The sequence below is a fragment of the Parendozoicomonas sp. Alg238-R29 genome, assembly GCF_947331445.1.
Lineage (GTDB): Bacteria > Pseudomonadota > Gammaproteobacteria > Pseudomonadales > Endozoicomonadaceae > Sansalvadorimonas.
This window is the reverse complement of the sequence record NZ_CAMZOG010000033.1, coordinates 1-44,044: the sequence shown is the minus strand read 5'-3', so window position 1 is coordinate 44,044 and position 44,044 is coordinate 1. Positions and strand designations below refer to the sequence as shown.

Annotated in this window: 34 protein-coding genes; 19 read left to right on the top strand and 15 right to left on the bottom strand. The window is 48.4% G+C overall.

From position 1 onward, the window contains the following. Positions 1-175 precede the first annotated feature (175 nt). The 7 genes from QMA35_RS10255 to QMA35_RS10225 form a co-directional block, all read right to left on the bottom strand. A complete protein-coding gene (locus tag QMA35_RS10255) occupies positions 176-946 on the bottom strand; it encodes a hypothetical protein (protein ID WP_281647058.1) in 771 nt (256 codons plus the stop codon). Positions 947-1,021: 75 nt separating this feature from the next. Further along, on the bottom strand, positions 1,022-1,633 hold the full coding sequence (locus tag QMA35_RS10250; RefSeq protein WP_281647057.1) for a DUF938 domain-containing protein: 612 nt from the start codon (positions 1,631-1,633) through the stop codon (positions 1,022-1,024). A 100-nt stretch (positions 1,634-1,733) separates the two neighbouring features. Continuing rightward, positions 1,734-4,232 (bottom strand): acyl-CoA dehydrogenase, encoded by a 2,499-nt coding sequence (locus QMA35_RS10245; protein ID WP_281647056.1) that lies wholly within the window; start codon positions 4,230-4,232, stop codon positions 1,734-1,736. A 589-nt stretch (positions 4,233-4,821) separates the two neighbouring features. Further along, complete coding sequence (locus tag QMA35_RS10240) at positions 4,822-5,559, bottom strand: amino acid ABC transporter ATP-binding protein (protein WP_281647055.1); 738 nt, start codon at positions 5,557-5,559, stop codon at positions 4,822-4,824. Beyond that, complete coding sequence (locus QMA35_RS10235) at positions 5,559-6,227, bottom strand: amino acid ABC transporter permease (RefSeq protein ID WP_281647054.1); 669 nt, start codon at positions 6,225-6,227, stop codon at positions 5,559-5,561. The genes QMA35_RS10240 and QMA35_RS10235 overlap by 1 nt, the downstream gene beginning before the upstream one ends. 12 nt (positions 6,228-6,239) lie before the next feature. Next, positions 6,240-7,034 (bottom strand): amino acid ABC transporter substrate-binding protein, encoded by a 795-nt coding sequence (locus QMA35_RS10230; RefSeq protein WP_281647053.1) that lies wholly within the window; start codon positions 7,032-7,034, stop codon positions 6,240-6,242. A 226-nt stretch (positions 7,035-7,260) separates the two neighbouring features. Continuing rightward, positions 7,261-7,707 (bottom strand): DUF3010 family protein, encoded by a 447-nt coding sequence (locus QMA35_RS10225; RefSeq protein WP_281647052.1) that lies wholly within the window; start codon positions 7,705-7,707, stop codon positions 7,261-7,263. 272 nt (positions 7,708-7,979) lie between these two features. Between QMA35_RS10225 and QMA35_RS10220 the strand changes: the two genes are divergently transcribed. Together QMA35_RS10220 and QMA35_RS10215 are read left to right on the top strand one after the other, a co-directional pair. Further along, complete coding sequence (locus QMA35_RS10220) at positions 7,980-8,954, top strand: hypothetical protein (RefSeq protein ID WP_281647051.1); 975 nt, start codon at positions 7,980-7,982, stop codon at positions 8,952-8,954. A gap of 107 nt (positions 8,955-9,061) precedes the next feature. Next, positions 9,062-9,991, top strand: coding sequence for a rhodanese-like domain-containing protein (locus QMA35_RS10215; protein ID WP_281647050.1), 930 nt, complete (start codon positions 9,062-9,064; stop codon positions 9,989-9,991). A gap of 48 nt (positions 9,992-10,039) precedes the next feature. Here QMA35_RS10215 and syd read toward each other — a convergent pair whose 3' ends face one another. Next, positions 10,040-10,591 carry a SecY-interacting protein gene (gene syd / locus QMA35_RS10210; RefSeq protein ID WP_281647049.1) on the bottom strand — a complete coding sequence of 184 codons (552 nt, stop codon included), beginning with the start codon at positions 10,589-10,591 and terminating at the stop codon, positions 10,040-10,042. A gap of 21 nt (positions 10,592-10,612) precedes the next feature. On the opposite strand from syd, the gene QMA35_RS10205 reads away from it, so the two are divergent. Next, positions 10,613-10,891 carry a hypothetical protein gene (locus QMA35_RS10205; RefSeq protein WP_281647048.1) on the top strand — a complete coding sequence of 93 codons (279 nt, stop codon included), beginning with the start codon at positions 10,613-10,615 and terminating at the stop codon, positions 10,889-10,891. 500 nt (positions 10,892-11,391) lie between these two features. Here the strand turns inward: QMA35_RS10205 and QMA35_RS10200 are convergent, their stop codons facing one another. From QMA35_RS10200 to QMA35_RS10180, 5 genes are all read right to left on the bottom strand, one after another. After that, the gene (locus QMA35_RS10200) at positions 11,392-12,006 is read right to left on the bottom strand and encodes a CDP-alcohol phosphatidyltransferase family protein (protein ID WP_281647047.1); all 615 of its coding nucleotides are present in this window, start codon (positions 12,004-12,006) and stop codon (positions 11,392-11,394) included. After that, positions 11,999-12,652: an ATP-binding cassette domain-containing protein gene (locus QMA35_RS10195; protein WP_281647046.1), complete on the bottom strand. Its 654-nt coding sequence runs from the start codon at positions 12,650-12,652 to the stop codon at positions 11,999-12,001. The genes QMA35_RS10200 and QMA35_RS10195 overlap by 8 nt, the downstream gene beginning before the upstream one ends. Next, positions 12,642-14,369 (bottom strand): ABC transporter permease, encoded by a 1,728-nt coding sequence (locus QMA35_RS10190; RefSeq protein WP_281647045.1) that lies wholly within the window; start codon positions 14,367-14,369, stop codon positions 12,642-12,644. Before QMA35_RS10190 ends, QMA35_RS10195 begins: the two co-directional genes overlap by 11 nt. A gap of 23 nt (positions 14,370-14,392) precedes the next feature. After that, the gene (locus QMA35_RS10185; RefSeq protein ID WP_281647044.1) at positions 14,393-15,610 is read right to left on the bottom strand and encodes an ABC transporter substrate-binding protein; all 1,218 of its coding nucleotides are present in this window, start codon (positions 15,608-15,610) and stop codon (positions 14,393-14,395) included. Between the two features lie 96 nt (positions 15,611-15,706). Beyond that, positions 15,707-16,453, bottom strand: a complete 747-nt coding sequence (locus QMA35_RS10180) for an amino acid ABC transporter permease (RefSeq protein ID WP_281647043.1) — start codon at positions 16,451-16,453, stop codon at positions 15,707-15,709. A gap of 118 nt (positions 16,454-16,571) precedes the next feature. Here QMA35_RS10180 and QMA35_RS10175 point away from each other — a divergent pair, with 118 nt between their 5' ends. Next, complete coding sequence (locus tag QMA35_RS10175; protein WP_281647042.1) at positions 16,572-17,345, top strand: transporter substrate-binding domain-containing protein; 774 nt, start codon at positions 16,572-16,574, stop codon at positions 17,343-17,345. A 101-nt stretch (positions 17,346-17,446) separates the two neighbouring features. Continuing rightward, positions 17,447-18,907 carry a Na+/H+ antiporter NhaC gene (gene nhaC, locus QMA35_RS10170; protein WP_281647041.1) on the top strand — a complete coding sequence of 487 codons (1,461 nt, stop codon included), beginning with the start codon at positions 17,447-17,449 and terminating at the stop codon, positions 18,905-18,907. Between the two features lies 1 nt (position 18,908). Here nhaC and QMA35_RS10165 read toward each other — a convergent pair whose 3' ends face one another. Then, positions 18,909-21,698: a hypothetical protein gene (locus tag QMA35_RS10165; RefSeq protein WP_281647040.1), complete on the bottom strand. Its 2,790-nt coding sequence runs from the start codon at positions 21,696-21,698 to the stop codon at positions 18,909-18,911. A 327-nt stretch (positions 21,699-22,025) separates the two neighbouring features. Here QMA35_RS10165 and QMA35_RS10160 point away from each other — a divergent pair, with 327 nt between their 5' ends. After that, positions 22,026-23,585 carry a SulP family inorganic anion transporter gene (locus QMA35_RS10160; RefSeq protein WP_281647039.1) on the top strand — a complete coding sequence of 520 codons (1,560 nt, stop codon included), beginning with the start codon at positions 22,026-22,028 and terminating at the stop codon, positions 23,583-23,585. Positions 23,586-23,810: 225 nt separating this feature from the next. Next, positions 23,811-26,084 (top strand): PAS domain S-box protein, encoded by a 2,274-nt coding sequence (locus QMA35_RS10155; protein WP_281647038.1) that lies wholly within the window; start codon positions 23,811-23,813, stop codon positions 26,082-26,084. Here QMA35_RS10155 and QMA35_RS10150 read toward each other — a convergent pair. Continuing rightward, positions 26,065-26,973 (bottom strand): LysR family transcriptional regulator, encoded by a 909-nt coding sequence (locus QMA35_RS10150; protein ID WP_281647037.1) that lies wholly within the window; start codon positions 26,971-26,973, stop codon positions 26,065-26,067. The genes QMA35_RS10155 and QMA35_RS10150 overlap by 20 nt on opposite strands. Positions 26,974-27,163: 190 nt before the next feature. Between QMA35_RS10150 and QMA35_RS10145 the strand changes: the two genes are divergently transcribed. The 12 genes from QMA35_RS10145 to tssI all read left to right on the top strand — a co-directional run. Then, entirely contained in the window at positions 27,164-28,717 is a 1,554-nt protein-coding gene (locus QMA35_RS10145) for a tetratricopeptide repeat protein (RefSeq protein WP_281647036.1), read from the top strand. Further along, positions 28,714-30,216, top strand: coding sequence for a type VI secretion system ImpA family N-terminal domain-containing protein (locus QMA35_RS10140; protein ID WP_281647035.1), 1,503 nt, complete (start codon positions 28,714-28,716; stop codon positions 30,214-30,216). Before QMA35_RS10145 ends, QMA35_RS10140 begins: the two co-directional genes overlap by 4 nt. 223 nt (positions 30,217-30,439) lie before the next feature. Beyond that, complete coding sequence (locus QMA35_RS10135) at positions 30,440-30,979, top strand: type VI secretion system tube protein Hcp (protein ID WP_281647034.1); 540 nt, start codon at positions 30,440-30,442, stop codon at positions 30,977-30,979. 92 nt (positions 30,980-31,071) lie between these two features. After that, positions 31,072-31,581 (top strand): type VI secretion system contractile sheath small subunit, encoded by a 510-nt coding sequence (gene tssB, locus QMA35_RS10130; protein ID WP_281647033.1) that lies wholly within the window; start codon positions 31,072-31,074, stop codon positions 31,579-31,581. After that, entirely contained in the window at positions 31,581-33,056 is a 1,476-nt protein-coding gene (gene tssC, locus QMA35_RS10125) for a type VI secretion system contractile sheath large subunit (RefSeq protein ID WP_281647032.1), read from the top strand. The genes tssB and tssC overlap by 1 nt, the downstream gene beginning before the upstream one ends. A gap of 14 nt (positions 33,057-33,070) precedes the next feature. Next, positions 33,071-34,558: a type VI secretion system contractile sheath large subunit gene (locus QMA35_RS10120; RefSeq protein WP_281647031.1), complete on the top strand. Its 1,488-nt coding sequence runs from the start codon at positions 33,071-33,073 to the stop codon at positions 34,556-34,558. Then, positions 34,555-34,995, top strand: a complete 441-nt coding sequence (gene tssE / locus QMA35_RS10115; protein ID WP_281647030.1) for a type VI secretion system baseplate subunit TssE — start codon at positions 34,555-34,557, stop codon at positions 34,993-34,995. The genes QMA35_RS10120 and tssE overlap by 4 nt, the downstream gene beginning before the upstream one ends. 45 nt (positions 34,996-35,040) lie before the next feature. Continuing rightward, on the top strand, positions 35,041-36,843 hold the full coding sequence (gene tssF / locus QMA35_RS10110) for a type VI secretion system baseplate subunit TssF (RefSeq protein ID WP_281647029.1): 1,803 nt from the start codon (positions 35,041-35,043) through the stop codon (positions 36,841-36,843). Then, a complete protein-coding gene (locus QMA35_RS10105; protein WP_281647028.1) occupies positions 36,822-37,895 on the top strand; it encodes a type VI secretion system baseplate subunit TssG in 1,074 nt (357 codons plus the stop codon). Before tssF ends, QMA35_RS10105 begins: the two co-directional genes overlap by 22 nt. Before the next feature lies 1 nt (position 37,896). Further along, a complete protein-coding gene (gene tssH, locus QMA35_RS10100) occupies positions 37,897-40,473 on the top strand; it encodes a type VI secretion system ATPase TssH (RefSeq protein WP_281647027.1) in 2,577 nt (858 codons plus the stop codon). Then, entirely contained in the window at positions 40,460-42,859 is a 2,400-nt protein-coding gene (locus QMA35_RS10095; protein WP_281647026.1) for an MFS transporter, read from the top strand. Before tssH ends, QMA35_RS10095 begins: the two co-directional genes overlap by 14 nt. Then, a partial coding sequence (gene tssI, locus QMA35_RS10090; protein WP_281647025.1) for a type VI secretion system tip protein TssI/VgrG occupies positions 42,856-44,044 on the top strand: 1,189 nt, incomplete at its 3' end. The genes QMA35_RS10095 and tssI, both read left to right, overlap by 4 nt.

The window sequence follows — 44,044 nt, the reverse complement described above, 5'->3', positions numbered from 1 at the left end:
CCCCGCAAATCATTGCGCAGACGGCGATGACAAGAATATCGAGAAGATTATGGTCGCACATGCCTTCGCAGCGAGGGTCAGAAACTTTGGCGAGAAAGGCTGTCAGGGGCTGATACTGCTGGGCTTCCATGCTGAAATACGAGTCTGATAAATGGGAATCAGAGACTACTACAAATTATGTGGCTCGATGGTACCTATTTGATGCAATTGCCCTGTGGAAAGCGGTGACTTGGAGGTGCGGTTTTTTGCCCTCCAGTGGGATTATATTCAGTTGTTTAATGTTTAACTTCTGAGATTGGCACACAAGCTTTGCCAACGGTTCTTCTGGAAACAGCGAGGGATCATCCGCTTCTCCACAGATGGTAACCTTAGCTTTGGGGAAGTGGATTTGTAATGTTCCGTTTTCTTCGGGGTGCAAAGAAATGTGCAAGTGCTGTTTGTCAAAACCAGACCCAGGGATAATGTGGTTAATATCCTGATAGATCTGTTTTCTCTGTTTAAGTAACTCTATGACTCCTAAAGACAGGTTCGGCGCTTCCAAAAGAAGGTTTTCAATAGCCATGAAATGATAGGAGAGTATGTCGCTGGGAAAATAATTACGCCAATAATGCAGAGGGAGGCGGCCACCAAGGCGAAAGGTAAGGTCTGTCCAGTTCTGAGAGGTTGTTAAATCAGTCAGTACACCAGCGCCGAGCGCGTAGTATTCAAAACTCTTAATGTTGGTAGGAAGGAGTCGGTAAATGATTGCCGTACCTAAACCCATGAATAACAGGTTTGTGGTCTCACCTTTGGCATGCCAGTAAACGAGAGATTGGTTGTTGGCACGCAAGCGCGTTTCAAAACCTTCGGGCAGCTGTGGTTGGCTTCGCTCGCTAAAGAATGATTGCAGAGTAAGAATATAGCTAGCAATCCAGAAGTTAGAGAACTCGTTAATTTCATTTGTCACCTGACCCGAATAAATTGCGAGTACAGGGTAGACCGAATCAGGAAAAGGGAAAGCTTTGCCTCTTTAATTTGGCTTTCAAATGTGTTGTTGAGTGTGATGTTTTTTCCAAACCAGCAAACGATTATTGGCTGGCATGGGGTTGTCTTCAATCAGTTTCATGGAATTTTTTCTGGCCAGTTGATTGATGGCCTCAAAGTTTCTGATGGACATATGTTTAGCGCGTTGTTGCAGTGAGTCATTAAATCGGGCGTTGCTTTCTGATGTGAAGTTTCCTTGATAATTAAAGGGGCCATAAAGACAAAAAACACCTTCAGATTTAAGATATTGGCCAATACCCTGAAACATTGATGCAACGCTCTGCCAAGACATGATATGTGCCGTATTAGCAGAGAATACCCCATCAAACTCGGTTAATGGCCAGGGGGTGTTGTCAACATTCAGTTCAAGGGGAGGGCGTAGATTGCTCTGCTCACAGTCTGCTATTTGGCGGTATATACCTTGGTGGTTTTCTAAAAGATCAGACGTCTGCCATGTTAAGTGGTGGAGGTTTTGAGAGAAGCATACTGCGTGCTGGCCAGTTCCGGAGCCAATCTCAAGCACGAGGCTGGCATTATCAAAATGGTGTTTTAAAACATTCAGGATTGGCTCTTTATTGTTTTCACAAGCCTGAGAAAAAGGTTTGTCCACTTGAATGTACCCACTGAATATTTCAGAAAGATAATAGAGTATTTAGGGGTAAATAAAAAAGCCCCGGGAGTGCCGGGGCTTGTTACAGGAGGTTCAGCTATTAGGCAGCTTTATTGTCCTGTTGCTTTGCTTTTTTTCTACGGTTTGTTTTTGGTGATTTGGCCATCTTGTCATGGTTTTCCGCTACCGGGCCAAAGTGCTCCAGTGGGAAGTCATCAACATTGACCATATCCAGCACGTCTTTCTCGAAGGTCTGCATAAAGTCGCCTTCTTCCTGAGTCAGCACGCCCATGGCAACGCCTTCTGTGATGCGACCTTCAATAGTGAGCTCAGCTTCGTTGTACTGACCAGCTTTCAGTGCTTGAGCAATCTTCTTGTAAATGGGGTCAGCACGGTCCACACGCTCCAGCAGAGAGTCGTAAACTGCCAGAGGGTTGCGTTCACCATTCGTGCGGGTGTCACTGCGATAGATGCCACTGATCAGACGTTCACGGGTTTCGCTCTTGGACGAAGTCAGTTCAACCACACGGTTGATCAGTTTGTCACCAGGCTTCTGGGCACGGCGGCCAAGAGGCAGGGTCAGGCCACGGAGCAGCCAGGCCATTGGGCGGGCAGGAAGATTGCTCAGTACGCCATCTAGTGCTTCTTCAAACTCAAAGAACAGCTTTTGACAGGCATAGTCTACCAGTGGCAGGTCGGCGCTGTGCTTACCCTGGTCTTCCCAGTGCTTGAGCACGCATGAGGCCAGGTAAATTTTGGACACCATATCCGCCAGACGGGCAGAAATCAGCTCACGGAACTTCAGTTCACCCCCCAGGGAGAACATGCACATATCAACTGTCAGGGCGAAAGAGGACGCATAACGATTGATCTGTTGGTAGTGCTTTTTTGTTGGACCGCTGTATGGCACAGAGGTAAAGGCTGCACCCGTCAGACCCAGTACAGCAGAACGTGCCGCGTTGGAGAAGATAAAACCGAAGTGACCAAACAGAGCTTTATCAAACGCTTTCAAATTGTTTTCTTTGGCTGCATTCATTTCTGGGAGCACATAAGGGTGGCAACGAATCGCGCCCTGGCCAAAGGTGATCATGGATCGGGTCAGAATGTTTGCGCCTTCAACAGTAATAGCAACGGGTACAGAAGCATAACCTGTCGCCACGTAGTTGTTAGGGCCAGTAATAATGGCCTTACCACCGTGGATATCCATGCTGTCCAGCGCAGTCTGACGGGCCATCTCGGTCAGGTTGTACTTGAGAATGGCAGAAGGTACGGAAGGCTTTTCACCTTGGTCAACAGCAATAGCAGTAACGCGTGCGCCTGCGGCTGCGGTGTAAGCGTTACCAGCGATGCGAGCGATAGCATCCTGCACACCTTCCAGCTTTGAGATGGGTACACCAAACTGGCGACGAATCCGGCTGTAAGCACCTGCTGCAGCAATACCGTACTTGCCACCACCTGCACCGGAGGAAGGCAGAGTGATGCAGCGGCCAACGGAGAGACACTCAACCAGCATCTTCCAGCCCTGACCACGCATGTCCGGGCCACCGATAATGAAGTCCAGCGGGATAAATACATTTTCGCCGTGAACCGGACCGTTCATGAATGGAGAGCCGAGAGGCTTGTGGCGATTGCCAATGTCCATACCTTTCAGACCGCGAGGCAGCAGAGCAACAGTAATACCGATATCGCTCTCGTCACCCAGCAGGCCTTCAGGGTCAAACATCCGGAACGCCATACCTACCACGGTGGCTACCGGAGCCAGGGTGATATAACGCTTGGAGAAATTCATCCGAATGCCCAGTACTTCCTTGCCTTCAAATTCACCTTTGCACACTGTGCCGGTATCCGGCAGGGAGGTGGCATCAGAACCCGCGCGGGGGCCCGTCAGAGCAAAGCATGGGATTTCACGGCCATCGGCCAGGCGAGGCAGGTAGTGATTCTTCTGGTCTTCAGTACCATACTTGAGCAGCAGCTCACCGGGGCCGAGAGAGTTAGGAACACCTACAGTAGAAAAGGCAGCACCGGAAAGGCCAGACAGCTTCTGTAGAACCGCAGACTGAGCCTGGGCAGAGAAACCAAGGCCGCCGTATTGCTTGGGAATGATCATGGCGAAGAAGCGTTCGTTCTTCATGTAATCCCAGACTTCTGGGGCCATGTCGCCATCGTTGTTGATCTTCCACTCGTCGATCATGGAAGCAAGAGTTTCTGTCTGATTGGCAAGGAAGTTCTGCTCTTCCTGGCTCATTTCAGGATTCGGGTGCTTCTTCAGTTTGTTCCAGTTTGGCTTGCCGGAAAACATTTCACCATCCCACCATACAGTACCGGCTTCGAGGGCGGTTTTCTCTGTGTCGGACATTTCTGGCAGCAGCTTTTTATAGAGGCTGAAGATTGGTTTAGTGATGGTGCTGGCACGGAAACCTGCTTGAGAAAGTACTCCGAAAACAGCGGTCAGAACGGCACCAAGGGCAGTCAAAGTACCAGACGTGCCGAATAACCAGATAGCCAGAGTGTAAGCGGCAAAGGTGATTGTTGCCGTGGTCAGGCTGGCACGCTTATAAGCCAGGCCAATCAAGGCTGCGATTAACAGCAGGGTCCACATAAAGTTGTTGCCTCATTGACTAGAAAAACTGCTGGCCATAGAACCACATTCGCGGGCTGCTGATACTGGCAGGAGCGAGTAGGCGTGCTGGCATAATAGCCAAAGAAAAGAAATCTATTGTTCCAACTGAATCTTTACAGTTATTCGGTATGGTTCCCTAATATCTGCGATTTCGCGTAGAGATATCGACTCAATGGATTCAGTATCGGAATCCGCTGATACATCTCTGACCGAAGGGGTCAGAATGTCAGAGAGGTCTGAGTAGTCTCAGACAAGTCCGTCATGAGTCTGATTTTCGCCACCCAATTGTTTCTGCATCAGGGAGCAGGTGCGACCAAAGGCGCAGCCACTGGCTGCGCACGTTGGTGGATGTGGAGCCCGATAGACTGCTGTGTGCCGTCAGTGACATTGATAAGAGTTCCATACCTGGCCTCGTACATATATTGGTTATTGAAGGGGAATATACGAGACACGGCCAAATTCGGATATCAGGCTCTGGATGATCAGACGTTGGTAGGCCACATACAGGGATAGGATACACTCTCGTTCTTGTTGACTCCTTAAGCTCGGCAACAAGAACGAGTGTGATTCATAGAACTTGCCTGAGAAATGCCTGGGTACGCTCATCCTGCGGATTATCCAGCAACTGAGTGGGAGTCCCTTGTTCAATGATTTTGCCGCCATCCATAAAAATAATTCGGTCTGCCACTTCCCGGGCAAAAGGAATCTCGTGGGTCACGACAATCATGGTTCGCTTCTGCAAAGCCAGTTGTTTCATCAAGTCCAATACTTCATGAACTTTTTCCGGATCAAGAGCTGATGTTGGTTCATCAAACAACATCAGCTCAGCATCAAGAGCCATAGCCCGGCCAATACCAATGCGCTGCTGCTGACCGCCTGACAATTCTGACGGCCAGGCATCTCGGCGATCTTCCAGCCCCACACTTTTCAGAATATCCATAGCGATAGCTTCTGCCTGAGTCGCAGGCAAACCTTTCACTGTGGTCAGTGCTTCGGTGATATTTCCCAAAGCGGATTTGTTTTTAAACAATGCGTAATTCTGGAAGACAAAAGACGTTTGTCTTCGCAGTGCAATAATGTTTTTCTTATTTGCTGCCCGGGCATCAACAGAATGACCGGCAATCGTGACGGTGCCTTGTTCAGGCGTTTCCAGATAATTCAGACAACGCAGCAGGGTGGATTTACCACTGCCGGATGGGCCAAGAATAACCACGATCTCGCCCTGATCAATCTGCAGGTCAATACCATCCAACACAACATTGTTGCCAAAAGTTTTATGCAGATTGGTGACTTCAGCCAATGCCATCAGTAAGCCTCTCCAAGGCGTTGTTCCGTGAGTTTCTGTGCCCAGGTCATGACAATAACAAGCAGCCAGTAAACCAGTGCAAGCACCAGATAACTTTCCAGGAAGTTAAAACTTGAAGCCGCTTCCAGCTGAGCTCTGGACATGATTTCCGCCACACCAAGGGTAAATGCCAGAGATGTACTTTTGAGCAGATCGATAAAACTGTTCATCAGCCCTGGTAGGGCAATGCGGGAAGCCTGCGGTAAAACTATACGGCGCATGGCGGTTAAGCGATCCATGCCGACACTGAGCGATGCTTCCATTTGACTTTTATCAATGCCAACAATTGCGCCGCGAATACTCTCTGCCATGTAGGAGGCAAAGTGCAAACCCAATCCCAAAGTCACAGCTTGAAAGGCGGTGACAGAGGTCATTGATGGAAAGATCTGCGGCAAGCCATAGTAAAGCAGGAATAGTTGCACCAGCAGCGGTGTGCCACGGAAAAAGGAAATATAAATGTCGGTTAACCGGTTCAGGCCTTTGACCTGAAAAACCTGAACCAGTGCCATAACCAGACCAAGCCCCAGTGCCAATACGGTAGCCAGAACTGTCATGCCTAAGGTGGCAGGTAATGCGCTGATCAACTGAGGCAGAAGGTCGGCAGCATAGGGGAAATCAAACTCGGTCATGGTTTCTCTCAATCAACCTTCCTGGGTCACATCTGTACCAAACCATTTTTCCGAAATGGTTTTCAGGGTGCCATCCGCACGCATCTCAGTGAGAGCACGGTTTACCTGAATACGCAGTTGCTCGGAGGTGTCGTTTTTCAGAAACGGCATGGAGTTTTCGATTACTTCAAAAGGTTTACCGGCAGGTTTGAGCGGAAGACCGGATTTTTTCACCAATTCCGCTGCGGAAAGGCGATCCATAATAAAGGCATCTGCACGGCCAAGGGCAACTTCCTGCTCTATACCTGTGTCGTAGGTACGTACTTCGATATCGCCGTCGGGGTCAAAATCTCTCAGCAACTGTTCGAAATTGGTACCAAGGTTGACCGCGACTTTCTTGCCTTTCAGGTCTTCAAGGGAGCTGACATCAGTGTTGTCTGCATTAACGGTGATTTGAGCGCCGTCGTATACATAAGTGTCTGCAAAGTTGTATTTCTCAAGACGGGCATCGGTCACGGTAATCTGATTGGAGATTGTATCAATCCGCTGGCTTTCCAGCATGCCAAACAGACCAGAGAAGGGGGCTGTAGTAAACTCCACCGGGCGGTTCAGACGCTTACCCAGTTCATTCCATACATCAACCTCAAACCCTTGCAGTTCACCACCTTCAACAAAGGTGAAAGGGTAATAACTGCCAGACATACCAACTTTGACAGCCTCAGTTTCAGCAGACTCATTGTTTGCAGATGAATTGTCCTGATTGCCACAGGCAACAAGGAAGACGGACATGACAACAGTCAGAACCATCGCAGATAAACGACGAAACATAGACTCTACGCCTCACTTTAGTTTTTAAGTACAAAGTTGTTGCTGAATTGGTTCAGCTTATTAGATGTATCGGAGGAGGGTGTTCTGAGAAACAAACATTCCGATAGTTTGTAGGCGAAGTTACGTGATTTCTGCAGCCACCAGAAATGATAAATAACTATTTAAATATAACAAAAAGGAATATGCGCCCTCTGTCGCCTGATGCGGCAGAAGGCATAGTCAGAGGTTATCTGGCCCGCACTTTATTCAGCCAGGCAAAACCCGTCTGGAACGCAGATTCCTGGAACTTTTTGAGGCCGGCCCCACGGGAGTCAACCAGAAGGGGAGTGTGTTTGAGTTGTTCCTTAATGGCATGGTTAGACATCAGCTCCACTCGCACACCAGAGATCAACTGGATAGCAGTTTCAATTTTAAAGCCTTCGGCACCACCGGCAAACTTTCCTTTTTTGGGCCGCTCACGGATAACCACATTTTCGATTTGGTAATCTTCGCAGAGTTTGGCAAAAATTTGCTGGAAGCGGCGTACCTGCTCAGTATCGCTGGTTTGCTCGTCAGCCTTTTTCAGGGGAATACGAGTCTGGCGGCAGTCGTGGGTGCTCATCAGGCCGTTATCGAGGGACAATATGCAGAACAGGGCTTCGCTGCCCTGAATATCAACACTACAGACTTTCATTGTATGGAATGACCAAATAGATATGTAAACGCATGATTATAACCTGAGCCTGAATGAAAATAGTGCAATACAGGTAGTAATACTTACGGCTGGCTTGTTAGGGGGCGCTAATGCTGAAAGGTCAACAGGGAAACTCCTGACCGGAAGGTGGCCACAGTGTTGCTCAGTGCTATTGAAGTTAGGAGCGGTGCTGGTTAGAGTCAGTTGATAAGCGACAAGCCGTTTAAATATCTTTGTCATAAACAGCATAATAACCATAACAGGGCTGTTGAATGCTCGTCCGAAATCTTATTGCAGTCATTTCTTTCCTTCTACTTGCACAATTGGCTTCTGGTTCGGTTTCGCGGGAAAAAGAAGCCCTTGGTGCTTTTATTCAGGCTCAGGAAAACCGTCAGGCAGAACTCCTTGGCTTGAGTCAGGACGAAGAAGCCTATCTTTACAAGCATGATATTGCTCAGGAAAAGCTTAATGTCGACATGCAGCGTCTTACCGACGCCCAAATTCACCTTGAACAAAACAAACTGAAACTGGAGCAGCAGAATACCAAGGCGAATCAGCGTGCCGTTAAGCTGGCAGAATACTCTTTGGAAATGGCTAAGCGCAGTTTTCGCATCCGTGAGAAATCTGTCAACAGAATTCAGAAAAGTCTTGCGGAGCTTGAGGCTGAAAAGGTGGAATTGGTCAGCCGGATTGATCAGGGTAATCAGCGTATTGAGCAGCAAAAACAGCGCATAAACATTGCGGAAAAGAAAGCCAAAGAGAAAAAGGTTTCTAAAAAGAAAGCCCCTGTTAAGAAGGTCGTTAGTAAGAAGAGCATCAAACCGATAAAGCAGGTGAAACCTCAGCCAGTGGTGACATCCGCACCGTCTGTAACAAAGGCTGGTGCTGCTCCCGAGGAAGGGCAAGATCCATTAACTCAGGAACTGCTCGCTTATGTTAAGAGAGAGGTGACTCGCCTTGAGAAAGTTCTTAAGGCTGGGCGGCCGGGGAAACCCTCCTATAAAAGGCTGAAACTAGCCGGTTCCCAGATTAATACCCAGGTATTTGAGTTTCTCGGCAAAGATCAGTATCGGGTTAAAGCGAAGGTTTCTGCCGGAGAGCAGGTGTTTAAAATTGCCGGCAGAAAATACCAGAGAACTATCCCAGCGGCAGATGATGGTGAAGATTATGTTTTTCTGTTTGATGCCCGCCGTTCAACCCGCCCACGGCTAGTGATGTTTCGTAAAGCCTATCTGGATCAAATTTAAAGTGATGCTTGCATAGTGCTGATTAACATCACGTTACCGGAGCCCTTTATCCATAGACTTTGCGGTACACAATCGCAGCGTTTATGGCGTAGAGTTTGTGGGGTTTCATGGGATTACGCGGGTTTCTTGTTATGGCAGTTGTTGTTACCGGGCTGGCCGGATGTGAAAAAGCACAAGCGGCAACGCTCGTCGGTCAGAAGGTTTCTCTACCAGATACTTATACACACCCAGAATATCTGATTTCGGCTCAGTGGCTGAATCATCATCTTGATGATGCCAATTTGATTATCGTTGATGCCCGCAGCGAAGATGATTATGACGATGAGCACATTCCTGGTGCTGTGCATGCTGCCTGGTCTCAGTTCAGCTTTATGGGTGATCCTTCAGATAAAAATCATGGCCTGTTATTACCGGATGATCAGCTTGCCCGGGAAATTAGCAAACTAGGTATCTCCAAAAACAGCAGGGTTGTTGTCTATATCGATCCGCTGGATGGCTTTGGCGAAGATGGGCGACTAGTATGGATGCTTAACTATGCGGGTATTGACGATGCAGCCATTCTTAATGGTGGTATCAGAGCCTATAAAAATGCTGGCTTTATGATGAGTTCAAAGTCTGAGCGAAATGATTATGGTTCTGTCATTATTGATAAAGACAAAACCATTTATGCCACCACCGAATATGTTGCTGCCAACCTTGATAAATTGAAACTGTTGGATACCCGGGAACGGGAAGAGTATGACGGCAAAAAGAATTATGGTGAGGTGCGTGACGGTCGAATTCCAGGGGCCGTTCATATCTTTTACAAGGACTTTCTCGACAGCAATGGTTTTCTGAAAACCCAGTCTGACATTGAATCCATGATGATTGGAGTTGGAATCAGTAAGGGCGATGAAATTATTGTTTATTGTACTGGAGGTATTCGTGCTGGCCTGGTTACTGTTGCCCTCAAAACGACCGGCTATGAAAAGGTGAGAAATTATGACGGTTCAATGTGGAATTGGGCTGCTGATGACGCTTTGGCTATGGTGAAGTGATTTAAAGGGATATTGCACGGAAAACGCAGTGGTTCCCGTGCAGACAGGCTATACAGTTAAGTTTTCCAGAAACTCAGCTAGATTGTTTGCCATTTTCCTGTGTGGGTTTTTCCCTACTCTTTCTGCCCAAACTTCCCCGGTTTCATTTAATACGGACAAAATAATCTCATCGTCATCGGTAACCGCGAAGAAAACGGTGGGGTTTTGTTTGCGTTTTTTCTTCATCATCAGGTGACCGATCAGGTTTTGCTGCAGCCGATCAAAATCATCTCGATTCCATACCTGCAGCAGTTCCAGATTACCGTCGTCACAACAGACAGGGATATTGTTGCTGTAAAAGCTGGTGTAGTAACTGGCAATATCCGGGTGAAGCTTTAGCCCCAGAGCGGTTTCAAGGCCTGAGAAATCCAAAGTGTCCGGACAGCTCACAGCTTCCCAGTAACTCAGCTTCAAATCGGGATGAGCTTGCTCACAGGGGGACGGCCACTCAGGGTCTTTATCACACACTGGTAGTGTTCCTGAATGATTCAGGTTTTTTTCCCTGAAACTATTATGGAGCTGAGTTAGGGCTTGCTGTGTTGCGGGTGAAACATCTTTCATGGGGTATCTGCTTGAGAATGAATGAATAGCAGCGTGGCAGATTATGACGGCTCATCAGTAGTAGAGCAATTGTTACCCTGTTCCTTAAATAGCTATAAAGCTTACAAAATACAACTGCTTGCAGGGAGACCAGCTACACTCATCTCACACAGTTTTTTATGGCTTGTTCAATCCTCAAATGTGCTGGCTCAGGGGAATAATCTCCGAGGAGTTAGCAACCATCGAGACACTGTCGCCCATTTTTCTCAATTTAATGATAAAGGCTGCACCTACTTTGCAGAAGCGGTTTCTGAAGGATGAGTCAAGCTGTTTAAGAGCTGTTGTCGAAAAATCAGGCGTTGGGTTGAAATTGGAACATTTTCTCTCGGAGGGCCGTTTGCAGAGGATGGCGCAGAGGATGGCGCAGAGGGAAGGGTTTTACTGCTTTACGATGATATTCAGTCACTCTGGCAGCTGAAACACTGGAAAACAGTCTGTGGGGATGAAGACTTGGACTATATGCCTATACCACTCAATCATGCTGAAAATAGTAATACTACGCAGTTGACACATTTGCTCTATGAGTTTGGTGGTTTTGAACTGGTGCATAAAGCAGCCCCCTGAAATCGGTGTTATTTATACCGGTGGATGAAAGCTCACATCGCGGTTGATTTGGTTCTTATAAGCCTTATAAACAGAAAGCCCTGTCAATCAAATATCTATTTAACAATGTCAGAAATAACACTTCAGGTGTTCTACGGCCTTTTTGTCGCGCAACCACTCTATGAACGCTCAGGATCAACCGCGGCTCTTTAGTGAGATTATGATTGAATGCGAGACAGTGTCTGGTAACCACCATAGATACGGGTGAAAACAGTAATCAGGCACAGGCCTCCAAAAATAACAGCCAATATTGAGAATTGCTGGGGCCACAGGCAGATAGCAATGTAAAACAATAAGGTTTCAGTACCTTCAGTTAAACCTCCCAGGTAGTGCAGGGATTTATTGTCAAACTGAATGCGAGCCAGCTGATGTTTTTCCGCCATAATCGCAAAAGCAAGGAAGCTGCTGCCGGTGCCAATAAAGCAAAATATCAGAAAGGCAGCTGCCAGAGCATTTTGTTCCGGGTTTGCCAGTGCAAAGCCAAAGATAACAGCGGAATAGAAGAGAAAGTCTAAGCAGATATCGAGAAAGCCTCCGGCATCGGACGTTTGGGTATAGCGGGCTAAAGTGCCATCCAGGCCATCCATAATCCGGTTGATAACAATAGCAACCAGAGCTGGGGTATACCACTCCATAGCCAGCAGTGGAACAGCCAGCATGCCGATAATAAATCCACCAAAAGTTAATTGGTCGGGAGTGACTCGACCGATCATGGATTTGGCAAAAACATTCAGGGGTTTTTGTACCCAGGCGTGAGTCCAGCGATCAATCATGAACGTCTCCAGAGATAGTCTTGGAAGCATTCAGCTCAATAATACGTTCACAACAATCTTGGCGGTCGTGGGTCACCAGCAGAGCCGGGATCTGTTTATCTTTCACTGTATCAAACACAAAGTTACGCATTTGCTGTCGTAAATGAGCGTCCAATCGGGAAAAGGGTTCGTCCAGAAGCAGAGCTTCTGGTTCCGCCAGCAGGGTGCGCATAAGGCTGATACGTGCGCGTTGTCCACCAGACAAATTATCAGGATGCATATTGCCGTAACCAGGCAAGTCGGCGGCGGCCAGGGCTTCATCGATTCGATAGCTGCGCTCTCTCGCTGATAATCCTGCGGGAAGCGCAAAAGCTAGATTACCGTTCACAGTCATATGGGGGAACAGAAGGTCATCCTGAAATAACAGTCCGATTCGGCGTTTTTCCATAGCCATATCAGTGACATTGTGACCGTTCACAATAATATTGCCAGAGGTTGTAATAGCTGGACTTTGGGCGCCGCAAATCACCGAAAGCAGAGTGGATTTACCACAGCCACTCGGCCCCATAATGGAGACGATTTCACCAGCCTTAATGGTCAGGAAAAACTCTTCCAACAATGTACGTCCAGCAACAGCCAGAGAGATATTATCCAGTTCAAGACTCATTGCGAGATGTCCTTTGGCCGGCCGAGAGAGAAAATCCTTTGCGACGAATATGCAGCCATCGAGGTGTTAATAATGCTGCCGCAAAAAACAGCATGGGAACCAGCATTTGCATAAGTGCATAGAGAGCAAGTAAGCGGCGATTGCCGCCTGACGCAAGGGCAACAGCTTCTGTGGTCAAAGTTTCATAGCGACCGGCGCCGGTCATTAGCGTTGGCAGATAGAGGGCTGTGCTAACGGCAATACCAAGAGCCAGGGTGGTTAATAGAGGAGTCAGCAGCATGGGGATTTTTACTTGCCAGAAGGTTTTCCATGGTGACCCACAAAGCAATCTTCCCGCCTGTGTGTAGCGCTGATCATATTGCTGCCAGGAACCTGAAAGGCTGAGATAACAGTAAGGAAAAACAAACAATAGATGACAGCCAATCACGGTGACTAGATAACCATCCAGATGCAGCGATACCAACAAGGTTTGTATGCCCAGCAAAAATGTCATTTGCGGCAGCAGTAAAGGTAAATAGAAAAAGGCAGTGACAGCCCGGTTTTGCCAGGGTTTTTCCGGGGAACGAAATTCCAGGCAGAGAATACTCAAAGCAATACCGATAACTGAACTGGAAACTGCAATAATCAGGGTTGTTACCAGTGGATCAAGCAATCTGGGGAAATAGCGAATCCAGGATTTCAGCGACCATACAGATGGCAAAATATCAGGAAAACGCCATCGCCAGGCGAAAGTCCAGATAGCGACAACAATCAAGGCAGTCAGAGCCATTAACAATGTTCCTGACCAGGTCATTTTGCCGCATTTCATTAACAAAGGTTTTTGTCCACCGCGGTGACCTGCTGTCAGCCAGTTCCGCAAATTGAACTGAAGAGTTTTTTCTCCCAACAACCAAAGCCCCATAGTGGCGATTACCAGTAACAGTAACAGTAAGGCGCCTGCTGCTGCGGGAAGGTGTTGAGTAATATCCGGGTTCTGTTGCCAGAAGAGAATCTGAACCGGAAGAAGTGGCGGCAGGTTGGGCCCAATTATCATGGAGACATCTACAACCGACAGTGAAAATGCCATCACAATCAGCACTGATAAACGCATTTTCGGATAAACCTGTGGCCAGGCCAGTTTCAGCCAGCATTGCAGGGGGCTGTAACCCAGTGCGCGACCAGCAGTCAGTAAACGCTTCACCGGTGTCTGGCTGACAGCAGTAATCAGCATCAAACACAAAAAAGGGGCTTCTTTGAGAACCAGGGTAAATATCAGGCTTAGCCCAAGGGGATCATTGACCGACAAAATATCAGGTGGCCGTGTCCACCCCATAGGTGTTGCTGCTATACGACTGAAAAAGCCGCTGGGAGCCAGAAGAAACAGGGCGCCGATGGCCAGTGCTGAGTGTGGAATTGCCAGCAGGGGTGATAGTGATCGAGCTGTGATTCTCCATAATCGGGTTTGCCAGCAGGTTACCGCAAAAATAAGTGTCAGCAGTAAAGCTATGGCGGTGGTGCTGAGTCCAACAAACATCGTTACCAGTACCATTTCCATCAGTGCCGGTGTGTTGAACAGGATTTGCCAGGGAGTCAGGGTAAATGAGTGGAACCCTAAAGCAGGAAACCAACCAAACGCAGGTAAAATAACTCCGGCAAGCCCGGCCACAATAATGGCCGGGAACAACAGAGGGATTAGGTAGGCAAGTGCCTTTGCACGTCCTGTGTGATGAGCGTTCATACTACTGCCAGACTTCGGTTGTTTTAACGGTAACGCTCCTGCCAGGCTTGTTCCAGAGCATTCACCCAGGATGGGTGAGGTTCGGGAAGCGGGCTTCCTAATTGTTCAGGGCGAAGGGTGGCAATACCCAGCTTTTGAGCCTTGAATGCGCTTTTATCTTCTGAATTGAGGCTGTCGATGCTCAATACTGTTGGGTCTCCCCACTTCTGCGGATCCGACTTTCTCAACTGTGCCTCTGGTGACATCAGAAAGTTAATCACCACTTTGGCTCCAGCATTGGCTGAGCTGTTAAACGGTATCGCCAGAAAATGGGTGTTGCCAATGGTGCCATTGTTATGGACATAGGTGCGAACAGAGTCGGGCAGGCGACCATTATTTATTGCAGTAGATGCTTCGCTGGGGTTAAAGGTTAACGACATAGCCAGCTCACCATCATCTAACAGAGGAATCATCGCTGTTGCGCTGGTGGGGAATGTTCGGCCGCTGCGCCAGAGTTGGGGGTGGAGTTGATCAAGGAAGCTCCACAAAGGTTGGGTAATCCGCTTGAAATCCTTGTCGTTAACTGGTTTTTGCAGTCGAGCAGGATCAGCAGCAAGTTCGAGAAGTGCCTGCTTCAGGAAAGTAGTACCGATAAAATCTGGTGGCGCTGGATAAGTAAACAGCCCCGGATTCTTTTGGCTGAAACTGAGCAGTTCCTGCATGCTTTTGGGGGGCTGAGGTACAACTTCGGTATCATTCATAAATACCAGTTGTGCCATACCCCAAGGGGCTTCCAGCCCATCAGTTGGTTCACCGAAATCAACTACGGTTGTTGGTTTATCTTTGGTGTCGATATGGCGCCAGTTGGGCAGCGCGTTAACAAAGGGGCCATGCAGAAGGCCGTTATCTTTCATTGCCCGAAAGTTTTCGCCATTGATCCAGACAATGTCAACGGAACCTTTATTTGTTCGGCCAGCGCTTTTTTCGGCCAGAATCCGGCTGATAACACTGGAAATATCATCAACCTTTACGTGATGAAGGGTTAGGCCGTACTTTTCCTTAACTTCTTGTGAAGCCCAGTCCAGATAATCATTTACCGATTCACTACCACCCCAGGCATTCATGTAAACAGATTGCCCCTTTGCCTCTTCCAGCGTGTCTTGCCAGGTGGAGGCAAAATTTGTGGAGGCAAAACCTAAAGTGGATAAAGTTGTTAGAGAGGCGCAGGTTATTAATTGTTTTAGGGTTTTCTGCAGGCGCATGGTTGATCCTGTGACCAGCATTCAATAGAGAGGAAGGCTGGATGATGCCATTGTTACCATGGAAAAACAAAGGCACTACAAGATTTGTTGACGCCCCTAGTGATTGTTTTGTTTCTTCTCCAACTTACGGGCAAACCAGGAGAACAGCAGCACCAGTACCAGATATTCCAAAACAAGAACGGAATAAATCTCCATGGCTCGATATTCACTGATCTGCAATTCGTTAGCCCGGCGGGTCAGCTCCTGAACGCCAATCACGGAAGCCAGAGACGACATCTTCAACATATAAACAAACTGGTTCGCCAGGGGGGGCAGCATCTTACGAATAGCCTGAGGCAATATAATCAATCGCATTTTTTGTATATAAGTCAGGCCAAGTGCGTCGGACGCTTCAAACTGGCCTTTATCAATGCCATTGATTCCTCCACGGAAAATCTCGGCATGGAATGCGCTTTCACACAGAGCCAGTGCAATCACGGCTGCAGTAAAAGCAGAAAACTCCAACCCAGACACCAGTGGCAGGCCGTAATAAATCCACAGAATCATCACCAGCACCGGAATTGAGCGGAATGTCTCTACATAAATTCGGTTGCCATAGAGCAAAGGTTTGCGAGAAGACAGCCCAGGCAGGGCAACCAATAGGCCAACAACCATGGCTATGGAGAACGCCAGTATGCTGATGCCTATGGTATAGGCCATCCCCTGAATCAGAAAACTGAGATTTATGCGCCCGGCTTCTGTCGCGGGGGAGAGAATATACCAACCCCATTGGTAATTATCAGAACAGCCTGTCAGCACGAACGACAATGTGAATACAAGAAAAAGGCGGGATAATAACTGCATGACAAGGTCTTTGTTTTGTTATCCACTCATCATACCCCGTTGTGATGGCAGACAAAAATCCGTTATGGTTTCCCATGCGTAGTAACCAGAATCTATATAAAACCAAAAGACAAAAATAATGATGATATTCCAACGACTGACCCTGCTGGCTTTACTGGTGATGGCAACATTAACTCAAGTGTGGGCTGACGATTCACGGTTGCAACGTATTCTTGAAGACGGTGTATTGCGGGTGGGTACAACCGGGGATTGGGATCCTATGTCACTCCGTAATCCCGCCACTAATGATTATCAGGGTTTTGATATTGATCTGGCCAAATCACTGGCCGAGGATCTGGGAGTGAAACTGGAACTGATACCTGCAGATTGGAAAACACTGGTTAACGGTGTGGTGGCGGATAAATATGATATGTCCACCAGTGCATCCATTAATATGAAACGTGCGAAAGTTGCTGGTTACTCCCAGCCTTATTTTTCTGTAGGTACTGTTCCTCTGGTGAAACGTTCTGATCTGGAAAAGTTCACTGGGTGGGATTCTATTAACAACTCTTCTGTGAAAGTTGCAGTGACACTGGGCACTGTTTTTGAACAGGAAGCCAAAGATTATTTTCCTGATGCGACCTTAAAATCTGTGGAAGCACCGGCCCGTGGATTTCAGGAGTTACTCTCTGGTCGTGCGCAGGTTGCCCTGACCTCCAATCTGGAAGCTTCCAAACTGGTGGCGAAATACCAGAATCTTGTCGTTCTTCCGGTTGCCCCCAGAAAAGCCAAACCGTTAGCTATTTTACTGCCTCAGGATGATCAGGTGTGGATCAATTATGTCAATCACTGGATCACCTTCCGCAAAGCTCAAGGGTTTTTTTCTGAGCTTGAGCAGCGCTGGATGCCCTGATTTTTTGAGCACGAAATGGTAGTCTTGTCGTGAGCTGCCACGAGCTTTTTCTCTGGTTCAGGTAGTGCTTCTGATCGCTGCCTGCCCGGAGGGCATTTCTGATGAGCCAAACTACAGAGTCGGTTAAACAGCCCGGCTTTCGTCAGTCTCTTGTTACTTTTCTACTGATTTTATCTGTTATTGCTGTCGGACTGTTTTATCTCTCGACCAGTCTCCACAGTCTAATGCTGGGTTGCATTATTATTGCGGCTGTTAGCGCTATGTTTCTTGGGCATAACTATGAGGCGGTTCGCAATGCTATGAATGAAGGTATAAAGGGCGCACTGACCGCCATTTATATCTTCATCATGATCGGGGTTTTGATTGCAGCTCTGATAGAAGGAGGCACTCTGGCATCACTGATTTATTTTGGTGTGCGATTTATTGAACCGGCTGTCTTCCTCCCTGCCGGATTAGTGTTCTGCAGTCTTATGTCTGTTGCCACCGGTACCAGTTGGGGAACCGTTGGTACGGCTGGAGTGGTGTTGATGGGAATAGGTGCAGCTATGGGATTTCCACTACCAGTGGTTGCGGGTATGGTCGTTTCTGGTGCCTGCTTTGGCGACAAAATGTCACCTGTTTCTGATACCACCAACCTAGCGGCGATGTCGGCAAAAACAACTCTTTACAGCCACATTCGAAGCATGTGTTGCACAACCGTTCCTGTGTATTGTCTGGTACTGGTGATTTTCGGTTGGATTGGCATGGAATACGCCAATCACCAGCTTCCTGTCAGTGAACTGAATACTCTGACGAGTGGGCTGGAAAGAACCTTTGAAATCAGTTGGGTTGCGGTTTTACCTCTGTTAGTCATGTTGCTGCTAAGTGGCTTTCGGATGCCAGCAGAAGTGGCAATGATGGCCTCGGCTTTGTCTGCAGTTATTCTGGCGGTAACGGTTCAACAGCGGGAGCTGGGTGTTGTTTTGAATAGCCTGTTCAGTGGCAGTGATATTCGCTCCGGTGTAGAGACGCTGGATAAATTGCTGGAGCGAGGCGGTATTGCGTCAATGATGTGGACATTATCTTTGGCGCTTATGGCTCTGGCTCTTGGTGGAATCCTCAGTCGCTTTGGTTTTTTGCGGGTGCTGGTGGCCGGTATTCTCAGCAAGATTAAGAAGGGCGCTTCTCTGGTTGGAACCACCATTCTGACCTGCTTTATGGGCAACCTCAGCATGGGGGAGGCTTATATGTCAATTATTCTTGGTGGCCAGTTATTCGGGGAAGCTTATGATCGCCAGGGTTTGGATCGTTCGGTTATGAGTCGTTCTCTGGAAGAAGGAGCCACTCTGACCATGGCGCTGATTCCCTGGACAACAGGCGGTGCCTTTTTTGCTTCAACCCTGGGTGTTCCTGTACTGGAATACGCACCATGGGCACTGTTGAACTGGATAAATCCTTGTGCTTCCATTGTTTTTGCTTACTTGGGTATCGCTTTGTTTAAAGTCCAAACTCGTGAGGGAGCCGCAGTTTTTGTGCAAACTTCACAGAGTCCGGTGGCGCCGAAAGAAACCCGAGCTGCCTGATTTATTGTTTGGTAGTAGATAGCTTTCTGGCTCCTGGCCATTCAAGCTCTGTAGCTGCACAGTCCGTACAAAGGTTGACTTGAGGGCAAGACTGGCACTGAAAACGCCACTGCTGAACCGGATTTTCTGTTCCACAGTTACTACAGAGTCTGCCACTGCTCCGTGTTGTCACCAGTTTCATCTTGTGCTTGTGGGACTTTGGACCCGTTGGCTGCGCTGACATCAGTCCTTGTGAGACTGCACAGTTAATACAGTAATCAAAACCAGCAAGTTGATCTTCAGCCACCTCTTTTCCATAGCAGCCGGCACACGTGTAATGGTGCTCTCCTCTTATATCGTCCTGTTTGGGTTGGGATGTGCAGCCCTTTCCATCACAGTGAATGATGAGTTTGTGGGGATTGGCATCAATATTTCCCGGAGACAGTTTCATGCAGTGACCTTCTGTGCAGGTGACCGAAGGAGGGAAACCGGGTATTCCAAGCGCTCTGGCGCAGGAAGCCATGCACTTATCGTATCCATTCAAGCCGTTGCCACACTCGCTGCAATGCATAACAAACTCATCGGTAACAGTGTGTGGGGTGCAGTCTGGGGCGTTGCAGTACACTCCTGCCTTACCACAAACCCCGGCATAGTCCGCTCCAATATCTCTTGTTGAACTCTGTACCAAAGCGTGACCTTTATCGCAGCTCAAATAGCGCGTGAAGGTAGGAAGAATTTGGGTGACCGTTGCAGGTGAGGCAGACTGCAGGCCGCCAGATGTAGCGACGGCTTTTGGTTGATTAGGGGCATGGGATCCAGGCAACAGATTCAGAAGGTTTCGGACTATGTTGGCATCCTTGGGCAGTGTTTGAAAACCTGCGATGAAACTTTGTTCATCAGTAGGGGCATTTTCACTGATAGTTATTGTCATCCAGGTGGCCCAGGTTTCGGTAGGAGATTGACGCCACGCTTCCATGCTCTGTGCATCACTGGGCGTGTCAGAAAAGTTAATCAGAGTCATTTTATCGCTAACAGTCTTGAGATCCAGACCGGTTCGCAGCTCCAAATACAACTTCAGGAGCTCATCGATATTATCTTGTAATGCTTTACCAGAAAGCTCCGAGCACCCCTCGGCAAACGAATTACAGGGGCTCCAGAGTGTGGAAGAAAACTGCACAGAGGGGGAACTCTTGTTTTCCATTAAAACAATACTGTCTTTATGAATGCGTGATGGAATTAATTGCTGCCTGTAAAGGGCATCCAAAGCGCGCAGGATTTGGCCAAAGTAATTCAACGCTTTGGGATATAGCAGAGGTTGGCCCTTCAGAAGGGTGGTCAATGGTTTGAAGCGGGTGTCATGACTCACAACCCGGATAAACAGTTTTGTACCGGTCCAGTGATTTTTATATTTCCAAACAGGTAATGCCGTTGAACTTTGGGCCATAATCCGGGCGGCGTTTTCGAGTTTAGTCAGTCGTTCTTCCTCTAAAGGGAAATAAAGTTCCATATGGGAAGTTGTTTCTGGGGGCGATGGATCACTGATACTGTCTAAAGGGGTGACTATCTGGCACTTGGAAGAGTTTGCCCCAGAGCATACTTCGTTAAAAATATAAGCTTTATCCGACCCCCATACGGTACTGGTCAAATCCCACAGTTCAGCATCAGTATTTTCACCACTGTTCAATTTGGATAGCAACGCTTGTTCCAGAGCTGTTATGCCTGTTTCCGGTGAATTTTCAGCCTTTTCAGGCGGTGGTGAGTGTTTAGCAAGACTCGAAAAATCATGTTCATAAACAGCTTGCAACGCTTTTAATTCAATGTCTGACCGCGCCTGCGTTCCGGAAAAGACAGGAAGGTCTTGCAACTTGACTTCCTGATCTTTGAAGGCCTGAGCCAGAATGATAAAGGGGATAGGCTCTACGGTGAGAGCGGCTTCTGACTTTGGGAGATAAGCCAAAGCTAGCTTGGCAACATTCGGAAAGTCACTTTGCACATGGCTCAACATTTCTTTGTTTACCAGTGACGCCATTTGTTCCTGAACGGATGGTTCCAGTTTCAGAGCTGTCATTTGTTTTGTGAGACTATCGGTATCTGGTGGATCAGGGGCACCTGCCGCGTCATCAAACTTTTCAGAAGATGACTCTAAATTGGGAAATACAGTACTTAAGGAGGTTTCTTCGGCTAACAGAGAAGTACCTTGTGTATAGGAATAGAATACTTGAACGGTTGTGCGCCCATTTTTATATTTTTCTGAGGCTGAGTGGTGAAGCGTTGCCAAATCTTTCGCAAGCTGTTGTACAGAACCAGTAAGACTCGTTCTAAGTTCTTCTTCATTCAGTGAAGTGTGATGTTCTTTTGTATCAAAAACCCGGAACACCACACCATGAGGAGTATTTTCGCCGGTATAAGCTGCAACAATATCGGGAGTTGCTGATTTTGGGGTTCCATAGTCGGATCGTGGAGGATCTGAAGCCTGGACTGTTAGTGTGAGTGGTACTGCAGCAAAGAGCTGAACCGTCCCGACGGATTGCTTGGGGGTGACTTTATAAAGGTAACCATCTCCCAGGCGCATTACACCTTCAAAAATCACTGAGTTTTTATATTCAACCGGCAGCAGGAGGCGATGGGCAGGGACATCTTCAGCATGCTCTGAGGGCATCTTAACCAGAAGCATAATCGCGCGCTTATCGGTAAACCACTGAAGGGTAATAACAGTAGGAATTGCAGCTTCACTGATGGTTGGCCAGAGTACGCTTATGAACGCAACAAGCACTGCGAAGAATACTGGTCGATTGTTTTTCATGGTTTTCATATTCCCTCCCGACCTTTGACTCCTTCCAGATGGGCAGCGGCAGTATAGTTCAGCCACATAAAACAGCAGAGGCATTCAATTTGTGGTTTGTTGGGAGAATCTTGTATTTGGCGGTGATTTTTGTCGAAAATGACAGAAAAGCAGGCGTAGTCGTTTATTGAAGCCTATTGGCTATGCCTTTATACTCCGCGCGGTTTTGCTGGCTCATGAAAAAAAGAACAGTAAGAATGTGCGCACAGACCTACCATAAATAATATTGTTTACCTGAAATTTGACCTGATACCGAAATAAGAAGTGGTATCTACCGGTCTCCAAGGAGCTTTCCTGTTGTTTGATCTTCATGCGAGTAAAGTCGCCTCTGTAAAAAATGATCTGCTGTCCGGGCTGACAGTGGCTCTGGCTCTGGTGCCAGAGGCCGTAGCTTTTGCTTTTGTAGCAGGAGTTGAACCGCTGGTTGGTTTGTACGCTGCTTTTATGGTGGGTCTGATTACCGCGGCTATTGGTGGTCGCCCCGGTATGATCTCCGGTGCAACCGGTGCCCTGGCTGTGGTTATGGTCGCTTTGGTGGCCGATCATGGTGTTCAGTACCTGTTTGCCACAGTTGTCCTGATGGGTATTCTGCAGGTTCTGGCGGGCGTATTCCGGCTGGGTAAATTTATCCGTATGGTGCCTCACCCTGTGATGCTGGGCTTTGTGAATGGTCTGGCTATTGTGATCTTTCTGGCTCAACTGGGACAATTCGGTACCAGTGCTGGCGCAGGCTGGCTGGAAGGAACATCTTGGCAGGGTAGTGTGATTGATGTCGCATGGATAGAAGGTCAGTCCTTGTACATCATGTTGGGGCTGGTGGCGTTGACCATGGCCATTATTCACTTTCTGCCAAAACTGACCACCGCTATTCCCTCTTCACTGGCAGCAATTCTGGTGGTTACTGGGTTGGTTCTAGGACTTGGTCTGGACACGAAAAGTGTGGGTGATGTTGCTGGCATTGCTGGTGGTCTCCCCGAGTTCAGCATCCCTAGTGTTCCCTTCACGTGGGAAACGCTGGTAATTATTTTCCCTTACTCCCTGATTCTTGCGGCTATCGGCATTATTGAATCCCTGCTGACTCTGCGTATGGTGGATGAAATCACTGAGACCCACGGCAGCAGTAACCGTGAATGTGTGGGGCAGGGCGTTGCTAACGTAGTCACCGGTTTCTTCGGAGGTATGGGTGGCTGTGCCATGATTGGCCAGAGCATGATTAACGTGAACTCTGGTGGTCGAGGTCGTTTGTCCGGTATTACCGCAGCGCTGTCTCTGCTGTGCTTTATCCTGTTTGCCTCCTCTCTGATTGAGATGATTCCTGTGGCTGCGCTGGTTGGTGTTATGTTTATCGTAGTGCTGGGTACTTTCGAGTGGAGTAGCCTGCGCATTATGAACAAGATTCCAAAAGGCGATGCTTTTGTCATCGTTCTGGTATCTGTAGTGACAGTGCTGACTGACCTGGCTATGGCCGTTGTGATTGGTGTGATTGTTTCCGCGCTGATTTTTGCCTGGGAACATGCCAAGCATATCCGCGTAGAGAAATTGGACGATGATAACGGCTCAACCGTGTACAAGGTTCATGGTCCGCTGTTTTTTGGTTCTACTACAGAATTTATGCAGCAGTTCAACCCGAAGGAAGATAATACTGATGTGATTGTCGATTTTGCTGACTCACGGGTGAGCGATCATTCCGGTCTCGAAGCGATTGATACTCTGGCAGAGCGTTACCTGAATTCCGGGAAAATTGTACACTTGCGTCACTTGAGCCCTGACTGTCGTAAGCTTTTGAAGAAAGCGGGCAGCCTGGTTGAAGTGAATGTGATCGAAGATCCCAAGTATTTTGTGGCGACAAATGCATAGATCTTGATGCAATCACAGAAGTTTATAGAAAAACCGTTTGTCGTAAGGCAAGCGGTTTTTTCTTGTCCGCGACCTTTTCTTGTCCGCGACCTTTCAAGGACGCCATATGGCTGGTACTTGAGATAGCTATTGGACTGGGATTGTGGCACATTGCCCAGCCTGTTGTTTGGGTCTTCAATGAGTTAACCGAACTTTCTGGCCCCCCTATTTTATCAGTTGTACATCATGTGCTTTGAGTCTGTTTACGGACAGTTGCCGACACCTCTTATGCTGGTCTCAGCAGAGCAGCTGCAAGTCCGTTACCTGAATACTGTTATGTCTACTTTTCTTGGAACTTCACAAGTGGAGGTCAGTGGGCGGGCTTTCTCCGATGTTTTTTCCTCTCAGGCAGGTCGGAAGTTCACTCGTGAAGAGCTGGATCTTCTATGTGAAAACAAAACCAGTGTCTCTGCCTGTAACTTACTCACTCTTTCAGACGTCACTGTTGAACTGATGGCTTCTAATTCTGTTCTGAATGATACAGCTTATTATCTGGTCTCGGCTCGTGAGGATACCTCCCGGGTTAGGGAAACTCAGTTGTCTTTTGCACTCAATGAATCCTGTGATGGATTGTGGGACTGGAATGCAAAAACCGATGAAGTTTACTTCAGTCCCGAACTGGATCGGATGCTGGGTTTTGAGCCTGGTGAGCGTAAGCCCCAATTTTCAGGCTGGTATGATCTGGTTCATGAAGATGATGCAACCAGAGTTCTTGCTGCTTTAAAGAAACATCTCTCTGGCGAGTCAGATTTCTATGATGTGGAATATCGCATTTATACCAAGCAGGGGCAGATTAAGCAGGTTCGAGACCGGGGGCGGGTGTGTGAACGGGCACACGATGGTTCGCCGGTCAGAGCGGTGGGAATGCTCGCTGATATCACTGCATACCGAGAGATGGAAGCCGAACTGAAACTGACCCGTGACCGGTTTGAGGACTTTGCCCGCAGTGGTTCAGACTGGTTTTGGGAGACGGGAGCAGATCTGAAAGTTTCCAATATCTCGAGTCAGTTTTCGTTGCAGACCGGTGTGGGTGCATCTCAGGTCAAGGGAAAAAATCTAATTGATTTGCTTCAGGGAAAAGGTCTTTCTGATGCGGCCAGGGCAACGGCTGATCATCTACCCATTCGTAATATAAGAGTTCCTGTGGGCGAGAAAGAATACTGGGTTGCACTGAGTGGCAGGCCAGTCAGGGATGAGCAGGGCATCTTTGTTGGGTATCGTGGAGTGGGAGTCAATATCCATGATCAGGTGATGCTGGAGCGAATGGTTAAAGCCTATCGGCAGAATGCAGAAATTATGATGGATCGTGCTCCGGTTGCGATTTCACTTATGGAGGATACCGGGAAGTTTTTCTATGCCAATGAGTCCTTTCTTAAACTCCTGCGTACCGATTTGGAGCATTTGCCGAAAAAGTATAAGCAAGAGCGCCAGCTAAGCCGACCGGATAAAGAGCTTTTCCAGAGCGATAAGAGTCAGTGCTATGAAATGGTGATGGAAACTCTGGACGGGCCTAAATTCTACTCTGTACTTAAGTACCGCCTGTATCGGGCAGGCTCAACAACACGGGTAATGGTCACCATGGTGATGGATATAACCTATACCCGTCAGCAGGAGGTTGAACAGAAAAAAATTGAGATGGTGTTGAATAACATTGGTGAAGGTATTGTTATTACAGACGCTAACCACTGCATCGTCAGTGCCAATCGCTCTATTCAGGACGCAACGGGGTACAGCGCTGAAGAGTTAGTCGGGAATACACCGACCATCTTCAGTTCGGGTCGTCATGATCACAGTTTCTATCAGGAGCTGTGGAATGAGGTTCATCAGCTGGGGAAATGGCAGGGAGAAATCTGGAATCGTTGCCGCAATGGTTCTGTTATTCGCCAACATGTGTCGATTCAAGCCATAGTGATTGATGGGCAAACACAGCATTACCTTGGTATTTACTCGTCTGGTGTCCAAGCGAACAGTCAGAGGGATGCTGAAATGTTTGCCAAACAAAATGATCCACTGACTGGTTTGCCGAACCGACACTTGTTTCAGGATCGGTTGCACATGGCTTGCCAGAGAGCAAGAGTGCGACATTACTCGGTGGAAATAACGCTAATACGAATAACCAACCTGGTGGCTCTCAATACCAGCCATGGCCATGTTATGGGAGACCAGGTTTTGAAAAGATCGGCGTTCCAACTGCAGGATCGATTGCCCCTTGATGTGACCTTGTCCCGTTGTGGGCTGGATGAATTCGCTGTCCTTCGAGAAGGAAATCAGCAAGAGGATATTGCCGATATTGTGAAACAGGCTCTATCTACTCCGGTGGTGATGGCTACGGGGGATCGGGTGCTTCCAAAGTTCGTTATGGAAACAGCCCGGTACCCTGAGCAGGGAAGCAATGCCAACCGGTTAGTCCGCCACTTGAAAAAACGGGTGTCAGGGGTGGCTACAGAAGAGGCCAGTTGATTGCTGAGGACAGATATTCCTCAACAAAACCCATAAAGACCTTCGCAGCTCTTGTTAGTTGTCGATGTGCCGGAATCACAGCATCCAGGTTGCCTTTTCCCATAGTCCACTCTGGGAGTACCGGAATTAATAACCCTTTTTCGCAGAGTGGGCCAGCCATTAAGGCTGGCACTTCACCGATGCCAAGTCCTCCAATCAATGCTTCCTGTACCAGAGAGTAACAATCAAAAACCATCTCATCCGGTGGCAGTACTCTGGAGGATGCCGACTGATCCCTGCGTTCAAATTGCCACACGCCTGGCTTACAGGCCTGACCGAAAAGAACGCAATCATACTGAAGCAGATCCTCTGGGTGATTGAGAGTCGCTATTTGACTTTGGTAGGCTGGTGAGGTTACCAGTTGGTGCCGGAACTCTATCAATGAACGTGCTGAAGCCCGGTGATCTTCAACAGGTTCTGTGCAGAACATAATGTCGGATAGTCCGGAGCTCAGTTCTGTGCCCGTTCCATGACAGGATGTTCGGATGCTTATATCAGGGTAGTGTCGCCTGAACCTTTGCAGAAGTGGCAGAAACAGGTGTTCGCTGTAACCGAGGGGAATTGTAATTCTTACTACCCCGGATGGCAGGTCACGCCGGTCTGTGAGAGTGTGCTCTGCATCCTTAAGGGTTGTAATCGCGCAGACACAGCTATCGTAAAGATCTTCCCCGCTGAGTGTCAGCTGCATTTTACGGGTGCTTCGTTCCAGCAACCGAGTATCCAGCTGTTTTTCCAACGCCTGTATACGACGACTTATTGTTGATACCGGAAGGTCCAGATTGCGTGATGCGGCAGAAAGGCTGCCAGCTTCAGCCACGCTTATAAAGAGTTTTACTGCGTTTAGATCCATGGTGGGGACGATACCCGATACGGGCACACTGCTGTGTTGGTTATTGTTGCATATATGCAAAGCTGATTTGCAAAGATTGGAGTTAAAAAATATTGCCTCACCGTTACCCTGCGGCTACTGACATTGAATCTAGCTGAGCTTGATAAGAGTACATAACGAGTCAGTGACAAGTAGTTTTGAGGTAAGTCTTTTGACCCGAGCGTTTTTCACAGCAAGAAGCAACAAGTGGCCGAGTGTAATAAAACACATCGCCCTTCCTGTTCTGGCGTTGAGTATAGCGGGTTGTACGGTTGTTGAACCCAAAACCGAATCATGGGGTTCTTATCTGGGCTTTATCAGCAACTACGAGCTGAAAGCCCCCGTGATGGAGTATGACCGGAACAGCTGGCCTCTTGAGCGAACGGAGTCGTCTTATCAGCGTCTTCTTGATTCTCTGCAGTTACTGCCTCTGCCTGTTCAGGCTGGAGATGTTTCCAGTCTCGACCAAGACAGTGTATTCCGGCGCATTGCCGCACTGGAAGTGAAGTGGGTTGGACAATTGGCAGATGAGGGTAATGACAATGCCCGTGTTCATCAGGCTCTGCTTATCTGGCAGGGATACGGATTGGGTTCTCAGGTTAACCCCTCACTGCGCCGCCAAAGCGCTTTGAATACGCTGGATCAACTCAATCACCGGGGCCCGTTTGCCAATTATCTTGCTGGTATTATTCAGTTGCCTGAGCAACCATCCAGGGCTCTTAAATCATTGCTGGCATCGGCCAGGTCTGGTTATGGTCCGGCACAGGCGGTTGTAGGCCGATTGTATCTTGGTAAAGACAATATTCCCCGGGATGACCAGCAGGCCAGAACTTATCTGAAACAGCTGGCAGACAATACAAATGCAGACAAGAAGCTGAGGGCTCTGGCGCGTTCTCATCTTGCTGTTATGAGCTTCTACGGTGTTGGTGCTACGGCCAATAACAGACTGACAGCCAATTACCTTCAGTCAGCGCAGCCATCTTCCGAGCTTCTGTACCTTAAAGGGTTGATGGAAGTAGAAGGGCTTGGAGAAATGGCGAATCTCTCCAAGGGAGCTGCCACTCTGGAAAAAGCTATTGCTGCAGGCAGTAGCTCAGCTGCCAATGAACTGGGCTGGCGAACTTTGCTGGGCAAAGGGGTGGAACGAGATCCGGTGTCTGCTCGTGAATATTTCGAATGGGCTGCGGAGTTAGGTTCATCTGCGGCCGAATATAATCTGGGTTTGGATAGCCTGCAGGGTAACTCAGAGCCTGCCAGCATTCTTCATGCAGGGCGCTGGTTACAGCGTAGTGCTGAATCTGGGCATCTTGAAGCGCGAAGGGTGCAAGCTTATTTGCAGCTGGATGATCAGAAATGGTATGACTTTGGTACCGGTTTGGCAGGCAGCGAAATGTATCAAGCTCGACAGGAGCTGGAAGAGGTCGCTCAGCTGGGAGATGGTTGGAGCAGTTACGCTTTAGGTTTGCTGTCTTTAAGGGGGCAGGGCGGTTCTGCCAATCTTCAGAAGGGGTATGCCTGGCTGAACGTTGCCGTTGCGTTGGGTTATCGTCCCGCAGCCCCTTTGCGTGATGCTGCTGCCGTTCAGATGTCCCGTCCGCAACTTGAGCAGGCTCAGGCATTGTCTCAATCTCTGTTTGATAATATTCGAAAAGTTGAAGATAACTCAGCTTTGTCCCAACAAATTCTACCAGGGCACACTGCCTCAAATCAGGGAGAGCAGTCATGACTATTGCCCAGCAGATGGACAAACTTCTTCTGCCAATAGAGGGCGAAAACCCAGCCGGCGTGTACCTGAAAGATGACCGTACCAGTTATCGTCCCCTGCGAAATGCCTATAACGTTGCTCAAACATCGTTTCGTAAGCTGACCAATAATCCCCCGGAAGATGCACTGGATGATCTTCAACAGGAGAATCTGGGTAACTGGCAGGTATTGTCTGATCAATTGAAAGACGTTATTGCTACCCGTTCAAAGGATCTTGAATGTATTAGTTGGCTAGCTCTGGCTCAGCTGTTCTCCAGGCAACCTTATGAAAACCTGGCTGGATGTCTGCAGCTGATTGAAGTTTGTGTCAGTCGTTTTGGTGAGCAGGTTCACCCCCGTGTGCCAGATGCAAAACTCCGCACGCAGGATGAGGCAGGCAAGCGGGCAGAGCGGGCGGAATTGCAACTGCGGCCATTGGTTCAAATATTCGGCGAATCTGAGGAGAGCAGCCTGCTTGGCTTGCCTCTCAGGATGTTGCCACTGATTGCTGATATTGATTTTACCGATTGGCGTAATGCTGATCGTCAGGGCAATCGCAATGAGTTACAACAACGAGCCCGTCAGGCTCTGGCAGATGAACAGGGTCAAGTAATTGAGCGTATTCTGGCGATAGGAGCAGCACTGAAAACTCTTGATGTTCTTGATTCGACTCTGTCTGAGTATGCCAAAAGCTGCGGGGCCACATCGGTCAGTAGTCGTTTCTTACGGGCACAGCTGAATGCAAACCTGAACGCCATCAAAGTATTAACAGACGGTGCACTGGTACCTTGGCCTCTTGATGTGCAGTCACAATCTATTGATCAGGCTGAGGTGGTTGAAGAGGAAAATACAGAAACCGATGATGTTCCTGCTCAGCCAGAAAAGAAGAAAAACACTATGTCAGCTCAAGGTGAAGCGATTTACAACCGTGATCAGGCATTTCAGCAGTTACGATTAATTGCCGATTATTTTTCCCGCACCGAACCTCAAAGCCCCGTATCTGGATTGATTGAGAAAGCTATCCGTTGGGGATACACCCCACTTCCGGATCTTATCAATGAACTGGTACAAGGGCATGACGGTTTGATGGGGCGCATTGGCGAATTGACCGGAATGAATGCAGAGAAAGTTCATATACCTGGTTCTTCAGCACAAGAGCTGGTGGCGCCTCCGACGGAAAACCCTAAAGCTCCCTCACAGTTGCGATCAATAAACCGTGAATCAGTATTAGATAACAATACATCAGTACAGAGTGTTTCAAAGCCACCTCCCACTCAGGAGAAAAATGCGGATGTTCCACCTGTACCTGCTCAACGCTCAACACATGAGCCTGAACAGCGTCAGGCAGATGTAAAAACACAGAAACCGCAAACGGGTGTTCCCAGCTTTGTGAATCTCTCCTCCAGAGAGGAAAAGAAACCCATTGCGCGTAAATCAACAGGGCCGGGAGGTATTGATTTGTCTCAGCTGAAGAAACGTTAGGTTTTGTAAAAATAGAATTACATTGTCTTACAAATAAAACGATATTTTTTGAATCTTTTCAATCTGGCGGGCCGTAAGTAACAGTAAGCAAAACGCAAACAAATTGATTTGAATCGTTAACAAAAACAGTCCGGGTTTTTCCTCAAGCCATTTACTTATTGATTAATGGTACAGGGTTTTTGCGCCCGGATTTTATAGCAAGTGAAACAGAAGGGTTGTAGTCATGGCTAACATCTATATGAAAATCGGTGACCTCGAAAGTAATGGTGATGCGACTGCATCCTACACCGGGGACGCTGGTGTGTCCGAAGGTGGTTGGTTTGCCATTCGCTCTTTTAACTGGGGGGCAGCCAGAAATGTTTCCATGGATATCGGCAACGGCATGAACCGTGATGCGGGTATGGTGGCCATGAGTGAAATTTCTGTCAGCAAAGAGTTGGACGGTGCCTCTGAGAACATTCTCTCCCACATGTATGTGCCCGGTGAGTCCGGTGACACTGTTGAAATTATCGTAACCAAGCCAGCCCGCACTGGTCAGGGTGCAGAAGTTTACCTGATGATTACTCTGGAGCAGGCTCGGATCGTTAACTACTCCCTGAGCGGTTCTGATGGTGCGACTCCTTTTGAAAATATTGCCCTTTCTTACAGCAAGGTGTCGTTTAAGCACTGGCATGAAGAAGAAGGCGGCAATCTGGTTGCAGGTGGTGATGTGACCTACGACCTGCCAACCGGTGTGGCCGAATCCCACGCTATGGGCAGCTGATAGCCTGATTAATCTCCGCTGTCTTTTGACATTCTTCTGGCAGCGGAGAGTTTCAGAACGATTAATCGAGCTTCGTGGGAAGGGGAAAAGAAGTGGCTCTAAATTCACAACAGAAACGTATCAGTAAAAACCGCGTCAGTCTGACATACGACGTGGAAACAAATGGCTCTTTAGAGAAAAAAGAACTGCCTTTTGTTGTTGGTGTTGTCGGAGATTTTGCCGGGCATAAACCCGAACATGAAAAAGATGAGGTTGATTACCGCAGTTTTATCGATGTGGATAAAGACAACTTTGATTCTGTGATGAACAAAGTGGATCCGCAGCTCAGTTATAAAATTGATAACAAGTTGACTGATGCTGATGATCAGTTTGAAGTGAATCTGTCTTTTAAATCCATGAAAGACTTTGAGCCAGCAAATGTGGCTCGCCAAATTGAACCACTTAAGCAGTTGATGGATACCAGAAATCAGCTGAAAGAATTGTTGTCCAAAGCGGATCGTTCCCGAGACCTTGAAAAGTTGTTGAAGCAGGTTTTGCAGAGCCAGGAGGCTACTTCATCGCTGATAGATGAACTGGGTCTGAAAAGCGGGGAGGACGCATAATGAGCACCGAACAACTGGAAGCCCAGGCGGGCGAAGTAACTGAAGGGCTGAGTTTTCTGGATCAGGCCATTGCTGTCACCTCCCAAATCCCCCAGGACACAACAAAAGAGTTGTTGTCTGTACTGATGGGGCAGGTCATGGAAGGTACGGTGACCTGGGATAAAAATCTGACCAAAACCATTGAAGATGCCATTCTGGCTCTCGATGAAAAAATTTCTGTGCAGCTGGCGGCTGCCATGCATAATGAATCCTTCCAGAAACTGGAAGGTTCTTGGCGCGGCTTGAACAAGCTGGTCAAGAAAAGCGAACTGGGTCGCCAACAAAAAGTTCGTATTATCGATTTTACCCGAGAGGAATTGCTTGAGCAGTTTGAAGATGCGCCAGCTATCGGCCGCAGTCGCTTTTTCGACTTAGTGTATCAACATGAGTATGGCACTGCTGGAGGTGAACCCTTTGGCTTGTTGATCGGTGATTTTGAATTTACCCATAAAGATGAAGATGTCGCTCTACTTCGCTATGTCGGAGAAGTGGCCGCAGCATCCCATGCTCCTTTTATTGCTGCTGCCAGCCCAGTGCTCTTTGATTTCAACAGCTTTGACACGTTCAATGAAGGTAAGCCTGTTGCTGCCGGGTTCGATACGCCAGCTTATGTCAGTTGGAACTCTTTCCGTAACAGTGACGACTCTCGCTATGTCACTCTGACTTTGCCGAAAACCTTATCCCGTATGCCATACGGCGAGAACGGAACAAGTGTCAAAGAGTTTAATTTCGAAGAGTTTCGTAAGGATACAGATGGCCAGCGCCGCCCTCAGGGTGAGCAGGACTTTACCTGGACCAATGCTGCCTTTGATCTTGGTTTGTTGATCAATAACTCATTTGCGAAATACGGTTGGTGCACGGCCATTCGTGGCGCCGAAAATGGCGGAAAGGTCGAAGCATTGCCTAATTTCGTCTACAAATCAGAGGCGGGTGATCAGGTTCAGCAGTGCCCAACCCAAGTGAATCTGACCGATGAAAGGGAGAAAGAACTTTCTGATCTCGGTTTGCTGCCTCTGGTGCATTACAAAGGCAGTGACTATGGCGTCTTTATGGGAGCGCAGACCGTTCAGCGTCCTAAAACATTTGTCGACCCTGATGCAACGGCCAATGCTGCAATTTCTGCGCGCCTTCCTTACATCATGGCCAGTTCCCGTGTTGCCCATTATCTGAAAGTTATGGGACGGGACAAAATAGGTTCCTCTATGGATCCGGTTGATGTCCAAAATGACATGAAAGCCTGGATAGGGCAGTACGTAAATGCCAATGCTGTCGGTAATGATGCGAAAGCTGAGAAGCCTTTGCGGGAAGCTGTGATTAAGGTTGAAGAGCAGACGGGACGACCTGGTTGCTACTCTGCCATTGCCTATTTGCGACCTTGGTTACAGCTGGAAGAACTGACGACATCTTTGCGGATGGTCGCCAATATTCCTGGCTAACAGTGACGTTTGTTGTGGCTGTAGTCGGAGTGGCGGCACTCACTCCCCTTGCCAGTGCTGGATGTCTTCGGCTACAGCCTTTTTTCTGCACGAATGCGGTGTCTTTCCAGTCATTTATGAATGCTTTGTATCAACTATTCACACAGGCTTTAAAGGCTGCATCAGAGCTGGAAGCGCTTTCCCATGAAGAGCGGGACGAATGGTGTGAAGCCGTTATACAGAGGCTGATTGTTGAGATTGATGAAAAACTCGGCCGACAGGTCGAGCTTGTTATTCAGCATGCGTCGTTCAAGGCACTGGAAGCACTGTGGCGAAATACCAAAGCGTTATCTGACAAACACTATCCTCGTCACCAGGTTCGTATTCGCATTCTGGATATGAACTGGGAGCGAGTGTCAGATGATCTGAATCTGAGCTTTTCCCTGAAAGATTCAACCCTTTATCGACAAATATATCAGCAGGAATTTAATACGTCTGGTGGCCAGCCATTTGGGTTGTTACTGATTGACCACGAGGCATCAACAGAGATCAGCGTGACGGGGGAGCATGATGATCTCTATACCCTGCAATTACTGGGGCAGCTCGGCCATGAAGCCTTATGCCCAGTACTTATGCCAGTTGCTGGTGACTTTATTGGCACAGACGATGCCGATGTTTGGTGTGATCCTGAGCGAGTAAGGCGGATACTGGCCAGCGACGACTTTATTGGTTGGCGACAGCTTAGAAAGGAAAGAGTCAGTCAGTTTTTGGGGTTAACCTGGCCAGCGTTACGTGTACGCAAACCATGGAAAAGCTATCACAGTGGTTTTGTGTTTGAAGAGCAATCCTCTACTGGCTCTGGTAGCAGTACATTATGGGGCAACAGTGCCTTTGCTCTGGCAGATAATATTCTGAGAGAGTTTTGCCGGATCAGCTGGTTCGGTTTTTTGCGCGGTGGTCATGATGTTGCAAGTGGTGGCGCTGTTGTCGATTTATACGACGATCCTACTGCTTTTCTGAGGGTCACACCGTCGCTGGAGAATTTTTACAGCGATAACGGTTTCATTCCTTTAGCCAGTGGTTACCTGACCGGCAGCGTTGGTATTTACAGTAATCGCTCAGTTTTTCAGCCAGACGCTCCGTTATCCAGAAAAAGTGATGAGACAGTCATCAGTATGCTGCAGACGACTTTGTTAGCCTGTCGTATCGGTCATTATCTGAAAATCCAGATTCGCGACAAAATCGGTAGCTATAAATCTGCTTCGGAATGCGAGCGGGAACTGAACAGCTGGCTTCAGACTTATACGTCTAATATCGAACATGCAGAAGAACATATTCTTTCCCGCTATCCATTGAAACGCTCCATGGTCAAGGTGTCCGGTGATGCCAGTAGCGGACGTTACCACTGTCAGATATCCCTTCAACCCCAGTATCAATTTGACTTTCTCAGCTCCAGCATCGTATTGCGTACAGAGCTAGGCAGCACTGGTGCGGGAGAGAGAACCATCGGGAGAGCCGGATGAGTTTACTGGATCACTTCCTGGATCATCAGTCCGGTGCACAGCAGAATACGAACGTACCTTACAGCACGGACTTACGTGAATCAGTCTGTCGCAATCTAGAAATGGTGCTGGAATCCCGTCGCTCAGTGGCTGAAGTTAATGCATCAAGCATTGAGCTTAAGTGTTCTCTTTACAACTACGGCATGGGGAATCTGCACCGTTGTCGAAACTCCGTGGAAATCAGTGAGATCTGCCGTGATCTAGAAGGTCTTATCCAGACCTTCGAACCCCGTTTGCAGCAAATCGTTGTTGAGTTGGAACAGATAGACGAGCAACACAATGCCCTCTGTTTCCATATTGAAGCTTCTGTTGCTGGACAGAATGGTGAGCGGGAAGTCTTCGATACCACAATTAATTTGACTAACAGTACCTTAATGATTGAGGGGTACCAGCCATGACTCTGTGGATATACGAACACCGTCAGGCTGTTGATGGAGACAAGTATGTCTGACCTTTCTCTCTGGTATGAGCGTGAACTGTCCTGGTTTCGTAAACAGGCTGGACAGTTTGCCAGCGAGCATCCTGGATTGGCTCGCAGTCTTGGTGTCAGTGGTGAGGCTGTTGAAGACCCGGATGTTTCCCGTCTGGTTGAGTCTGTGGCTTTGCTGAATGCCCGTTTGAGCCAGCAGTTGGACGAGGAATTACCACAGCTGACAGAACCACTATTCAACCTGTTGTTCCCTCATTTTCTGCGACCCTTACCCTGTGTCGGAATGATGCAGGTGAAACCTTCGAAGAATGTGGCTTCGATTCAGACTGTTAACGCAGGGAGTCGCTTTCGGGCCACTCTTGATGAAGACAGGCATTGTGAATTTCGCACCTGCAGTTCTCTGCAACTTCTGCCATTTCAGGTTGCGGATGTGGCTGTTGAACACACACCATTTTCTATCCCTTCACCAAAACCAGCAGGTAGCCCAGCTGCAATGTTACGGCTGGATATACAACTGCTTGATGCCAGTCTAGGGTTCCAGAAAACTGGTGATCTGAGCTTTCTCGATATTTATTTGAAAGGTGAATTGAACCTGACCCAAAAGCTGTACGACCAACTGTTCAGTAAAGTTCGCGGGCTGGTTTTGTTTGATAGCTTTGGTGTTCGTGTGCGTTTACCAGCTGACAGTGTGCAGCCTGTATTAATGAACCCTGATGAGCGTGTTCTGCCTCTGGCTGGTAATACCTTTCCAGGTTACCAGCTATTGATAGAATATTTTGCCTACCAGAATGTTTTCCTGTCTGTTCGTATCGCAGGCCTCAAAGATAAACTGGCCCGTTTCTCAGGCAATAAAATCTCACTGGGTATCTATCTGGAAGATTGCCCTGTTGAGCTTTCACGATCTCTCAGTCCCGAGAACTTTCAGTTGGGCTGTGCACCTGTGGTGAATCTTTATCAGCGTAAAGGTGAACCTCTTAAAGTCGATCATACGCGGTTGGGTTATCCGCTGGTGATAGACGCCCGCTCTGCCAATCATGAACAGGTTTTTTCGGTCGATTCCGTTATGGATATCTCCGGATTAAAGCCGGAGCCTTTGCCGTCGGTTTACGGGCAAAAATATTCAGCAGCGAGCAGACATCACGACTGTTATTGGCATTATCAACCTGAGGGCACTCCTGGTGCAGGAGGTGAGAGTCACGGTGAGCTGTCCCTGACCGATTTGAATCTGGATCCGATGAAACCAGCCCCTGAAGGGAGCTGGATGAGGCAATTGTCTCCAAGGCTGACTTGCAGTAATGGCGAGCAACCGCTGGAGCTTGGGCTTCTGCATTCTTTGTCTTGTCTGGAAAGTCTTTCTCTGCCTGTTCCGCCCAAACTACTAGGTAAAGTTTCTGCACCCTGGAAGCCAGAACCCGGACATGCTCATCGCTGGGCTCTGTTGGCTCATCTGCAACTGAACTTCGAAGCGCTGCTCGGAGCTGATGACCCTGCGGCGCAATTACGGGAGTTGTTATCACTGTATAACCTGACCGGCCATGCCGGGCAGCGCCGTTGTATTGAAGCGATTGTCGATTTCAAGGCTGATGTCATGGTTGCACCCATGAAAATTGAGGGGCGGCAGTGCTATATGCAGGGGACCGAGATCACTTTGACTTTGGATGATTCCCGGATCAGTGGTGTGTCGATGATGGCGTTTATACAAGTGCTTGATCAAGTGCTGTCTGGATATGCTGGCCATAATAGTTTTACTCGTCTGCAGGTTTGCCTGAAAGGTGAGTCAGGAGTGTTTTATCAATGTCCAAGACGACAGGGGTGAGCCAAATGCGGCCAGCCAGTCTGGCTATTGAACTGCAGACAAAACCTGAACGGTGGCAATTTGCACAGGCTGTCAAAACCCTGCTTGGTTCAAAACAGCAGGCACCTCTTACTCTGGATCTGCTTAATGATCCTGGTTATCGGGTCACTGATGCTGAAGTGACCGGCGTAAGCTGTATGGGGAGCCACTGGACGTTGTCTGTGACCTTGCCGGCTTTAACCGGTATTCATGGTGTTTTGCCTTACGGCTATCAGGATTCGGCTCACCGGCTTCGTGTTGGCAGTGACAATGCCGGGTTGCAGGATTTTTATGATATTTTCAGTCAAAGGAATCTGTGGAATAGCTATCGGGTTATTACCCGCAATCGTCTTGTCTGCCTTTTTGAGAGTGATAAAAGAGCTTCGTCTCGCCTTAGTCTTGGTGACCAGTTGTGTGCTCTGGCTGGTCTGCAAAAACCACAGCATATACCTGCGGATCATCTGAGTGCTTACGCTGGGTTGATTGGTCAGAAGTCAACGTCTCCTGCTCTGCTGCAACAGATTCTAGTGGACTACTTCGCCATGGATATTTCGGTGTCGGCTGTTCCCCTTAGAAAACACTATTTGACAGATGAGTGTCGTACTGGCCTGTCGGCATGGCCCACAGATACAAACCGGCTTGGACAAGGCGCTTTAGTCGGACGCAGCACCTGGCTGGCGAGTGATCGATTGGAAATACGGATTCGGGTTGCATCAGCACGTGATCGACGTCGTCTTGAACGAGATCAGAAATTGATGTCAGTCATGTCCGAGATGTGCCGTTTGTTTCTCGGGCATCGCGTGGATTTTGCTATTTGTTTGCATTGCCCGTCAGAATTTTTACCTCAAGCGCAATTGATGTCGGGGCATGCCTGCTCTGTAACAAAATCAGCAGCTCTCGGGCTGGGTACAGGACTGCATAAACCTCGCATAACTGGCTCCGCAGAGGTTTCAAAAAACGTACTGATTACTCTCGAAAGCCATCGCACCGGTTATATAAACAATAAAAAACAAAACAGGAAAGCAGGTCTTTAATATGCAGCAGGAACTCAAGCAGTTGATTGACAGGTTAGTACCGGAGCTTCTCTCTTCACTGGAAACCGCCGCCGCAGATTGTGCGGGTCGGGGAAACAGAGCTGTTGAGGTCGAGCACTGGCTCTGGCAGTTGGTGTCATCGGGAGGAGCCGGATTTGCCAGTATTGCTAAACAGGCGGGTCTTCACCATGAAATCATGTTGCAAAATCTTGAGCAGAGAATAGAGACATTTGATCGGGGGCATCAGGGAGCACCGGCGCTGTCATCAACTCTGGTCAATGTTATGCAGGATGCCTGGGTGGCGGCCTCTCTGAGTGCAGGTCAAACTCAGATACAGCTGTCTCACCTGCTGCTGGCTCTGGTGAACCGGGATAGCTTTATGCTGGCGTCATCTCCTCTGACAGAGGAATTGCGCAAGCTCTCTCGGGAAAATCTTCAAAGCCTTGGTAAGCAACCAGACGCAGACAGTTGTGATCAAAACCTGCCATCTGCGACAGCTGCCCTCGAAAAGTACACTCACAACCTGACTGCACAGGCAACCGCTGATGAGATTGATGTAATCAGTGGCCGACAGGATGAAATCAGGCAGATGATTGATGTGTTGTCACGCCGTCGTCAGAACAACCCGATTCTGGTTGGAGAGCCTGGTGTTGGTAAAACTGCAGTCGTTGAAGGCTTAGCCCGTGCCTTAGTGGCCAAAGAAGTTCCCGATAATCTGCAAGGGGTTGAGCTACGAACACTTGATCTGGCTTTATTGCAGGCTGGTGCCAGTATTAAAGGCGAATTTGAGAAGCGCTTGCAGGATGTCATCAATGAAATCCAGAGTTCCGCAACGCCAATTATTCTGTTTATTGACGAAGCCCATACCCTGATTGGCGCTGGAGGCAGCGCTGGTCAGAACGATGCGGCCAATCTTCTCAAGCCAGCTTTGGCACGGGGAGAACTTCGTACCATTGCGGCAACAACCTGGGCCGAGTACAAAAAATATTTTGAGAGTGATGCAGCACTCACTCGCCGCTTTCAGGTGGTTAAGGTTGATGAGCCGGGGGAAGAAGATGCTACTGCAATGGTCCGGGGGATGGTGTCATCTCTGGCGGAGCACCATGGTGTTCGAGTACTGGACAGTGCCGTAGAAGCCGCCGTGGGCCTGTCTGTTCGTTATCTCCCTGAACGACAGTTGCCAGACAAAGCCATCAGCCTTCTGGATACGGCATGCTCCCGCATCGGGTTATCAATGCAGGCCACGCCAGCCCAGATCAGTCGACTTGAGCAGCAGCAAATGTATGTCGAGCAAGAGCTTGCAGCGCTGACCAGTGAAAGATTTAGTGGGCAGGATCACAGTGAACGGCTGCAGGAACTCGACCAGTCCCTGACCGATATCAGTGTCGAAGTTGCAACTCTGAACGCACGCTGGTTGCAGGAGAAATATCTTGTTGAACAAATTACTTCACTGTCAAAAGAGTTTGAACAATCAGGGGATGAAATCCAGTTAGCTGATTTGCATCAGTTGCAAGCTGATCTGACCGAGTTGCAGGGGGATCAGCCCATGGTTAAGCCTCTGGTTGATGATCAGGTGGTTGCACAGGTTATTGAGAGCTGGACCGGCATTCCCGCGTCCCGGATGGTTGCTGATGAAACACGGCGTCTTTTGAACCTGGAGGAGTCTCTCAAACAGCGTGTTATTGGCCAGAATATGGCGATTAATGCGATCAGTGAAGCCATCCGCATCAACCGTACAGGCCTTGGGGATAGTCGTCGCCCCATGGGCGTATTCCTGATGTGTGGCCCTTCCGGCGTAGGTAAAACAGAAACTGCGCTGGCTTTAGCTGATCAATTGTTTGGTGGTGAGCAGAACCTGATCACCATCAACATGACTGAGTTCAAGGAGGAACACAAAGTCTCCATGTTACTGGGAGCCCCCGCAGGTTATGTGGGCTACGGAGAAGGCGGTGTACTGACCGAAGCTGTGCGTCGCAATCCTCACTCTGTGTTGTTGCTTGATGAAATGGAGAAAGCCCACCAAGGTGTGCACGATATTTTCTATCAGATATTTGATAAAGGCCGCATTGCCGACAGTGAAGGACGTGAGGTCGATTTCCGCAACACTCTGATTATCATGACCTCTAATGCGGCTGACTTTGCTATCTGTGATTTTGTTACAGCTAACAAAAATGTTTACCCACTCAACCCTGATTACAACGACATTATGGCAGATATTGAGGATGACCTTCTTAACCACTTCAAGCCTGCCTTTATTGGTCGTGCCCATGTTATTCCTTACCTGCCTTTGACAGATGATGAGCTGAAGCGAATTTGTCGTATAGCTCTTAAGCGTATAGAGAACAACATCACCGAAAAGTATCAGGCTGAGTTTGTGGTTGATGAAGACGCTATAGAGCGCCTGGTGATGTGGAATAACAGCCCTCATGCCGGTGCCCGAGCTGTTGAGCAGATTATTCATCGGAAGCTTATGCCGAATCTTGCCCGAGAGTGTCTGGTCAGATCCAGTGGTGGACTTGGTATCAATCGTATTGATGTTGGTGTGGAAAACCGGGAGTTAAGTATTGCAGTCAGTTAAACCCGAGATAGAGGTATTGGAATCTGGTTTGTCATTATGGCGAATCTTCTCCAATGCCTTGATTTCGATACTTGCTCTGTTGTTGCTGGTATACGCCGGTTATGGTGAAACCCTGCTTACAGTGAAGAAAATTCGTCAAGAACAGGCTGGCGCACAGGCTGGCCTGGTGCGCACCTCTATTGAAAATTCCATCCACTCTGGCATTCCGCTTGATGATATTGCCGGTTTGGACAGGCTGGCTCAATCAACATTGCTGGCAGACAGTGGCGTGACCAGTATGACCATTGTTGATAGCAGTGGCAGGCAGATTTACCCACGCCACAGTGGAGAAATTCTGCTGAATAGAGAGGTTACGGCAGAAACTATGGGGATGGCTGAAGATGACGATGCCATCTCCTTTCGTTTGCCTTTGAATGGCCGGCTTGAAGCTGAAGGGTATTTGCAGGTCGTTCTGTCGAAGTCAGCCATTGATACCATGGTTGATCAGATATTCTCTCCTCTATTTGTGATTGTATTGGCACTTGTTGTACTGACTTTGCCAGCCAGCTGGTTATTGGCTCGCAGTCCTCTGCCACGATTCTGGCGAGAGCAGGGCTGGTTCACACTGTCATTTTCACTTATGTCTCTGGTTCTTGTTCTGGTACTGACTGGGCTTTATATCCAGAGTGCAGGGAATCAGGTTCGGCAGGTTAATGACTCTCTGCTGACCCGGCTCTCTGCGGCAGACAGCCATGGTATTCCCCTGAATATGCTCAGTGGTATTGATGGGTTGCTGAAGGAATATCACATGTTGAACCCAGAGCTGCAGGCAATCACTCTCAGCCAGAACAGTGTTATTACTCATAGTTCCGATTACGAAATGATAGGTCGGCCACTTGCAGGTGATTTTTATCAGCTATCTGACGAGTCGTTGTTAGCAAGTGGTGGTATGCGGTTAACGACAACAATGCCGTTTTCTGAAGTCGTTCTGCAGGTTTTAAGAGCCGGTAAAAACTTTACCGCTCTGTATTTAACCACGTTGCTATTGTCTCTTCTGTTTAACCGTTTAGTACGCCAGCCTTCATTGCATAAAGCAAAACTCTCAGGGAAAGTTTCGGATCGAACACTGGAAATTCTACATCCGCTGTTTTTTATCGCTGTATTTATGGAGTCACTTTATACCGCGATTCTTCCAGAACTCCTTAATCAGGCGGCTACTCATGCTGGTTTGGGAACGGGACTGACTTCTATCTTGTTCATGCTCTATTTCCTGAGTTTTGCCCTGATGTTACTTCCGGGTAACCGGTTGTGCAGTCGTTGGGGTAACCATCCTATGTTATTGATGGGATTTACCATGGCCGTTGCTGGCGCTCTGCTGCTGTTCACAGGGTTATCCGCCAACAGTGGCGTTGAACTGATAATTTTGGCCCGTGTCCTGGCGGGAGCAGGGCAGGGACTACTGATGGTTGCGGTACAGAATGAAATCCTTGCCAATACATCTGCCAGCAACCGTACATCCGGTGCTTCAATTATTGTTATCAGTTTTAACGGTGGTTTTATCTGTGGCACAGCATTAGGAGCACTTCTGGCCAGTTATCTGGGCAGTCAAGGGGTGTTCATGATCAGTGCGTTGTCAGGATGTGTTGGCTTTGTCATTGCCGCCCTTATGCTTGAGCGTTCCCGGCTAAAAAATCTGGCGGCGAACAATAATAGCCTTCGTAGTTATGAAAACCCTTCCAGTAATCTTGCTGAGTATGGTCGGCTAGTGAAACATCGTGGCTTTTTGGGTGCCATGGCCTGTATCGGTTTGCCGGCGAAAGCAACACTGACCGGTATAGTGACTTTTACCTTGCCTCTGCTTCTATCACGGCAAGGGTTTGCCAGTGAAGACATTGGCCAGATTATTATTGCTTATGCTATCGCAGTCTTGCTGGGTACACGGCTGTTATCCGGTTGGGTTGATCAGAAGGGTAATACTGCAAAAATTCTTTCCTGGTCAATGACGCTGTCCGGGCTGGCGACTCTGACAACCGCAACCGGCTTCTGGCTGGTGGGTAGCGAGCAGGTGTTCATGGCCGTGAGCATCATCATTGGCGGTGTTTTTCTTCTGGGGCTATCCCATGGTGGTATTAATGCTCCGGTCGTCAGCCATGTGATCTCTGTTGTTGATGAACAACAGATCAGCCTTCAGTCGACAGTCACTTTTTACCGTTTCCTTGAGCGTTTTGGCCATGTTCTTGGACCATTGCTGGCTGGACAAATTCTGATATTTGCCACTTCTGGGCAGCAGGCTCTGGTCTGGATGGCTTGTGGTCTGTTTGTTCTAGCGACCATGTTTGCTGTTGTATCCCACAAACGTGCAGTAAACACAGTTCCACACTCTGGCCGGGTTGGAGAGGCTCTATGACGGCACAGGATTATGATCCGAAAAAACGGCCATTGACTCTCCAGACCGAGAGCGGTGATGAGTGGATTGTGACTCGGCTGGAAAGCCACGACAGTGTTGATGGGCTGTATGAGCATCATGTGTCGTTTATTGCCAGAAAGGCAGATCCCAAAAGCCTGCTGGGTAAAGGCATCAGTGTAAATTATCGCCCCCAGCAGGGAAGCAGTAAAAGCCAGGAAACCAGCTTTCACGGAATCTGCGTCAATATCCGTAAAACAGGTGCGCTGCAAAGCCGTGGGTACGAACAGTACTCGGCAGTGTTGGTTCCCTGGTTCAGTTTGTTACAACACCGGACACACTGTCGTGTTTTTCAACAGCAAAAAGCCAGTGACATTGTCAAGACTCTTGCTGGTGAACATGGTTTCAGCAGCCAACTGGATCTGGCAGCCAGTGGAGACAAGGCTCGCGAATACTGTGTCCAGTTTAATGAAACGGATCTGGCATTTATTACCCGTATCTTGAATGAAGAAGGTTGGCATTATCATATTCAGCAGCAGAAAGGTGATCACACGCTTGTGATCGGTAGCGATAACAGCTGCTTCTCCAAGGTTCAGCACAGTGACATTGAATATTTTGCAGAAAGCAAAAAGCGTGAGTGGGCGATAACAGACTGGCAGCACAGCTTCTCTTTAACAGCAGGCAGTGTGCAGACGTCTGATTACAGCTATGAGCTGGCCGAAGCCATGCCGGGTACTAAGGTTAACAGTGCTTCAGGGCTGAAAGCTCAGAGAACCCTTCAGCATTACTATTATCCCGGCCGCTTCATAGAGAAAAACGCTGGCTCCGATATTGCGGGGCAGGCTATTGAGGGTTTTGACAGTCGCTTCAGTCAGGTAGAAGGCAGTAGTAGTTTGAGTGGCTTTGCTGCTGGTAAGCGCTTTTCTCTGGATCACCATCCCGATGCTGAAGAGCAAGGTGAGCACTTGATTCTGGCAGTGACTCATCAGTTTTTAGCAGAAGAAAGCTTCAGAGAGCCTCAATACAGTAACCGATTTCAATGCATCCCTGCAGGTGCTGACTATCGCCCCCTGCCAATATTTAACAAGCCCCAAATACTTGGGCTGCAGAGCGCTGTGGTAACCGGGCCTTCTTCGGAAGAAATCCATATGGATGATTACAACCGGGTCAAAGTGCAGTTTCACTGGG

Bases quoted from the DNA above. Each gene is read 5' to 3' on its own strand.
- QMA35_RS10190 (WP_281647045.1), bottom strand. From the start codon at position 14,369: ATGAACGCTCATCACACAGGACGTGCAAAGGCACTTGCCTACCTAATC.
- QMA35_RS10140 (WP_281647035.1), top strand. From the start codon at position 28,714: ATGACTATTGCCCAGCAGATGGACAAACTTCTTCTGCCAATAGAGGGC.
- QMA35_RS10220 (WP_281647051.1), top strand. From the start codon at position 7,980: ATGCTCGTCCGAAATCTTATTGCAGTCATTTCTTTCCTTCTACTTGCA.
- QMA35_RS10205 (WP_281647048.1), top strand. From the start codon at position 10,613: ATGAATAGCAGCGTGGCAGATTATGACGGCTCATCAGTAGTAGAGCAA.
- nhaC (WP_281647041.1), top strand. From the start codon at position 17,447: ATGAGCCAAACTACAGAGTCGGTTAAACAGCCCGGCTTTCGTCAGTCT.
- QMA35_RS10225 (WP_281647052.1), bottom strand. From the start codon at position 7,707: ATGAAAGTCTGTAGTGTTGATATTCAGGGCAGCGAAGCCCTGTTCTGC.
- syd (WP_281647049.1), bottom strand. From the start codon at position 10,591: ATGAAAGATGTTTCACCCGCAACACAGCAAGCCCTAACTCAGCTCCAT.
- QMA35_RS10105 (WP_281647028.1), top strand. From the start codon at position 36,822: ATGTCCAAGACGACAGGGGTGAGCCAAATGCGGCCAGCCAGTCTGGCT.
- QMA35_RS10195 (WP_281647046.1), bottom strand. From the start codon at position 12,652: ATGAGTCTTGAACTGGATAATATCTCTCTGGCTGTTGCTGGACGTACA.
- QMA35_RS10230 (WP_281647053.1), bottom strand. From the start codon at position 7,034: ATGTTTCGTCGTTTATCTGCGATGGTTCTGACTGTTGTCATGTCCGTC.
- tssE (WP_281647030.1), top strand. From the start codon at position 34,555: ATGAGTTTACTGGATCACTTCCTGGATCATCAGTCCGGTGCACAGCAG.
- tssC (WP_281647032.1), top strand. From the start codon at position 31,581: ATGAGCACCGAACAACTGGAAGCCCAGGCGGGCGAAGTAACTGAAGGG.
- QMA35_RS10165 (WP_281647040.1), bottom strand. From the start codon at position 21,698: ATGAAAACCATGAAAAACAATCGACCAGTATTCTTCGCAGTGCTTGTT.
- QMA35_RS10185 (WP_281647044.1), bottom strand. From the start codon at position 15,610: ATGCGCCTGCAGAAAACCCTAAAACAATTAATAACCTGCGCCTCTCTA.
- QMA35_RS10235 (WP_281647054.1), bottom strand. From the start codon at position 6,227: ATGACCGAGTTTGATTTCCCCTATGCTGCCGACCTTCTGCCTCAGTTG.
- QMA35_RS10175 (WP_281647042.1), top strand. From the start codon at position 16,572: ATGATGATATTCCAACGACTGACCCTGCTGGCTTTACTGGTGATGGCA.
- tssF (WP_281647029.1), top strand. From the start codon at position 35,041: ATGTCTGACCTTTCTCTCTGGTATGAGCGTGAACTGTCCTGGTTTCGT.
- QMA35_RS10240 (WP_281647055.1), bottom strand. From the start codon at position 5,559: ATGGCATTGGCTGAAGTCACCAATCTGCATAAAACTTTTGGCAACAAT.
- QMA35_RS10215 (WP_281647050.1), top strand. From the start codon at position 9,062: ATGGGATTACGCGGGTTTCTTGTTATGGCAGTTGTTGTTACCGGGCTG.
- QMA35_RS10155 (WP_281647038.1), top strand. From the start codon at position 23,811: ATGTGCTTTGAGTCTGTTTACGGACAGTTGCCGACACCTCTTATGCTG.
- tssH (WP_281647027.1), top strand. From the start codon at position 37,897: ATGCAGCAGGAACTCAAGCAGTTGATTGACAGGTTAGTACCGGAGCTT.
- QMA35_RS10245 (WP_281647056.1), bottom strand. From the start codon at position 4,232: ATGTGGACCCTGCTGTTAATCGCAGCCTTGATTGGCCTGGCTTATAAG.
- QMA35_RS10135 (WP_281647034.1), top strand. From the start codon at position 30,440: ATGGCTAACATCTATATGAAAATCGGTGACCTCGAAAGTAATGGTGAT.
- QMA35_RS10180 (WP_281647043.1), bottom strand. From the start codon at position 16,453: ATGCAGTTATTATCCCGCCTTTTTCTTGTATTCACATTGTCGTTCGTG.
- QMA35_RS10150 (WP_281647037.1), bottom strand. From the start codon at position 26,973: ATGGATCTAAACGCAGTAAAACTCTTTATAAGCGTGGCTGAAGCTGGC.
- QMA35_RS10200 (WP_281647047.1), bottom strand. From the start codon at position 12,006: ATGATTGATCGCTGGACTCACGCCTGGGTACAAAAACCCCTGAATGTT.